The sequence below is a fragment of the Halobacterium jilantaiense genome (assembly GCF_900110535.1).
GTDB classification, from domain to species: Archaea; Halobacteriota; Halobacteria; order Halobacteriales; family Halobacteriaceae; genus Halobacterium; species Halobacterium jilantaiense.
The window spans coordinates 1-57,671 of record NZ_FOJA01000002.1 but is presented as its reverse complement, the minus strand read 5'-3'; the positions used below and the strand labels follow the sequence as shown (position 1 = coordinate 57,671).

General features: G+C 57.5%; 27 protein-coding genes and 1 pseudogene (1 of these 28 running past the window's edge). 12 read left to right on the top strand and 16 right to left on the bottom strand.

Features of this window, described 5'->3' with window-relative positions; all coding sequences use genetic code 11:
• Together BMW35_RS14860 and BMW35_RS14855 are read right to left on the bottom strand one after the other, a co-directional pair.
• Positions 1-894, bottom strand: partial view of a ParA family protein gene (locus BMW35_RS14860; RefSeq protein WP_089670467.1) — the 5' portion only. The gene continues 18 nt to the left of window position 1, outside the view; the window shows 894 of its 912 coding nt (coding positions 1-894); it begins with the start codon at positions 892-894; the stop codon falls past the left edge of the window.
• A 466-nt stretch (positions 895-1,360) separates the two neighbouring features.
• Positions 1,361-2,653, bottom strand: coding sequence for a tyrosine-type recombinase/integrase (locus tag BMW35_RS14855; RefSeq protein WP_089670517.1), 1,293 nt, complete (start codon positions 2,651-2,653; stop codon positions 1,361-1,363).
• Positions 2,654-2,889: 236 nt separating this feature from the next.
• Between BMW35_RS14855 and BMW35_RS14850 the strand changes: the two are divergent.
• Together BMW35_RS14850 and BMW35_RS14845 are read left to right on the top strand one after the other, a co-directional pair.
• Positions 2,890-3,252: pseudogene (locus BMW35_RS14850) on the top strand (ISNCY family transposase); the annotation flags it as partial.
• A 532-nt stretch (positions 3,253-3,784) separates the two neighbouring features.
• Positions 3,785-6,748 (top strand): DEAD/DEAH box helicase, encoded by a 2,964-nt coding sequence (locus BMW35_RS14845; protein ID WP_089670466.1) that lies wholly within the window; start codon positions 3,785-3,787, stop codon positions 6,746-6,748.
• 20 nt (positions 6,749-6,768) lie between these two features.
• Here BMW35_RS14845 and BMW35_RS15940 read toward each other — a convergent pair whose 3' ends face one another.
• The 4 genes from BMW35_RS15940 to BMW35_RS14830 all read right to left on the bottom strand — a co-directional run bounded on the left by BMW35_RS15940 (position 6,769) and on the right by BMW35_RS14830 (position 14,428).
• Positions 6,769-6,951, bottom strand: a complete 183-nt coding sequence (locus BMW35_RS15940) for a hypothetical protein (RefSeq protein WP_245708197.1) — start codon at positions 6,949-6,951, stop codon at positions 6,769-6,771.
• A 417-nt stretch (positions 6,952-7,368) separates the two neighbouring features.
• Positions 7,369-7,653: a hypothetical protein gene (locus tag BMW35_RS15935; protein WP_245708196.1), complete on the bottom strand. Its 285-nt coding sequence runs from the start codon at positions 7,651-7,653 to the stop codon at positions 7,369-7,371.
• A gap of 270 nt (positions 7,654-7,923) precedes the next feature.
• Positions 7,924-12,714 (bottom strand): homing endonuclease associated repeat-containing protein, encoded by a 4,791-nt coding sequence (locus tag BMW35_RS15930; protein WP_245708195.1) that lies wholly within the window; start codon positions 12,712-12,714, stop codon positions 7,924-7,926.
• Between the two features lie 148 nt (positions 12,715-12,862).
• Positions 12,863-14,428, bottom strand: coding sequence for an ATP-binding protein (locus BMW35_RS14830; RefSeq protein ID WP_089670465.1), 1,566 nt, complete (start codon positions 14,426-14,428; stop codon positions 12,863-12,865).
• Positions 14,429-14,765: 337 nt separating this feature from the next.
• On the opposite strand from BMW35_RS14830, the gene BMW35_RS14825 reads away from it, so the two are divergent.
• The 5 genes from BMW35_RS14825 to BMW35_RS14805 all read left to right on the top strand — a co-directional run bounded on the left by BMW35_RS14825 (position 14,766) and on the right by BMW35_RS14805 (position 22,090).
• Entirely contained in the window at positions 14,766-16,859 is a 2,094-nt protein-coding gene (locus BMW35_RS14825; RefSeq protein ID WP_089670464.1) for a vWA domain-containing protein, read from the top strand.
• Positions 16,859-18,634, top strand: coding sequence for a HEAT repeat domain-containing protein (locus BMW35_RS14820; RefSeq protein WP_089670463.1), 1,776 nt, complete (start codon positions 16,859-16,861; stop codon positions 18,632-18,634). The genes BMW35_RS14825 and BMW35_RS14820 overlap by 1 nt, the downstream gene beginning before the upstream one ends.
• Positions 18,635-18,719: 85 nt before the next feature.
• The gene (locus tag BMW35_RS14815) at positions 18,720-20,570 is read left to right on the top strand and encodes an ADP-ribosylglycohydrolase family protein (RefSeq protein WP_089670462.1); all 1,851 of its coding nucleotides are present in this window, start codon (positions 18,720-18,722) and stop codon (positions 20,568-20,570) included.
• Positions 20,571-20,573: 3 nt separating this feature from the next.
• Complete coding sequence (locus tag BMW35_RS14810) at positions 20,574-21,047, top strand: hypothetical protein (protein ID WP_218138632.1); 474 nt, start codon at positions 20,574-20,576, stop codon at positions 21,045-21,047.
• Positions 21,047-22,090 (top strand): hypothetical protein, encoded by a 1,044-nt coding sequence (locus BMW35_RS14805; protein ID WP_089670461.1) that lies wholly within the window; start codon positions 21,047-21,049, stop codon positions 22,088-22,090. The genes BMW35_RS14810 and BMW35_RS14805 overlap by 1 nt, the downstream gene beginning before the upstream one ends.
• 80 nt (positions 22,091-22,170) lie before the next feature.
• Here BMW35_RS14805 and BMW35_RS14800 read toward each other — a convergent pair whose 3' ends face one another.
• Entirely contained in the window at positions 22,171-25,299 is a 3,129-nt protein-coding gene (locus BMW35_RS14800; protein WP_143052217.1) for a homing endonuclease associated repeat-containing protein, read from the bottom strand.
• 215 nt (positions 25,300-25,514) lie between these two features.
• Between BMW35_RS14800 and BMW35_RS14795 the strand changes: the two genes are divergently transcribed.
• Positions 25,515-26,924, top strand: coding sequence for a metallophosphoesterase family protein (locus BMW35_RS14795; RefSeq protein WP_089670459.1), 1,410 nt, complete (start codon positions 25,515-25,517; stop codon positions 26,922-26,924).
• Here the strand turns inward: BMW35_RS14795 and BMW35_RS14790 are convergent.
• Entirely contained in the window at positions 26,921-30,754 is a 3,834-nt protein-coding gene (locus BMW35_RS14790; RefSeq protein WP_089670458.1) for a UvrD-helicase domain-containing protein, read from the bottom strand. The two genes, BMW35_RS14795 and BMW35_RS14790, sit on opposite strands and share 4 nt — an antisense overlap.
• A gap of 2 nt (positions 30,755-30,756) precedes the next feature.
• The gene (locus tag BMW35_RS14785; protein WP_089670457.1) at positions 30,757-34,107 is read right to left on the bottom strand and encodes a PD-(D/E)XK nuclease family protein; all 3,351 of its coding nucleotides are present in this window, start codon (positions 34,105-34,107) and stop codon (positions 30,757-30,759) included.
• Positions 34,108-34,471: 364 nt separating this feature from the next.
• Between BMW35_RS14785 and BMW35_RS14780 the strand changes: the two genes are divergently transcribed.
• The gene (locus BMW35_RS14780) at positions 34,472-35,680 is read left to right on the top strand and encodes a DNA-methyltransferase (RefSeq protein WP_089670456.1); all 1,209 of its coding nucleotides are present in this window, start codon (positions 34,472-34,474) and stop codon (positions 35,678-35,680) included.
• 6 nt (positions 35,681-35,686) lie between these two features.
• Here the strand turns inward: BMW35_RS14780 and BMW35_RS14775 are convergent, their stop codons facing one another.
• Both BMW35_RS14775 and BMW35_RS14770 read right to left on the bottom strand, forming a co-directional pair.
• Complete coding sequence (locus tag BMW35_RS14775) at positions 35,687-36,763, bottom strand: DNA-methyltransferase (protein ID WP_089670455.1); 1,077 nt, start codon at positions 36,761-36,763, stop codon at positions 35,687-35,689.
• A gap of 91 nt (positions 36,764-36,854) precedes the next feature.
• Positions 36,855-38,381: a restriction endonuclease gene (locus BMW35_RS14770; RefSeq protein WP_089670454.1), complete on the bottom strand. Its 1,527-nt coding sequence runs from the start codon at positions 38,379-38,381 to the stop codon at positions 36,855-36,857.
• Positions 38,382-38,569: 188 nt separating this feature from the next.
• On the opposite strand from BMW35_RS14770, the gene BMW35_RS14765 reads away from it, so the two are divergent.
• Positions 38,570-39,778, top strand: a complete 1,209-nt coding sequence (locus tag BMW35_RS14765; RefSeq protein WP_089670515.1) for a DNA-methyltransferase — start codon at positions 38,570-38,572, stop codon at positions 39,776-39,778.
• A 187-nt stretch (positions 39,779-39,965) separates the two neighbouring features.
• Here BMW35_RS14765 and pglZ read toward each other — a convergent pair whose 3' ends face one another.
• From pglZ to BMW35_RS14740, 5 genes are read right to left on the bottom strand one after another with little or no spacing between them, the layout of a single operon-like run.
• Positions 39,966-42,074: a BREX-5 system phosphatase PglZ gene (gene pglZ, locus BMW35_RS14760; protein WP_089670453.1), complete on the bottom strand. Its 2,109-nt coding sequence runs from the start codon at positions 42,072-42,074 to the stop codon at positions 39,966-39,968.
• The gene (locus BMW35_RS14755) at positions 42,071-45,754 is read right to left on the bottom strand and encodes a hypothetical protein (RefSeq protein ID WP_089670452.1); all 3,684 of its coding nucleotides are present in this window, start codon (positions 45,752-45,754) and stop codon (positions 42,071-42,073) included. The genes pglZ and BMW35_RS14755 overlap by 4 nt, the downstream gene beginning before the upstream one ends.
• Positions 45,747-46,388 (bottom strand): BREX protein BrxB domain-containing protein, encoded by a 642-nt coding sequence (locus BMW35_RS14750; protein ID WP_089670451.1) that lies wholly within the window; start codon positions 46,386-46,388, stop codon positions 45,747-45,749. Before BMW35_RS14750 ends, BMW35_RS14755 begins: the two co-directional genes overlap by 8 nt.
• Positions 46,385-50,128: a hypothetical protein gene (locus BMW35_RS14745; RefSeq protein WP_089670450.1), complete on the bottom strand. Its 3,744-nt coding sequence runs from the start codon at positions 50,126-50,128 to the stop codon at positions 46,385-46,387. Before BMW35_RS14745 ends, BMW35_RS14750 begins: the two co-directional genes overlap by 4 nt.
• Positions 50,125-50,958 (bottom strand): BrxA family protein, encoded by an 834-nt coding sequence (locus BMW35_RS14740; RefSeq protein WP_089670449.1) that lies wholly within the window; start codon positions 50,956-50,958, stop codon positions 50,125-50,127. The genes BMW35_RS14745 and BMW35_RS14740 overlap by 4 nt, the downstream gene beginning before the upstream one ends.
• 124 nt (positions 50,959-51,082) lie before the next feature.
• On the opposite strand from BMW35_RS14740, the gene pglX reads away from it, so the two are divergent.
• Positions 51,083-55,300 (top strand): BREX-5 system adenine-specific DNA-methyltransferase PglX, encoded by a 4,218-nt coding sequence (gene pglX / locus BMW35_RS14735; RefSeq protein ID WP_089670448.1) that lies wholly within the window; start codon positions 51,083-51,085, stop codon positions 55,298-55,300.
• Positions 55,301-55,303: 3 nt separating this feature from the next.
• Positions 55,304-57,671 (top strand): helicase-related protein (locus tag BMW35_RS14730; RefSeq protein WP_143052215.1); only part of this gene is annotated, 2,368 nt, incomplete at its 3' end.

The window sequence follows — 57,671 nt, the reverse complement described above, 5'->3', positions numbered from 1 at the left end:
TTTGTCGAACGCCCGTTCCATTGTCTCAGCAACCTCTAGGAAGAGGTCGCGCTCGACTTGCTGGTCGTTTGTGTCCTCCCATTCGAAAATATCGCAGCCGTTGTCCCACGCGCGCTGTATCGCCACCCGCATTGGAAGCTTGAAGATCGGCGCTAGTGACGCATATGACTCGTCAAATGCCTCTAGGAACTTCTGTGACTGCCCATCGTCTCTATACATATTTGCCAGTAGGCCTACGATCGAAATCTCGATTTGTTGGTTATCCTCGATGGATTCCAGCTGGTCCCAGAGATCGTCTAGGGCATCTCGGGATGTCGCTTGGGTTTGTGCGGCCAGGAACACGTTCTGCGCGGCGATGAACGCTGCATCCGTCAGAACTGAGAGATCTGGTGGGCAGTCGATCAAGATAAAATCGTAGTCATAGCCGTCGTCCACCAGCTTCTCGAGGGCACTTTTCAGCGAGAGACGAGCACTTGCATCGTCCATCCAGTCCCGGGCAAGCCCCATGTCTTTGTGGCTCGGCACGAGATCGAAGTTCAGGTGGTCGTAATCGTCGCTATGGATTACGATTTCTGAGAGTGTCGTGTCGTGCGTGCGTGGATTATCGACGAGGACATCGAGAAGATTCGCGTCATCAGTCGCGAGCGTATTTGGAAGGTCGTTCTTCGGGCTTGAGGGGTCGTTGTCGTCGCCCGGGCCCAGTCCCAGTCCTTTCGTCATATCGGCCTGTGGGTCCATATCGATCGCAAGGACATCGTGGTCGCGAGTGGCCAGCGCAGCGGCACTGTTGATCGTCGCCGTTGTCTTACCAGTCCCGCCCTTCTGATTGCCGAAGGCGATCGTGGGAATTCCGGTCGATGGTGTAACGCCCCAGCCACGAGGTGACTCGGTCATAGTACGATCATTGATTCAATGACTCATAAATCCACGTCAGACATCCAATTCCGCGCTGGAAATGCTAAAGTGCCGTATTCAATGGTACAAGCCGCTAACAGACGCTTATCGTGTTGTGCTTGATGGAAATCAAAGAATCACTGATTCATTGACTCAACGCATTCTGGAATTCCCGCGTTCCTGGTTCCTTGGGGAATGGAGCTTGCTACTGGCAGTTACTGAATCAGTGACTCTGTACTGCTTGCGGTAAGTGATTCATTGAATCTCTATCTCTTGGATTCACTGATTCATTGATTCAGTGCTTCAGATATTCGTTGACTTGACGATTCTCTATGATTTACTGAATCTTGGATTCAGTTACTCAACAACTCTTGGATTCACTGATTCACTGACTCTGTGATTCACTGAGTTATGTCCTCGAGCATTTACTGGATAACAGACACAGATGAGATCACTCTGGAGTCAGTCAAGATTCCTCGAAGGCGGCAGCTAACTGGTCCCGCATATACTCTCGACGAAGCTTCCGGGCCCGCGAATCTGAGAGATAATTTTGCATTACGACGTCGGCACTCGCGCTTCCTTGCTCGGCCGCAATCTCGTCAAGGCTTTCGAGGACGACATCGAGTGACGAGGAATAGGCGTCATACCAGAAGCGTCGCCCCATCTTTGGCGAGGGAGAGACGCCGCCAATCTCGTCAGGAAGGCCAGCTCGTTCAGCGAGCTGTGTGAAGCGGTTCCAGACTGTCCACCGGGAAATCGGGCCGCGTGAGGCGTGTGGCGACGGAAATAGATAGCCATCCCAGTCCTCGCAATCGGAGAACATTGCGAGGCGGTCTTCGAGTACCTCCTTACCGTAGAGGAGAGACACCTCGCCGGGCCCGTTCTTCCGCTCCTCGAACGTAATATACGGAATTTCGTCGGTAGAGACGTCAAGAACGAATTGACGCGCTCGTAGGCTAGCAACCTCATTCGGACGAAGACCCCAGGCACACAGGGCGAGTACCAGAAGGCGGTCCTCCTGGCCGTCTGCCGCCTTGTAGAGTGCGCGAACGTGCTCGGTGGCGAGACATGGCGTATCCGTATCGTCGTCATTGCCGTTTGACCAATCGAACTCGTCGTCGAGGCCGTCAGCGGGGTTCACTGCAGCCCATTTCCGACGCACCAAATGCGCATACCAATTCGAAACCGCGAGATGAATCCGGCGTTTGGTTTGCCCACCGTCGATATCCGCGTGCAGGCGGTCGAACGCTGTCCAACACGCATCGACTGCTTTGTAGGCCGGGATATCACCATCTCGAGCAACGGGTGTCACGAGGTCACCGGTATCATTCTCCTCGTAGTAGGCGGTGACGTAGCGGTTCAATCGGTAGCGGAGAGTATCGATCGACGAGTCTGCGAGCCCCTTCCGCTCTCGCCGTGACGTGAGAAAGGACTCGAGTGCCTCGATCGTCCGTTCGTGGTCGGTTGCCCAGTCGTAGCCCGATTCTACGGTGTCGATCTCGAGGTCCTCACGCCAAAATTCTGCGAAGGTCCTGTCGTGATACTCCCGTAGGGCGTAGAGAAGCGGCCGAAAGCCGTGGTCGCGGAGCCAGCTGTGTGTCGGTTTCTCTCGATTTGGATCGAGCCCGTCTGTCTCCATCACCGGAGCGACGACAGCCCAGTACGCGTCGACGAGTTCGTCCAGATCGAGGAGGGTCCACGAGACGTCGTCGACGCTCTCCCAGCCCCGGTCGGTTTCTGGGGCTGTTACGTCGCTCACAGTATTTTCCTCCACGATGTCCGCTGTTCGAGGCCAGGAATCGGGTAGGGAATCCTCACTGAGTCAGTTACCAATTCTAAGTCCGACATTTTTGGCTGGTAGCGCGTTTCTCACAGATAGAATATAGGTTTTGGGGACAAACAGACTGGTGGAGTCTGTGTGAACACCGAAAATAGGTGCTGTAGTTCCCCGATATTGTGTATACCTTATGTCGCTATACAAAGACGGCTGGCTGCGAATCGGAGTTCCTGTATGCGCCAAGTACACGCGATGATGCTGGTGGGAAGTACGCGGTGTTCGTGACCAACAAGGATTGTGTGGAGCCTGAGGAGGTTGCGAGCGTGGTGAATGGCTACAGTCGGCGCTGGGACATTGAGAACCAGTATAAGTCGATCAAGGACTTTCTGCCAAAGACGTCGTCGACGGACTACCGGCTTCGGCTGTGTAATTTTGCGCTGTCGACGCTGATCTATAACCTGTGGCGACTCACAGACTATCTGATTAAGGTCGCGCTCGATAAGCCGATTCGGTCGCCGCCTGTGATCACAGCGAAGACGTTCGTGCGGGCGTTAGGTGACTTCCTGCGGGAGTTCGGGTAACGCTTTTTTCACGCCGGGTTCACCGATTCAGTAGCGGCTGCGCTGTCGATTTTCGCGTCTTTTCGCGGTATCTATTGGATGCCAGGGTAGTATCCGGTCAGTAGATCGACCTCGTCCGGTTTTCGCGGCGGCTCTGGACTCACTAGCTCCCAGAATCCCCAGTTTCGTTTGTAGGCTTAAAAGGGCGCGAAGAATGAGGAATAACCCACAGTTTCGGAGTTTTGGGATTTGATACGTGCCTTATTTTCATGAAGCCTGCGGCTGGATATGCTTTCGCCTGTCGATTCGTAGACGGCTTCAGAGTGTGTCACTCAGAAAACGCCCCTGAGTGATAGGAATGTAGAACCGCAAGACAGTTCCTCTTTCATAATACCTTACAATGAACAGAAGGCCCGCATCAGATTCATCCTCCGAGATTGTGGAATACGAAGTAGAACAGCTGGGCACCGTAATCCATTGAGGATTGAGGATGTCTCGGTTAGCAGTTCCCAGCAGTAGATTCATTACATATTCCCTTTATTGACCGTAATGAATGGGCTACTTCGCCGATCACGCTGATCAGATCAATTTTCAGCAGTTCGGCTCGGAAGGCATGGAGGGAATAAGATCCTGTCAAGCAGGTGGTTTCTGGGGCGTCAAGAGCCACTTCACGGCATACGAAGATGAGCCAGCACTGGTGTCAATGCCGACTGGTTCCGGGAAGACAGCGCTGATGATGTTATTGGCGTTTGGACTGAGCGAGAAGCAAGTACTCGTCGTGACTGCATCTGACGTGCTTCGTACCCAAACCGCAGCGAAATTCAAACAGCTAGATGGCCTGAGACAAGCTGGCGTTGTTGATGACAAACTTGACACCCCTTCTGTTGCAACAGTTACCTCAAGGGTCACCGACGAGGAGACCTGGGACGAATTGGATGAGGATGTTGTAGTTACTCTCCCTCACAATATCAGCAAGGTCTATGACTCGGACCAGTACTCAGATTCTATTGTCAGTCCTCCTGAAGAGAAATTTGATCTCGTCTTTTTCGATGAGGCACATCACATCAGAGCTCCCAGCTGGATGGAACTACTCGAGACCGTAGACAGCGCTAAGCGGGTATTGTTGACTGCGACTCCATTCCGTCGTGACCGACAGACGCTACCGGGCCGGATGGTGTATCACTATCCTCTGAGCAATGCGATGGAAGAACGATTATATCAACCATTGTCTTTGACCGAAGTTTCGACGTATCGTGCTGACGATCCGGATAGCAAATTGGCAGTAGCAGCGGCTACCGAGCTGGCAGATATTAGAACGGACTACTCCAGTGCTAAGCTTCTAGTACGGTGTGATAAAATCTCTACTGCTCAAGGCTTGGAAGATGTCTACAGCAGCCATGGGCTTGATGTTGAGGCGATTCATTCGGACCGGACGTCCAAACAAAATGCAGAGACGATCAGCGCACTTCAAGATGGAGAACTTGACGGGGTCGTTGCTGTTGGGATGCTGGGTGAGGGGGTCGATATTGCGGATCTGAAGGTTGCAGTGCTTCATCAGCCCCCGAAGTCGTTTGCTTTCACACTCCAACTAATTGGCCGTGTCACTCGACCTGCGGAAGATTCGGATGTCGCTGCAACAGTTATCGCTGACCCAGACAAGTTGCGTGAGGCCGGGGTTGATGATGTCGTCAAGCGATTGTATCATGAGGATGCAGGCTGGCGTCAGCTCGTTCCAGAACTCGTCGACAAATATATTGAGACAAACGTAGCAGCGACTACTGCCGGACAAGATGCGCTTCGAGGCGTCAATGAGCGAGACCTCCAACCGTACCGCAGCACTCGACTTTACGAGAGTACGGAGTCTGACGTCGACTTGGTAGCTGACGTTTCACTTGACGACGACACTATCGTCTACAAACTGCCCCGATCCGACGAGGTGTTTCTTGGGCTGATCACCGAGAAAATCGATAAACCGACCTGGGGGACTAGAACTCCGCTTGACTACCGTCAATATGACCTCCATCTCTACTACTATCACGACGAAACCGAGACTCTGTTTGAAGCTTCCTCATCAGATGAGCTATCTGACCGTATTCGTAGCCAGATAGTATCCGATGAAATTGAAATCTACGGCGGTGAATCACTCGTCCGAATGCTGCAGGCAGAGGTCGATATTGAGTACCAAGTTGCAGGACTAGCCAACGCACTGGGGCCGTCTGGGAGTCTCCCTTCCTATAAAATGTATCTTGGTGACCGGGTGGAGGGAGCTGTGAGGCAAACAGATGCACAGGCCTTCGCTCAAGGCCATGCAGTTGCAGAGGTTGATGAAGAGATCATTGGCATTAGCAATGATCAGGGGCGTGTTTGGTCCACTGGTAGGGAGGGAATTGGTGATTTCATTTCGTGGTGTCAGGGTCTCGCGGGCAAACTTGAGAAATATGAATTCGAATCTGTCGCACCTAAACTCGGGTTAGGGGAGGTTCGCCGCATCGACGAGTTCCCTGCAGATCCAGTATACGGGACTCTCAATCCTGCGCTTCAACAACTCGATGTTGAGATTAATACAAGCGAAGTACACGAGGAGGGTGGATGGCAGCCCGTGAAGGAATCTGCTCTAAGAGACCTCACCTACCAGACCGATGAGCCCACTGCTGTCGAATTCTCCTATACTCCATATGAGACAGCGCAGTCGCTATCTGGCACGTACAATATCGCAGATAATGAACTGACCGGTCAACTCGCTAACTGTCAGTTCAGGATAGTCAGCAGGAACCAGACCAGCGAATGGACCGGTGAGATGTTTTTCAACCGTTATCCGTTGTACTTCTGCACAGGTGACGGGACCTTAGTGTATAATGGGCGCGGACACAAGGTCAAACAAGAACTTTCAGAGGTTCCGTCGACTTGTTTTGTTGAAGAATCGAAGATCGATTGGTCGGGATGTGCTACGTGGGGAGAATACTCGTTTGATGATAATGACACAGATGCCGAGGGACTCATTCATGTTCACGCCTGGGTAGAGAACTTTATCGAGGCAAACGGTGAGAATGAACAAATTCTGTTCTGTGATCATACGACCGGTGAGATAGCAGACTATGTTCAGTTCGAGCCGTCTCAAAAGCGCATTAGCCTCTACCACTGCAAGGCATGCAAAAAAAGCAAAAAAAGTGGAGCGCGTCTCGAAGACGTTCGTGATGTTGTTGATCAGGTATTCCGGAGTATAGCGTGGATTAGGAACAGTGGGCTTCCAAAGCGGATTCGGTATCGTCAAGAGAATACTGGTGTAGAGGGGTTCAAACTGAATGAAGAGGGATTCGATGAAATCGAGACAAGATTTCAGCCGAACGAGTGGGACTTCAGAGTGTATATCGTTCAACCTGGGCTGGACCACGACAAGGCCCGAACACGGGCTAACATCAATACACTACTGCTGACCTGTAAGGAGTGGTTAGAGGCGGTTGATACTGAACTACGCATTATTGGTGATCCTAACGATCAAGTCGTGGAAGTGTCCTAAGGGTACTAATTTAGCGGGGCTCAGCTCTTCTCGATCTCGAAGGCTCGGTCGAGAAGATCTGCGAGGTCGCGTAGATTTTCTGCAGCATACGATTCAACTCGCATCGCCACACGTTCCGTTTCCATCTGCTTCTTCCACAGAGTCACCACAACATCGGAGTCTCCATTTGGGTCGGGCAGCGCGGCTGTTATCCATGCCGTCACGGTTGGCGATCCCTCCAACCATCGCTTACTGAGTTCATGCCACTCTTGATCACACTCTTCCGGTGACGGGCGGTCCTCCCCGAACGCTTTTCGCTCCAAATCATCGGCAAAGGACCTGAGTTTCCTAACGTCATCCGGAACAACCTGTACGGAAAGTGACTCGCTCTTGCTCCATCCCTTTGCCTTCCCAAGTGAGAATGTTAGATGTCCGTCTGGCGTTCTGGCAATTCGAGCGCTGCCTCGCCGCTTGATGCCTTTCTCCGCGATAGTAACCCACTCTCCCGACTGATCGAACGACTTCCAGTAGTCTGCGGGAATGGGGACCTCCAGCTCTACGATTGCGTTCTTCTCCTACCAGAGCCACCGCGTCACGTCGGGATATCCCTCCGTCCCGTATCGGTCCGGGAGGGCGTACGGTCACACCGAGAGAAGGCCGGAAAGATCAACATCGTGAGTCGTAAAGTCGTCTTCCTCGAGCCAGGCAACGCTGTACTCCCGATCAAGATAGTGCTCTACGACTGTTTCTTTGTCTTTTCCCTTATTTCGGTACTGGGCTTCAACAGCGATTCCCTTGCCGTATGGATCACAGGGCTCGGGGAATTCTAATAGCACGTCAGGAATGCGTCCATCGAGGTTGGACTCGAGTTCAATAGTCGCCTCCGGGTAGTCGTTCTCCGGGCGTGCGTATGCGATGGCCTTCATCTTGTGATGGATTTCGGACTCCCCTGGGCAGTCACCATCACCACTATCGGCTCCGCTGCCATCTCCTTTCCCGCGGCCCTTGTGACTGAAGTGCCGAGAGACGAACGTGCTCCCGCGGTTGTATGACCGGACTACTGACATCTCCTCACCGCAAACTGGACACGCAACTGTCGATCCGTCCGGGACCTGTGGAGGGAGTACCTTGTCGCCGTCAGACAGTCCAAGATATGGCATGTTTGTTGAGGTATTTATGTTTCCAACTCACTCCAGTCACGATTCCGCTTCTACCGGTGGCTCTGATCCACATTCGATCGCCGCCAGGTCTCTCGTGCTATCGAGTAGTCGGTGTACCTCTCCATCGCTCTCCCAGACTGTCCCTCTGGCCTCACGCAGGATATACCAGGTATCGACTTTCCACTCGATCTCGAGGCCGTGTTTTTGCCAGACTTTGAGCTCGAACTCCTTGCCGTTGAGATCGGCGACCAGATACCGGCCATCTACACGATCTGACCGCGTCCGTTTCTTCTCTTTCACCTGAACTGCAATCGAAGACGGAAGCCGACTGTTCCCGGGGATGTCCTCCCAGGTGAGAATGGAATCCCTGTCACCATTCAATACGGGCGATGAATTCGATTCTTTTCTGGTATCGGGAGATGGATCGGACTCAGTCGTCTCGTTCGTCGACTCTTCGCTCGCATCAATCAGGGAGGTTGCTTCCGTCCACGACCCAAAGAAGGTGCCATACATCGACGCGGAAACCCGCCCGTGATTGTTCATATCCGCCGTTTTCGGCATCCGTTCGAGCTCGTCACGAAGACGGCGGAGTTCCCCAAGGAGCCGAGCCCGCTTATCGATGCCCGCCGCGTCCAGCGCTTCATCCCACGACCCCAATTCCTGAATACAGTCATGCGATTTGTACGCGCCGTCAGAATCCATCTCCGACGCGTACGGCACGAGGTTTTCACCGTCATCAAGACGCTGAATCTCGTCGATGAGTTCCTCTCGGGATGGCGCAGAATCGTGAGTGGACTCCGTATCGCTGTCGCCGTGCTGGTCGGTTGGTTTTTCGGTCGACTCCTCTACTTGGGATTCCGGTTTGGTATTGCTGATACCAGAGAAGTCGGCGGCATCGCGTGCTTCGGTAACCCACCCAAACTCATCGCGATACATCCCGGAGCTGTATCGGCCGTGTTCATCAATCTGAGTGGTTGACGGAACCTCGCCGACCTCAGCAGCAACACGCTCCAGTTCAGCGAGAAGCGCCGCTCGCCGGTCAATCCCGGCAGCATCAAGTGCATCATCCCACGATCCAAACTCTTGATAGAACTCGTGGGTCGAATACGCTCCCTGCTCGTCCATTTCCGGTGCCTTTGGGGCGCCACCAAGTTCCTCTGCTAAGGCCTGGAGTTCCGTAATAAGATTGTCCCGAGTTGGTTGATGACTCTCGCTTTGTGAAGACTGCTCCGTAGTCGCTGTACTGGCCTCCGTACTCGATGTCGTTTCTTCACCACTGTTAGCAGTCTCCGACGAGAGCGCATCCTCAAGTTTTGCATGGAGCTGTTGAGCTTCCGCCACAGCGGGACTCGGCGCCTCATACGAGGCCGATAGCATCGCCTCGAGCTGTGACTTCGCCGCACGGTACTGTTGCGTTGCCTGCTCTTCGTTGCCGTTTATCGAAGCGGTCCGAGCATCACTGACAAGCCGCTGGGCCTCTGCGAGTTCGTCCTCTAATCGGAGTTGGCGGTCAGCTGTTTTGAGACAGGTAGTGGTGAACTCCACACCTGCTTCCGCCCGGGCCGTATCAAGATCGTGTCTCTGCCCCCACTCCAAAGCCGATTCAAACTGCGATTTGGCTGCATCGAATACAGCCTCGACTGCCGTGAACCCGGCATGGGACGCAACAACGTCACAGCTTTCGATAAGCCGCTCACCTGCACCACACCGTTCCTCGTACGCAGCGGTACGAACGTATCTTGCAGCAGCCGCCAGATCCGTCCCGGTGCCATCCGGGATTGTGAGCGTCTCGTCGTCCGTTTCGATGCGGAGTGCACGGTGCTTCCAGAAGAGAGTCCCCGCCTGCTGAACGGCAACACTCGTGATATTCTCGTGGCGAATCTGGACCGAGTGGTTCTCTGGGTCATTCCCGACGACGCAAAGCAGCCGCGTCGGAGTGATTGCTGTAATCGCCCGGTACCCGTTTAGGTCCGGTAGCTGCTGGCCGCTGTATTCTGGCGCCTGGCGTTTCGAGGCTAGCAGGAAGACTGCCTCTTCGTCATCCAGCAGGTACGTTTGGAGCGATCGCTGGTGCAGATAGCCTGTCGAGAAGAGACCGCCCTCGCCTGTGCTCGTCAGGAAAGTTTCGTCGGGGGATGCTTCATGGGGCTCGACTTGCAGCCGTCTCGACAGAGCGGTAGGCGGCTCTCCAACCCCCAGCGCGTCAAACACACTGGACGTCTCCACGGTGACGTCAGTGTCCGCATCTTCCTTGGACGTAGACACCTGCGGATGCGATTCGGTGCCTGCCGATTCGGAACTCGACGACGCTACTGAATCGCGGTCTTGCGACGGAGGATTCTCTCCATCCAACTCCGTATCTTCTGTCGTCGACGCTGGTGAGTTCTCCCCCGGGGTATCGCTCTCTTCCGACTCAGTCACATCGGTCGGCTTCTCATCGCTCGATGGTCCGCCCTGGCCGGCGGTCGTCCGACCCGGTGACTGCCGTGTCGAAGATGCTTCCTCAGAGAGAGCACTCAACGACGCCGTCAAGAGTTCATCCAGCTCCGTTGGCCGCTCTCGATAGAGCGGGAAGAGCCACCAGACACGCTGGAGGCCTTCAACAGAGAGCGCGTTCGAGTCACGGAGGGCCTCCATCGCGGCCTCCCAATCATCCTGGGCCACCTGCTCCCCTTCGAGCCATAACTCATCCAGCAGAATCTCCGTCGCTTCAACAGTCAGCTCATCAAGCAGCTGTTCAAGATTGACGTTCCCCTGGACCGTTTCCACCTCGAGGTCCTCAAGCAAGTCTCGAGCCCAGAGCTCGTGGCCACGCTGTTCGGCGCGCTCCAGCAACTCCGGATCGACGCCGGCTTCCTCGATAACTGGCTGCACCCCAATCGTCTCCCCCAGTTCTCGCACCCAGTTGAGCTCCTGCACGTACTCTTTCGAGTCCAGCCCAGCGATGTAGTTCTCGTCGGGCATGGCAATGAAATGGTGGAAGTGGGGTCGCTGATTCCCGTGCTTGCGGAGAACACGCCCCATTCGTTGCACGAGCTGCAGTTTCGTTTTGGTCCCCGCGACATTGATCCCGACTTCAGCATCCGGAACGTCAATTCCTTCGTCGAGCATCTTAGGAGAGACGAGCACACCGTTCTCGCACTTCCCGAATTTGTCGATGTTTCGCTGGACCGTCTCATTGTTCTTCCGTGAGGAACTCTCGAGCTGGCTGTGTGCCCGGTAGACGTGATCTGAAACCTCGCCGAGTTGGTCTGCGATTTCGTCAGCTGTCTCGATGTCCATCGCGAAGATGACGAGTTTGATAGGTCGGTCCGGGTCCTCCAGATAGTCCTTCGCCAGTTCGATTGCCTCCGTGATCTTCGGCTGTGACCGGTGGCGGATCCACGTCCGCGAATGGATCGTCGCCTGGAGGTTCGACCACTCGTCGGGGATAGCATCATCGTCGAAGACCATCGATGCGGCCTCATGGGCACGAATGAAGTCCCCGAGGTCTTCGAGTTCAGTGAACGGAACAGGAATCTGGTTGAGAATCTGCGTGGTTGTGGACGACCGCCGAATATGCTTGAACTGGTCGGAGATCGACTCCGTCGCCTCATCCCACTCTTCCCGCTCGTACGGGTCGAGCGGCGTCGGGTGTACTGTCCAGTCAAATTCGGGGATGATCCCGTCACGACGAGCGTCCTCAACCCCGTACGTGTAGACGACGTCCCCGAGCAGTTCGGTTAGCTGCTCTCGTTTTAGGCCCCCGTCGTCGCCAATCGTCGCGGAAAGCCCCATCGCAGCCCGATAATTCGGCCGGTCGATGGCAGCCCCGTACCCGTCTAAATTGGAGTAGTGATGAACCTCGTCGTAGATGACGAGATCATACTGATCGGCGAGATCACGATCGTATTGGGGCAGCAGCGACTGCGCAGTATGGAACTCGACGTCTCCACCACTGAAGGACACGCAGTCTGCCTGTTCCCCCGTTTGGCCGGCTGGCATCGGGAGCCCGAGCTTCTCCTGTATTTCCTGCTCCCACTGTTTGAGGATCGCGTTCGAATGGGCGACGATCATGATGTTCGCGTCATCAGTTCGGGGCTCATGATCGGGATCCTCCGGGAGGACGCCGCAGCACTCGGCAATGGCAGCGATCCCAGCGACAGTTTTCCCTGTGGCCGTCGCCATCTCGAGAATTCCGTGTCGGCCGTTGTCCAACCAGTTGTTGAGCCCCTCCGCCTGGTTATTCCAGAGGGACACCATCAGGACAGGGCGATGTAGACGGGACATCGCTGCCTCTCGACTCATGCTCCCCAGCGCATCGGCTTCGTTAAGGAGGGCTGTCAAAAGGGCGGTATCTGACAGGGCCTCTTGCTGGGCGGCAGTCACGAACAACTCCAATAGGTAGAGCCCGCCCCCACTGCCGATGTGAGAGACGTCGAGAGCACTCGGGTCGAACCCTAGCTGTCGCAGTCGTTTGAGAAGGACCGTTTCTGCGGGCTTCGAAATGACTCCTGAGCGCGCTGCTCGTTGCGCTGGAAGCTTCTTGTTGACGGACGCAATATCCTCTCGGAAGCCATGGAATCTGTCTCGGTTCGTCTCGATAGGCTCTGTATCAACGAGCCCCTGGATGCGGTCGGTGATGAAGTCCGCAAAGAGGGCGCTGTAATACGTCTCTAAATCCGTCCATTCAACTGGGTCAACAGGCCCCTCATACCGGGGCATTGTGACCTTATTCGCGACCTCATCATCCAATCGGATGAGTTGCTCGATGGACGGGAGGTCAGCGAGGACATCAGACTGGTATTCGCTGAAGAAGTCGTACTCGTAGTCAACCAGTCTACCCATCTGGCTCCCTTATTCCCTATGGGACATATGAATGTTTGCTTGGATAACACGACCTGCGGTCTTTCGCCGCATCGAACCATGATGGCGATCACCAAAAGCGATAGCCGACCGGCTCCCCAGCGCACCCACAAGCAAGCCACGCGGTGACCTAACAGAGGAGCAAGTACAACCAGTACGGAAGTTGAACGATCCCCTTGCGAGGAGTCTCAATCGGTTGTCTGCCCGCAACTGTATCACCAGCGAGCAAGAAGCCGAGCGGCACGTCGTACGCCTCCATGAACTCTTGAACGGCATCAAGTGACTCCTCACGCTCGCGTGACTGATACGCCAGTCCGACCGGAACGGGTGTGCCACCGACCTCGAAGACGAAGTCGACTTCTCCACCACGTCCACGCCAGTATTGAACGGACGGCGAGACGTCGTTGCCCTGTATGGCGTTGACACCATAGGCAAATCGCATTGTATGGTCGAACGCTGCGACGCGAGCGAGGTCGGCTTCGCGGTCGAAGTCATTGCGGACAGCCGAGGCATCGTCGTCAGCCAGCGCGGTCACCAGCCCCGTGTCACGCAGATAAAGCCGCACCGACCGAGGTCGACTGTTGTCATACTCGGTAACGCCGGTTAACAGGTACAGCTCTGCTAGCGCGGGTAGATAGCTATCGGCGATCGTCCGCCGGTCAACGTCGAACAAATCAACGAGGTCCTGATACCGGAAGAGATCGGTCCCCCGATTCCGGGCCGCGAGCGCACACAGTCGCTCGAGATCAGCAATCGTCTGAATCGATTCGAAGCCCGGAACCTCTTGGTACAGCGCATCACGAACATCCTCACGAAGACGGCCGTAGTCATCTGGCGTCAGCTCCTCAGCCGACTCGGCGGCGCCGTCGAGATCGTAGCTGATGGTCCCGCCCATTGCGAGATAGTCGACGACCTGTGACTGGATGCGTCGTTCAACGTCTGCAACCTTCTCGTACTTCTGGCGGAGCTCCTCGACGAGTGGCGTAATCTCGCCACTCTGCAGAGCCGCTGGCAGACTGTTCTCCCCGGTCCGCAGTGAGGTGGGGCTCACGCGCTTCTCTTCGTCCTCGAGGTCCGGATACAGCGTGAAGAGGTAGTCCCGGAATTTCTCGGGGAGAATCGGCTGGATATCGTAGTCAGTGGGTGGTATGGCGACGCTTTCGAGTTCCCGTTCGACCTGAATGCCGGCGCTTGCAGTGACGATAACGTGGCGTTCTGGGACATCCTCCAGTACCTCCACAACTGGCGTTCCCCATCCGTTGATGGTTGGCTTGTTCGGATGCTCGATCTGGTGGACGTCGTCGATCAGAATGAAGTGGGGGGTGTTTGCCTCGATGCGGCCGAGGATCCGACTCTCATAGTAGCGAACTGCACGCCGTAGCTGTTCGTCCGATTGGAGTTGGTGGAGTGGGTCGGCATCGAAGGGGAGATAGAGAAATCGTTCTGGATCGTCACCATCGGTGATCCGCTGGTGGACGAACTGGTGGAGGAGCGTGGTTTTTCCAACGCCTCGTCGTCCAACGAGTCCGAGCAGTGGTTGGTCTTCGAACTGGCTGCCGGAGTCGTTGGGGCGGGTGAGGTGGTAGAAGTCGCTTTTCTGTCGTGCAGGAAGCGAGAAGGCCCCCGTCCCGTGTTCCCACCACGGATTGTGATCGTGGAGCGCTCGGACGAGAGCGTCACCAGCGTCGATAGACATGATCTCGTTGCCTGACCCATGATGTCCGTTCCAATGATTGTTTCGACTCAACACCCCACAGTGTAGCGGCGATTACTCAGGATCTATCCGTTCTACGGCGTGCGATACCCGCCACAATATCGCGTAATGCACATCGCAGAGTGCTTTTTCCCCATCTTACACCACTATACCGCTCCTCGCCGAAGCATTTATCTCATTATAGCGCACACTGATGGGTGTAGGAGTGTGGAAAGCCGCATCGTGATGGTTATTTTGCCAGCCCGTCTCCAGCGGAGGCGAATACACCATCGCCAATCACCCGTTGACTGCCCGGGGAAGGGCAGTCAAAACTGACACCATGAATACGACCTACGCAGATATAGACGAGGGGAAGCGTCTCGACATCGCGGTCGAGTTCATCACCCAGCGAGGGATCGACTGCGACGGGAAGCGCGTCCATCGCTTGCTGGTCGCCGATCAATCAGGCAAGCAGTTTCCAGTACTCGCGACGCTCGACAGTGCAGCCCTCTTGTCCCTGAAAACGGGGGCCATGCACCGTATCTCCGGGATGCTTGGGGCGCTCCCTGCCACCTCATCAAAGGAGGGTGGAGCTGAGTGTCCCCACTGTGGCGGGGAGCTTCGGGCTGGACGAACAGTCGACGCGGCTGGCCCAGTCTTCGCCGAGGCCGCCGCCGAGCTCTCCCTCGACGAACCGTTCGGAATCATCGATGCCAGAGCGACCGCCCGTCGCGTTCGGGAGGACCGCTCGCTCGTCGACGACTGGACGCCGATGGACGACGACAGGTCGGTCACCCCACCCGACTACGTCTGTGAGTCCTGTGGGCGCCACGTCGACGCATACGAACTTCGGGAGACCGCCGAGACCGACCAGATGCTCGAAAATCAGGTGATGGAGAGCGCATCACCGGCCCCAGCAAGTGTGGACATGGCGAGCCCGGAGACGGTCGGTCTCGCCGCTGGCGGGGCGAAAGACGTGGCCAACTTTCGGGAAAACGTCGCGAACGGGTATACGCCACAGCCGGAGGCGATCAGCGACGAGGGGCTGTTCTACGACTATCACTTCGAGACGGGCACGCGGACCGAATCGGAGGCCCTGTTCGCGCCGCGCTACGCGGCTGCCGTGAGCGACCACCCGATCAGTGGGGAGACCGAGCGCTACCTGTCGGTGGGGCTGGATTCGACGCTCTCGGTCGACGAGTTCGAGCGGCCGCGGCTGGATCTCGTCGCCGTCCTCGACGTCTCCGGGTCGATGGACAGCGCCTTCGACGCGTACTACTACGACGAACACGGGCGCAAGCGCGAGGCCGAGGACGATGCGGCGACGAAACTCGAAGCGGCGACGCAGTCGCTATGCGCGCTCACCGAGCAGCTCCACGACGAGGACCGCTTGGGCGTCGTCCTCTACAACCACCGCGCCCACGTCGCGAAACCGCTTCGTGATATCGGAACGACGGATATGCCGGCGATCCGTCGCCACATCCGTGAGATCGCTGCTGGCGGCAGTACGAACCTCGCAGACGGTTTCGAGGCGGCCGTCGATATGCTCGTCGACGAGACGCCCAGTCCCGACGTTGAGCGCCGTGTCGTCTTCATGACCGATATGATGCCAAACACGGGGGCGACGGGGGACAGCGAACTCACGCAGCTGTTCGCGGACGCGGCCGCCGAGGGAGTCCACACGACGTTCATCGGGATGGGGCTGGACGCGAACGCGGAGCTGGCGGACACCCTGTCGGGCATCCGCGGGGCGAATCACTACTTCGTCCATTCCGCCTCGGAGTTCGAGCGCCGGCTGGGCGACGAGTTCGACTATATGGTCACCCCGCTGGTGTACGACCTAAACCTCGACCTCGACGCAGACGGCTACGAGATCGAGGCAGTCCACGGGTCACCGTCCGCGGACGCCGCGACCGACCGCCTGATGCACGTCGGGACGCTGTTCCCCTCCGCAAAGCAGGATGGCGAGGCTCGGGGCGGCGTCGTCCTCGTTCGTCTCGAGCAGACGAGCTCGGACGCCGATCTCGATCTGGTCGCCTCGTGGACGGAACGGGATGGTGGCGAGTACACCGAGCGCGTCACCGTCGACGTCCCCGACGAGACCGGTACCTATAGCCATAAGGGCGTCCGGAAGGCGGTCGCATTGGCTAGGTACGCTCGCGAACTTCGGACGTGGGCGGCAGACCTCCACGACCGTGCTGACGCCGCGACTGGCGTCGACGACTGGCTGCTCCCCGACCAGCGCGGCCAGCACGAGCGCGAGTCCGTCCCGCTGGTCGTGCCTGACCGGTATACCAAGCGGTTCGACCGGCTTCGCAGCTACCTTGCAGACGAGATGGCGGCTGTGGGGGACGAGACGATACAACAGGAGGTGGAACTCCTGGAGACACTGTGTCAGAAGGCGCCCACAACGCCGCACGAGGTGAGCGACTGATGTTCGTGTTCGCGTTCGACCGCGACTGGACCGTTGACGTGAATCCACATCCCCGCCACGACGCCGTCCCGCTGGAGTGGGTGCGTCATCTCGCGCATAAGACGCCGCACGCGGTCTACGCTATCGGCAATCAGACGCTGGCCGACGAAGCGGCGATTCCGGGTGTCGTCGACATCGTCGGCCGCCACCCCGACGATTGGGACGCGTGGCTCGGTGAGAAACAGCCCGACGGTCGGTACGAGCAGTTCCCGCTCCGGCGCGAGCGTCTCTCACTCATCGCCGACCTGCACCCGGACGCCGACGGCTACGTCGTTGTCGACGACCTCGATCTGAGTGATGTCGACGGGTGGGAGCACTACCACGCGTGGGAGTTCGTTCCCGCGGTCGAACGGGGAGACATCCATCCCGACTTCCCGTGGATTCGTGACTTAGAGACCGACGGTGGGATCCCGTCGTCCGCCGGGATTATGCCTGCGAACGCGTCGATGCTGTCGTCGTTTCTCGACGACCACGCTGATGCGCCCGGCTTCGAACTCACGTATATCGACGATGGGGCCGAACGAACGCAGCTGTGCCACGACGTCTCCCTTCACGCGGTGACACTCGAACGCCCCTCGGCAGCGCCGGCGCTCCAATGCACGCCGCTGGCACCCGATAGTGACCAGTTTACCGTTCCCGTCGATGCAATCGAGTTGCTCTCCGTGGTCGATCCACCACCGGATCGCTACACGGCGGGCGCAGGGACGCCTGCCGAGGAGGCAGCCGGGCTCCGCCGACTCGCTGATACACATCCAGATGCGGTCCGTATCTCGTCGCTTCTCGCACTTCTGGACCGTGAAGACAAAGATCGGGTTCGAGATAAGGACGCAATCCAGGCACTCCGTCGGGTGGCGGCGGTGCGTCCAGAGGAGTGTACGCCGGCGATTCCAATCCTCCGGTCACTGCTGGCACGTGACGAGTTACTGGATCGGGCCGACGTGCTGGCCACTCTCCGAGCGATTGGTGATGCCGACCCGGGAGCGATCGCTCCGCTCACCGACGAACTCGTACCGTATCTGCAGTCAAACGTTGTCTCCGTCAGGCGTGAAGCGACCAGATGTATCGCCACGATTGCTGACGAAGACCCCGAGGATGCTGTGGACGCCGTTCCGGCGCTTGCAACTATCATTGAGGATGACGCCGACGGACTCCAGTACGCGGTGTACGCACTCTCGCGGATCACGCGCGAGTATCCGGAAGAAGTGAAACCGGTCGCGGAGACACTTGGGGAAGTCACCCTCCGTGACTCGTTGTCCGACAGCGTTCGGTTGAACGCGACCGCTGGGCTCGGCCGGATCGTCGGAGAGTACCCGAGCGTCGGCGTCGAGATCGTCGACGACGTCGCGACTCTGTTCGACGTCGACAACCCCAAACTCCGGAACAACGCGATCGGACTAATCGGCGACGTGGCGATTGTTCACACCGACGTGGTCGAGCCATACACCGAGGAGGTCACTGAATTGCTGACCGTCGACGACACGTACACACGAATCAATGCGAGCGGTGCCCTCAGCCGCGTCGCCGAGGATTTCCCGGATTCGGTCGAACACGTCACGTCGACGTTCGTGGAATTACTGTCGGACGAGAATCCGCTCGTCCGTGAAAACGCTTGCTGGGCGCTCGGACACCTCTGTGCTCGAGACGCGACCTCGGCCCTGGAAGACCGAGCACGTGATGATGACAACGCCGATGTCCGCACGAGGGCATCGTGGGCGCTCGCCCAGATCAACGCATGAGACCGGTCTGGACCTCTCGCTTACTGACTCGGTCCGGAGAGTTCGCTGGTGTAGAACTATCCGAGAGGGATAATATCGTGAATCTATGACAATTGAACGTAACGCAGAGGGGTGTCTCCTCGGGTTGGCCTGTGGTGACGCACTAGGTCGACCAGTCGAATTCAACAGCGCCGAGGAGATCCAATCCCAACACGGCGAAGTGACGGAGATGCTTGGTCACGGCACGCACGGCCAGCCACCGGGGACGATCACTGACGACACCGAGATGGCGCTCTGTATCGCGGAGAGTCTCGCTGACAGTCGCGGGTTCGATCCGGCCGATGTGGCGGATCGGTTCGTCGACTGGCTCGATTCTGGGCCGTTCGACATCGGACTGATGACGCGTGATTCCCTATCCCGGATCAGACAAGGAGCTTCGTGGGACGACGCTGGTCCGGACGTCTGGGAGTCGCGACCGGAAGGCTCCAATGCCGGCAACGGAAGCGTGATGCGGTGTGCACCACACGCGATCGCATTTCGTCACTTTGACGCGGAACTCACTCAGGTCAGTCAGCTTTCGTCGGCGATCACACATGCCGACCCGCGCTGCCGGTGGGGCTGTGTGATTCTCAACCGAACACTCGCAAACCTGATTCGCGATGAACGCGACCCACTCGGAACTGCGCTCAAGAATACCTATTCAGCTCCAGACGAACTTCGAACGGCGCTCACGCAGGTGCAGGAAGTCGTCACTGGCGACCGCGACGCGGCAGCGTTTGAAGCCCAGCTTGCGACCTCTGGATACGTCGTCGACTCGCTTCAGGCTGGGCTCTACTACGGTTTGACTGCTGAGTCTGCTGAAACAGCGATCGTTCAGGCTGTGAACAATGGTGGCGACACGGATACTGTCGGTGCGATCGCCGGCGCTGTCGCTGGCGCTCGATTCGGATCGACCAATATACCGAATCGATGGACCGAAGAGATCGAAGAATCTGGCCGTCTCAAGCGATTAGCACAGCGATTGTTGACGATCCGGATGCAGATCCCCGGTAAGGGATATACGACTATGGATGATGGGACCCTCGTGTTCAAGGAACGCACCATCGAGGGGCCTGCGTATATTTCGGCTCGCGAATTTCAGGAGGCGACCATCGGACACCGTACCCATCCCGCGCCACATCGTACTATCAGCACTGCGTACCACGATCTGACGCCGGCGACGGCTGCGATGCTCGACTGGGAACGGCGAGCGTACGCGGTCGACAGTGGCCGATCTTCCACCTACGCTGCCCCACAGACCGACCTCGATGAGGAACCGGGCTTCTCACAGCCGACGCTCGTTCCTGTGCCACAGTATCCGTTCGTCGACGCCTTCGATGAGCTCCCCGACCAAGATCAGCAACGAATCAAGCGTGACGGGCAGGCGGCAGCGGACGCGTTCGTTCGGGCGTACGCGGCGTTCGCAGGGATTCGGCACCCAATAACTAAAACCGAGACCGACACGGTCGGCATCGAACGCATGGATCCGATCGCGGGGGCGACGCGAGTGCTAGTCGGCACGTTCGCCGACGCCGGCAAAGTGTTGTTGCGAAGCAACGAGAGTGGTGGCTATGACTCGCCAGCGGAGATCGAAGGAGCCTTCGATACCTCGATCGCTGAAGAGATCATTGCTGACCACCCACGCGCCGTCCACGAAGTTGCCGAAATCTTCCCGCAATTAGCAAGCGGTACAGGAGCTATTCTGGATTACGTCACCCGGCTTCGTCTCCCGCAGCAGCAACGGACGTTGACGGACACCAGTCCAGAGGATCAACTTGCGGACCTCCGTGATAAGGCTCACACGATGGTCGGAGAACTCCATGTCATGTACGAATCGCTTCGACGCGTAGCAGTCCGGCATCCGGAGATCGAGCACGAGCAATGGCAAGCCACCACCGCTCAGTCAGGGGGTCGCTGAACAATGGTTGATGCGTGGCTCACAACGATGACCACGAACCTGGAAGCGGTCATCAACCCTCTCATCGCGGCCTGTGAGGAGGGATTCCTCCCCGACGAACTGTACGTACTGGAGAACCCTGGGGTCGGTGACCAATTCGATGATATCACGTCTATGATGGAGCGTGTGGTCGTCGAATACGGCGGTGAGGATCCTGGCCTCTCCGTGACGCAGCTCGAGACGGAGACAGATTTCCAGGGCATCGTCGAACACTTTCGTGAACCGATTGCCCAGATACAGGCCGACGGGGGTACGGCAGCGGTCGATGTCACTCCTGGTCGAAAGTTTATGTCGGCGATCGCGTTCCAGGCGGGGATTCAGTTCGAGGCCGACCACGTCTTCTATCTCTACGTCTCGAACAACCGCTTTTACGGCCGATTGTATCCCGATGTCCCCAGACCAGTAATCGAACTTGTTGATTTCCAGGAGGTTTTCTAATGCAGCTTGCTCGCCACCACATCACCCATCTCCTCAACGCGCTCTACACAGAGGGTATTACGTCAGTTAGTGTCCGGCACCCGTGTGAGGAGATCGGAGAACTCCTCGAAATCGACCTCTCCGATCCCGTCGCAACCACGGTCCGATTCACACAGGGGGCGCTCACGTATCAGGATTCCCGTGAGGAACTCCATACGATGTATGGTGAACAGGCCTACGACGATCTGCCTGACAAGGATACCTACATCCGAGCGCTCGTTGCTGGTGGTCTCGTCGACATCGAAAATCGCGAAGACGTGGAGACGTTCTTTCGCCGACAGGGCCACCCCGACCTTGACGCCGGCCATCAGCCCGTGGCACTGGGCATCGATACGAACCTCCTCGCCTGGCGGATGCCGGACGTACTCCGACTGGATCCGGAGCGATACAGTGACGACAAAGGGCGGAGTCCAGTCAATGGCTTTGCCCTCGCGACGGGTATCTACGAGGAACTCAACTGGCACTACAACCACTACGAGACGCGAGCCCTCGAGGATGCGTTCGGGTCCGAGTTCGCACGGCTGGACAATCAGCCGGCTGGGGCGAATCGTGAAGGATTCCTCGGCCTCTACGAATATCGTCGCCTTCGCGACCATCGATATGCCGATACGATTGAGAGTGAGACGGGTGACGAGGCGATTGTCGACGCCTACGCTGAGTACGACCAAGATAGCCGAAAGCGAGTTATTCTCCTTAGTAATGACCACGGGTTCGTCGAATTAACTCGTGAGGCCGGGGTACTTGCACAACATGTGAGTTTCCCGGTTGACATTCCACGGAAGGTGACTGTTACATGGGACGAACTACAGGATGCGCTCTACACGCTCTCGGTGCGGTTCGGCGTTCTGCGACTCCCAAAGGTAACGCTGTACGGGGTGTGGAACGGCAAATCTGGGGAGGACTGGCAACGACGGCGTCTAGATGTCGATTGCCGTAGCGAAAACGTCCGTGAGAAATTACGGCGTGATCATGCAGTCACAGCTGAATACGAGGCGACAAAATGAGCGTCAGCCCAAAATTGTCGGACGCTCTCAGCCAGCCCCTGAAATTTGGGGGTTGACCTAACTCTAAGTGAACCGGATGATCAGGTGATTCCGGCAGCATCGAATGCGTCTCGAATCCCGCCGAACTCCTTCTTGTAGTAGTAATAGGAGAACTCGCTGTGTTCGTCGATGTCGCCCGTCTTCGGCCGACCGTCGATGACATCGTCGATCTCTCGAAGTTCTTCAATTAGTGTCGAACGGAGGGGGCTTCCGGATGCCCGGTGCTCGGTGCTGACATCGAGTACGGCCAGTAGTTCATCCCAGCCGTCAAAGACAGACCAGTGGGGAACTTCTGGTATCTCGACATCCAGGTCAACGGACACCGGACCGTTGAAACCGATGTCTGCCTCACTCACACTGGGATTCCCATCGACATCCTGGACCATCTCGCTGGATTTCGGGAATCGTCCGAGTGCTTCAGCGAGCGTTGTCCCGTATTCGATCCAATCCTCACGGACAGTGTCTCGTACCGGATACGCACCCTGCACATCTCGGCCTTCGAGTGCGTCGACAATCCGTTCGAGTTCGTGGGCCTGCGGATCAGCCTGATTCGTCTCGAAGGCACGCAGCCGGTTGGTGGAGCACCCTGCTTGCTCGGCGAGTCTCGATCGGGGGACGTCCAGCTCTTCACGACGCGCCAGAATCCGCGGCCCGGTCGGAAACGCAGCGGTAGCGTTCTCCTCAGGTATCGTCGCGAAGACTACATCGGCCAGTACGGACAGTCGTGGACTCACCGCTCCGTTCTCTAGTGCGGCGATGTAACTGCGGTGGATGCGTGGGGCGTCTTCACCACGGCGCTCGATGTCACTTCGCTCCTTGTTGGCGTCTTCCCGATATCGTTTGATGTCCTCCGGACTGGGAACCGACAGCGCCACTGTCGGATCAACCGGGAACTGAGCGACTCGCGTCAGCGGCTCTAGGACGGTGTCACTGTCACCCCCAGAGCTGTCGGGGGCGTCGCAGTCGGAATCGAAGCCAGACCCGATTTGGTCAAGGGCGTCGGTGGCGTCGTTCCAAAGGTGATGTGACGGCGTCTCGGCGATCTTTTGTATTTCTTGTTCGGTACGCTCTGTTCCGGCGAGCGCGGCCAACTGGACACCAAGCGTACCCACCCGGACCTTGTCGTGATTGAGAAGGTCGATGATCACGTCGGCATTTCGCTCTGCCCTCACTCCGAGTCTGTCAGGGTCCTGCTCGACGAGCGTTTCGACGATGTCGACTGCATTTTTGCGAACGACCTTCATCGACTCCCCCTCCGTATTTACATCCAACAGCAGGCGACCGAGGTGGGGAACGAGGGTATCGGGCCGCTTGGAAGCGACTGTCGAGAGAAGAGTTGCGACGCTCTGGTTGAGATGGTATAACTCGCGCCCACCGAGGGCGACGTTTCGATCGACTGGTTCTTCGGACCCTTTCTCCGAGTCGTCAAGAGACGCAGAGATGGTGGCCATCAACCCTGATCCAATGATTTCTCCACGTCGGTTGTGCCCGTGCTGGAGAAGAGCCACCAGCACGTCGTTCTTGTCGGCCGCGACGATGCTTTCCACGATCGCTGCACTCCCCTCTTGATGCTCGTGGACGCTGAGAACTTCCGTGACCGGCAGCATCATCTTCGGCGGCATATCTTGAGCTAGTAATTCAAGCAACTGATCGAGGGTGGCCTGGTACTCAACGAGGTCGACTGGGGGGAGTCCTTGCAACGCTTGTAGCGCCCGGATTTGAGAGTCCGTATCGTCGCCCGCGACCACGCGGTGCAGCCGCTTTACGATTCGTTCTTGTGCCACGTCATTCTTGAGCAGTTGCTGGAGAACGGCGACAGCACTCTCTGACTGGTGGCCGTCGGGATATTCCAACAGGTGAAAAACCTGATCGAGTGTCGGCTTGAACGCCGATGGCGCCTCCTCGGCGAGTGTCTTGAACAGTCGAGGAATGTCCGTTGTCGGCCCTCGAGAAAACTCATTGTCGGCGAGTCGGTCCACAAATAAAGGGACGTGGGGCGCAAACGGCGTAGGCTCCTCCTGAACCGCTGCTTTGATTTCGCCCACAATGTCGTCGTCTCCAGATGACTGCTCCTTGAGCCGGGTCAGCAACTCCTCGACATCGCCACGAGAGGTTTCGCGATCGTACTCCTCGATCACGGATCCGTCCGGTGCAAGCAGCGCGGAAAAGACGCCGCTCGGCTGCTCCGCGACCAGAAACCCCTCGCCTTTGGGATCGTACTTGACTGAGCCGTAGTCGGTGAGCGTCGTCTGTGCGACCGTTCCATCGTCAAGACATTCGCACAACACGACGACCTCCTGGTACTGTTCCCCCACGTGGCCAGCATAGCCAAACTGCCGACCGTCGGGGCTGATTGTTACCTCCTCAATCGACGCCATGCCTGTCTTGAAGACCCGACGGCCCGTTTCATCGTAGACAATCACGCTCGCGTCAGTCACACCAGTCCCTATGATAACCGCTCCGGAGTTGGATACCGAACAGTAATAGCTCCCAGGCGTTTCGAACTGGTACCGGAGTCGGTCGCGGGTGAAGACGAACCCAATCTGTTCATCGGTGTCCATACCGAAGAACGTGGCTCCATCCGGGGCAGTCGTCAGCTCAAGGGACCCACGATCGTCAGCGTATTCGTATCGAATCTGCTCGCCATCGGCTAGTTTGTCAAACCGAAGTGTCAACTCGGAGTCCGGTACGACCAGCCGGTCTCGAGGATCGAACAGTGGTCGGCCGACCAACGACTGCATGACATTGGGAATTGAAACCGTGAGTTCGATTTCATCCCCCTCATCAGTCGTAGCGACGCCGTCCGCCGATAACTGCTCATGTGAGATTGCTTTGACTTCTGTGTGGTCCTCCCCTTCGAGGACACCCCCTGCCACGAGCGTCGGGAGGAGTTCGTTGATGCTATCTTCGGCCTCCTCAGCCGTCGCGTTCGTGAGATTGATGAGGAATGCCCCCTGATTGACAAAGACGAACGTCTCGTCCCCGAACAATGGCTGATAGAGGAGTCCCGGGAACTCAGTCGGCGAGTATCGTACTGCCTCCGTGTCGAGGTCCTCCGCGAGCGTTTCGTTGTGAACGGGTTGGAGTAGCTGTACCCAGTAGTATGGCTCCTCAGGCGTGATGCCGAACTCCTGTCCGGCTACCTCGACCGCCGACTTCCGCGCTCCCATACACATCATACCAACTGGACATCTAATTAAAACACCTGCTAGCCCGAGCATCACCAGCTGATGCGTTTCGGCCGGACGGTACGGGAATCGGATCTACGCTCTTGCGCGGACGGGCGATTTTGGTCCGACTCCACTCCAGAGAGTTGTATCGATACTCTCCTACGGAAGAGTCATTCGCGGAAAACGTTTTGACGCATACGAGAGTCTGATCGATAATGGGTAACTCAGGCGAACGGACATTTTGGGCTACAATTGATCGGCTCAGTAATCAAGGAAATGGCGTGGTCGAGAAAGATGATGGCAGCAATTTCATTGTCGGCCCAGTCCGTGAAGAGGCGGTCGGGAAGACGGTTGAAGTTCGGATGATCGGACCGAATGAGGCTGAACCTGTGGACTCTGATTTGCGGAAGGACGTCTACGCTGAACGAACAAAATCCACGGCCCAAGACCTCTCAGTGGGAGATATCGTTTCTGGGCGGATCCTCAAGCGATCTGCCGAGGGGTTTCCTCTACTTGAGAAGGAGGGTATCCGCATCGAAGTTCCCGGAGCAGAGCTTAACGAGGAGGTCAAAATCAGAGTTGAGGAGATTTCTGGATCTAATTCACAATGGGTCACAGCCACCGGAATCCCTGTTAATCAGGACATCGCTACGGGCGATGGGCACGAGGGCTCAGTCATAGGAGACGTCGAACTGTATGATGAACTGCCCACATCCTCCTCAGGAACGGTCGCTTGTCCCGTTTCCGGCTGTGAATACACAGGTGACCCAGCATCGGTGGCCGGACATGTGAGTGGCAAGCGGGACTCACAACATGATTGGAGTCAGCTTGGATACGCTGGTGCAAATGCGTACAAGCGAAAGATCTCGACTACTGGTCACGAGCTGCAGTCGCAGACATCTCTGCTGCATCTCTCAGACTCTCATTTAGGAGCGTCACTAACAAAGACAGGAGAGTATTCGTCCGACAGCCGGTGTCTAACGGGCTTCCGTCGTGCGATAGACATCTCGATAGAGCGTGAAGTTGACGCCGTACTCAATACGGGAGATCTCTTCCATAATGACCGGCATGGCATCCCTCGCTCGGTGAAAGACGCGGCACAGGATCAACTCACACGGCTAGCTGAGCGGGATATTCCCTTCTATTCGATAGACGGGGACCACGAGCGCGATGGCGGTCGAGAAGTCCTCAGAGAGTTCGAACGACACGGGCTTGTTACGCAGCTTAACGAAACGCCACAGCTAGTCGGTCAGGGACTGGCTCTCTATGGTCGTGATTTCACACCGGCTACGGGATGGGAGTCTACAAGCTGGTTAACCAACCCCCCATCCACCGATCGGTTCGGTATCGCTGCAATCCATCAATCGATCAAGCCGATTAGCAATAGTGATTGGCCAGAGTGTACGGTCGATGATGTCGCCGCAACTGTTGGTTCTCACGTCCATGCGATTGCTGCTGGGCATCTCCACCGCACGGGTATCGATTGGAACGAGGAACTCCCATTCGTACTCGGTGGGACCACGGAGCCCCAGCGAGCCCGCCAAGCTTCGATCAAGCCCGTAGTCGGACTTTTCACTCAAGATGGGAATTCGCTTCGCCATCAGCGGGTCCAACTCACGCTTTAACGCTCAAGCGATTCAAATTGCTCCCAGATCTCCTCGCTGATCTGCTTCCTCATCGATTCTATCTCATCAGGTGACCACTCAACGTCCCATGCGTCATCGAGTGTCGTGAACACGAGTGAAACCCGGACACGACGGGCAGTCTCCTGTTGATTCAGCGCAATCGCATACGCCTTCATCTGATTCTCGTAATACTCCGCGTCAGCTTCCAGTTCCTCGGGAGTGACATCACCTGTCTTGTAGTCGATAATATGGTACGCGTCGGGCGTGATGATCAGGTGGTCGATGAACCCCGATATCTCCCCGCGCTCGAATTCCGCAGTAACATACAGCTCGTCGTACTGGTGCTCGACGTTGACGTCGGTGGTTTGCTCGTTAACGTAGTCTATACCGCGCTGGGCATGGGTACTCACGCGGTTTTGGAGTTCGGGTGAGAGTGAGACCGTGGCCCCCTCGTCAACAAGGGTCTGTTCCATAAGATGTGGCCAGTGCGTTTCAGGCGGCCGCAGTTCGCAGAGCCGATGCACCATCTCGCCGAATACGCTCGCGTCGACGCCGTCCGTTTCGGCACTCGCTTCCTCTACTGAACGGCCGTCTGCTTCACTCTCTCCGGTTGTTGGTTGCTCTTCACCGTGTCGACTCTCTGGACTCGTCTCGCTATCGTCGGTCTCTTCGACGTAGATGGTCCCTGTGTCTTCGTCGAACTGGAGTTCGCCATACTCCCCGAAGAGTGACGCGAGGTCAGTCGCCGAAAACCGAAAGCTGACATCTGGCTTGGGCGGACGCGGTGACAGTTCAACCTCAGGGTCGATATCGGGATCAGGTTGCACCTGTTCGGCTGGCGGTGTCGGGAGCGACACGGTGTACGCGCCGTCACCGTACGTACGCCGGGTATGGGTATCGGAATCGAGGGCAGTGCACACGTCCTCGGTGAGGAGTTCTGGCTGAACCCAGTCGCGCCAACTTGATGCTGACTCAGGGTCCGGCTCCTCGAGACCCGTCATCGTTGGTTCCTCGGTCTCTCCAGCTGCCTCGTGGAGGCCGCTCAGGAGCAGATGGTCTCGTGCTCGTGTGCAGGCCACATAGAGCACGCGTTTTTCTTCGGCGCGTTCTTCGGCGCGACGCCGCTCACGAATCGTGTCACGGGCGATCGTATCCACCATCTCGAACGGGTCGTCCGGGCTTGGTGCCTTCATTCCGACTGCGTGCTGGCCACCAATCTGCTCGAACTCGACTTTCCCGCCGCCCAGGGCCGCGTCGTCCTTGAACTCGCGACCGGTCCCCGGGACGACGACGAACGGGAACTCCATCCCCTTGGCGTCGTGGATCGTGAGAATCTGGACGCCCTCGCCGGTTGTGTCAGCTTCGCTTTCCCGGCCGCCGAGCTCAATGCGGCGTTCGATCCGACTCACAAGTGTCGTAAGACTCCGAACGCCATCGTCGCTCCAGCCGCGAAGCTGTTCGCGGAACTTCTCCACGTTCGCCATCGCCTGTTGTGGGCGCTCGTCGGCGCTGACACTCACCAAGTAGCCTGTATCCTCGAGGATCTGTGTTAGATACGCAGCCCACGACCCGTCGAATCCGGCAGGTTCCTCGTCGCCAAGCCCTGCCAAATGACGCCACTCTTGGAGATGCTCATAGGCATCTTGGAGTTCCTGATGCTCACTCGTCGCGAGTGCGTCCCACATAGAGTCGTCATGGAGTTTCAACTGTGCGAGCGTGTCGTCGGTGAGCCCGAACAGCGGCGAGCGAAGCGCTGCGTAGAGTGCCCGTTCGTCACTTGGATCGGCGAGCGCCCGGAAGAGGTTCAACAGCGCGGTGATTTCTGTCGATTCGTAGAAGCCAATCCCGGACGCGACTGAATAGGGGACGTCCACCTCTTCTAGTGCTCGTTCGTACTTTTTGAGGTGGGTGCGGCTGCGGATGAGGAGAGCAATGTCGCTCGGTTTGATGTCCCGTGGCTCCGGGGGTTTATCACCCTCCGCTGTCTCCTCATGGTCACTCAGTCCGCTTTCGGGAGCGGGTTCACTCTCGCTACTATCGTCGTCCGTTTCATCCTCTTCGGGGTAGACTTGGAGCGGTTCTGCCAGTATCTGGGAGAGGCGAGCGGCGAGCGCCATCGCCTCCAACTCTGTGTCGTGTTCCGGCTCGGCTGTCGCAAAGTCCGCGTAGTGACCGCAATGGTGTTCTCGGAGGTCGGCATCGGTTGGCACCGTGAGGTACTCCACAGTACCGAGATCTGCTGGATCGTCGCGATCGGCTGTTAGGGATTGGGGAGCCGCCTCGTAGGGCTCACCGTCTTCGTCGAAGATGGCTTCGAAGAGTTCGTTGATCGACTCCAGCACCGTCGGCAGCGTTCGGAAGTTCGTCGAAAGTTGGTCGTCATCCTCGCTTTCTATATCCGTGGTCTGAGCGTCTTGGGATACCTGCTCGAGAGTCGTGGCCGTTTCACGGAACTGCGTGACGTCGGCGTTCCGGAAGCGATAGATGCTCTGTTTGACGTCGCCCACGACGAACACGTTCTGAGCATCGAACGTTTCCCCGTCGCTGGCCGTCAGGAGCTTGATGAGGTCCCACTGGCGTGGGTCAGTATCCTGGAACTCGTCGACCATCACGTACTCGAACTGTTCCCGTAACTCTTCGCGAATGTCGGCGTTCTCAGGTGCTTGGAGGAAGTCGACGGTATAGGAAATCTGATCAGTGAAGTCGACAGCGTTCTGCCGGTCTTTCCGGTCCTCGTACTCGGCAGCCGCGATCTGGGTCAGCTCTGCGAGCGCTCGGACGAGGGGGAAGCTGTTCGATTCGATTTCCAGATCCACGTTGACGGCGTACTCCTCGGGCTGGAGCGTCTCAACGAGTGTTTCGAACGCGCTGTCGAACTCCGCCTTTCGGGGATGGTCTCCCCACCGGGTGTTGGCTCCCGTATAGCCCGCGTAGCGTTCCCCACTACCCTTGGTGAGGTGCATACTGAGTTCCGCAATCGTCGACTGCTTGGCTCGGGATGGGACCCCATCGTCGAATCCTGCGTCAAGTCGAGTTACGACTCCTTCCGCGCGCTGCCAGGTCTGCCCCCCGGTCTCGATATCTGGGGGGGTCTCAACAAACTCTCGCAGGGTAGCCGCAGCCGCGACGAAGTCGGGGTGGGCAAGCCGCTCGGCGGCTTCATCCGGATCGATTGGATGCAAGGCTGACTCGACGAACGAGATGTATTCCTCCTCCGTGGCCTCCGCCCACCGATCAGCCCACTCAAGACTCTCCGGTCGCTCGCCCAGCAGATCGGTCAGGACGTCTTGGAGTTGGCTCCGTGAGAACCGCCGGGCCAGCGTTTGCGTTGCCTCATGATTCTCGTATTCTTCGAGGACGCTACTAACCGTATCGTGAATCAGTGCGGTCGTCTCGTTTTCGTCTAGCGTATCGAAGCCAGGATCCACGGCGTCGATCGTCAGCGCGTGTTCGCGCAGGAGCCGAGCACAGAACCCGTGGAGCGTGTGGATGTACCCTTGCTCGAGTTCATCCGCAACCGTACGCCAGGCCTCGAACTCCCCGACATCGAGTGACTCAATGCGGTCCGTGATTTCCGTTCGGACGCTCTCCTCGAGATCGTTTGCTGCCCGTTCGGTGAACGTCGTCGTAAGGATGTGCTCAGGTAGCAGCTGGACCTCACCAGTCCCGCCGTCGGTTTGTTCCGCGAGCGACTGTTCGATCATCTTCAGATATCGAGCAGTCAGCGTCGTGGTCTTGCCCGTTCCTGCCCCGGCTGTGAGGGTCACGTTCCGGTTGAGGGCATTGACAGCCCGTTGCTGCTCGTCGGTCAAGTCTTCGTAGGAGACCATTGTTACTCCACCTCCACGATATCTTCGAGGTCGTGGTCCCTGGCTTTCAGCGGGACGTACGCTGACTCACCCGTGTCGTCGATTGCTTCGATAACCTCCTTCCGCTGGTGCGAGCGGACGTCACAGACGTGTGCGTAGTCACAGTAGCGACATCCGGCGTCCGATGGATCGAGGACTGTCGGGTGGAATTGACCCTCTGCGATGCCCGAGGCGAGATCCCCGAGGCGTTGTGGGGTTGTCTCATCGATGAATCGTCGGAACGCCTCGTGTGTCTCGAAGTACGGGTAGGAGTGACGGAGCAGCGGTGTGTCGACGTCGTCGCTTCCATGGTAGACCGCCATCTCCTGTGAGGTGAGGAGCCCGCTACGAGAATTGACTGAACTCGGGGGCGAGACCTGGTAGTATGCGCCACCAACCACTTCGGCATCGTTGAGTGCTTCTTCGGCCATCAACGCGTACAGTTGCAGTTGGAACTTCAGCCCGGTCAGCGCATCATTTTCGCTGGGAATTGAGCTTCCAGTTTTGTAATCTTGGACGACCACCTGTGTTGGGTCTGTTCCTGGGACCGTCTCGACGCGATCGATGAGTCCATGAATGGGGACCAAACCGTGTGGCGTCTCGATTTCTGCAGGATCGTCGCTGAGTGGGGTGCCTGCATCGTAGGGATTACCGATCCGGCCTTCGAACCATGTCGGTCGGGCGGTCGTTTTTGCGGGCTCCTCCGCCTCGTGGTTGAGGAATCGATAGAACAGCCCCCGTGAAATAGGACGACCGTCCTGCGTCTCATGTGGTCCATAGTATGGATTGGTGTCTGGAGTTCCGAGTCCAGCGAGCACGGACGTCAGCCATTCTTCCTGGAACGCTGTTTGGGCGCCATCATCGAATGCATTGTCAAGCCGCTCAAGGGCGGTGTCGAGGATCTGTTGTTGCCGTGTTTCGAAGTCGCCACCTGGGTGAACTGGATCGCTGCCCCCTGACTGTAAGGACAGGTAATAGTGTTCGAGTACGTCGTGGATGTACGAGCCGCGGTCGCTCGCGTCGGGTTCCCGCGTTAAACGATCCGGTGCTTCGATGCCGAGAACACGGCGCATGAAGTACTTGAACCCACACGCAGCATATGTCTCTAATCGACTCGGACTGTACGGCTCGCGGTCGAGCGTATCGTGAATCTGGGAGACGGTCTCTTCTGTGAGCTGGCCATCGTAGGGTGTCAATTCGGGACCGGCTCGTGCCGCGGCGCAGGCAATACCCGCCTGAATGCGAGTCTGTTGGGTACTGCTAACCGATCCGGCTTCAACTGCTTCCGTGAGTAGGCCGTGGACACGTGCGTCGGATGTCTCGGGAAGGACGTCGCCGACTGCCCGCTGCACGTCTTCTTGGCATCCTGGCTCGTTGTCAGCTGGCTCAATCGTCACCTCCGAGAGATCGACAAGCCGTCGAAGTTCAGTCAGGATGTCTGCTTCGACGTGCGGTTCACCACTAGCACTCTGCTGGGGGATGGAGAGATGAATTGATGCTGTACTCCCGAGGAGGACGCTCAAGTGATACCGTGCCTCTGCAGAGACATCGGTCTGCTCGAAGTCGCCGTGTGCCTCGTAGATGGGTCGTGTGAAAGCGGTTTGCTCTGTATCTGAAGGGAAATGGGTTGACGTTAAGCCGAGAACGTACACGTGTTCGAAGTCTCGGAGGGGAGCCTCGGCGAGATTACAGACAACGACGCTTTCCTCGGGTGGTCGGATCGACTGCTGGACCGAGACGCCGTGAAGAGCGCGTTCAAGACGGTCAACGCTGTCACCGATTTCGGGATCTGCCAACGGTGTTGTGAGGGAGAGTGTCTCGAGGATCCGGTCGAGACGGTCGCGAGCGCGCAGTTCACGTTTTCGAAGCCCAGACGAGAGTTCTTGTTCACTTTCCAGTGCGGTCGAAACGCCGAGACGCTCAAGAAGGGCGTCAAGTTGGTTAGGGAGTTTATCGAGCGACTCCTCTGACAGAGCGGCTACATCCTGAGTCAGAGAAGTGACCGTTGCTGCGATACCGTCGTCAACGTATTCAAGGATGGACTCAAGCCGATTTGTCTCTGCTCTAGCCGTAACCCGAGCGAGTTCGTGGTAATCGAGCTTCTCTTCCGTATGAGTAATGGTGACCAACGGATTCGTGAGAAGGTCAAGAAGTGTATCGATAGTACGGGGTTCCTGTGCGAGTTGGCAGATCGTTTGGACCACATCGCCCAGTGCTGTCTCGGAGAGGGGGATCTCAGTTTGTAAACTGGACGGCAATTCGTACGTTTCGAAGACCTCCCGCACTTGATCGGCATACTGAACTGGGCTCGTGAGGACGATGCCGATATCGTCGACCTGCGTTCCTGTCGAGATCCGACTCCGGATCTCTCGAGCGGTGGTTCGGATCTCATCGGGGACCGTTTCTGGCTCGGATAGTGTCAGACCCAACCCAGCCGCAGTGACGTTACTCGTAGACGGTGACTGCTGGGGATGGCGATAGAGGCTTCGAGTGATACGTTGTCGCGTTTCGATAGGGGTTGAGTCAGAGTCGCTGAGATGCTCTCGAACGAAGTCCAGATCGAAATACGCCTCTAACGCTTGCTTGGCGCCTGCATCAACACCCAGTGCCGAGTTCTCATCTATCTGCTTGGGGTGGAGAGCAATTGTCGGCCAAGTGTCAACGATTCGTTCGAGAAAATTCCTTTCTAGTCGATCATATCGGGTGAAGCCGCTGAGAATGACCGCATCCACAGAAGGAAAAGTATCTGAGAGAGCTGTCTCTGCCGTCGTTGCGTAATACATCCGCTCAGTGCGATAGACCTCTGGTAATTCATCGGCCAAGATTTCTTGTCTGGCTGATTCGATCGATTCGGCCAGTTCAGCGACATACTTCGCGCGGTCGCCAACCCCCTCTTGCTCGAGGCGGCTTTGCATTGCCTCCGGTGAAAGCAATCCTGCTTGTTCGAGTTCGGTGTAAAGTGTCTCAGCTTCCCGCCTAAGCCCTGCTCGCGGGAATCGTTCGTTAGTGTGAAGCGGATTTGTTGGCGAGGTGACTCCTTCGAGCCCGAGTTCAACCAGTCGGTCCAGGAGTGGTTGATCAATATGGGTTACTTGGCCTTTGTACTGGTCTTCTTTGTACCACTGGGAAGCGAGGTTCTCGAAGGTGTCAATACGGAGTCCCGCTGATGGCCCGTGGTTTTTCCAACGGTCTCTGGTAACGTCTTTGGGATGATTCGGCTGCACAATATAGAGAATGCTCTCCGGCTGGGTTCCTACTTGTTCCTCGAGAATATTGAACGCGTGAGATTCCAATTGGGAAAACTCAGGGCCGGTAAGTAGTAGACGACGAGACATACTCCGTTGTTGCCTGATTGGAATATTAATGTTCGGGGGCGCAACAGGTGATTAGGGGATTTATGTGTACCAGCACTAGCAGGCCACATTGAACCACTATTGACATCCGGCTCTGTTGAAATCCTCATAGAGCTTCAGATACGCCCGATAGTTTGACCAGATGCAAGCGCTCCCAAAGTCACGGTTATCCGGTTTGTTGAGCAAGCGTTTCACTTGCTCACTTACCTGGCGACTATTCCAGCGAGAAGGTATCAATACAATAAGGATTCAACAGGGCCAGTAGTATTGCTACATTTCAGCGAGGGTCCTAGCCCAGGGCCAAGTATTGTACATTCAAGTTCTTTCGTTGACTTCTGGATAAGCAATGACGGATGACCCGGCGGTTCTTGACTTGATGGACTCAGAACCAGCTTATTCCTTCGAGTCCGGTGGGCTGTTTCAGGGTGATAGTCGAGAGTCCCTGAAACAGCTCCCCGATGGCTGTATCGACCTGGTCGTTACTTCGCCTCCCTTTGCCCTCCAGCACAAGAAGGAGTATGGAAACGAGGATCAGGAAGGGTACAACGACTGGTTCATGGAGTTTGCTGAGGAGGTGCATCGCGTTCTTACTCCCCATGGCAGCTTCGTCATCGAGATCGGCGGTGCGTTCGAAAAGGGTTGGCCCAAGCGCTCGATCTATCAGTTCCAACTCCTCACCCGTCTCGTTGAGGAGGGGGACTTCGACCTTGCACAGGATTTCTACTGGTACAACCCTGCTAAACTTCCCAACCCGATTGAGTGGGTGAATGTTCGAAAGATTCGCGTCACCGACGCTGTTACCCACATTTGGTGGCTCTCGAAGGACGTCAACAAGGACTCGGCGGTCAAGGATGGTGAACACCCTCAGCCGGAGGCGAGCAACCAGCGGGTGTTACAGGAGTACAGTGAAAGCCACAAGAACCTGTTAGAGACTGGGGAGTACAATGACGGCAAGCGAGGCTCGGGATGGGATATCGACCCGGAATCCTTTGCCAACAAGAATGAAGGCTCGATTCCTGACAACTTGATCGAGGGGCATTCAGCCCGGGGCGTTCTTGAGCGCTGGGACGAGATCTCCGCCCTTGAATTCATCGAGCTGATCTCGGATGAAGACCCAGAAGATCTGTCGGCAGGGGACCTGCTTCGGACTTTGGGGATGGGTGGTCAAGAACCCGATAATTTGGTGGAGGCCTCAAACACTGCGAGCAACACACATTACCTTCGGATGTGTCGTGAGTTCGGCTTTGACCATCATCCAGCTCGGTTTCCTCGTGATATCCCTGAATTCTTCATCAGCTTCCTCACACCCGATCCGCCGTATGACGATTGGGACCGCGGTGCGTTGGACCGGCCGGTCGTCCTGGACATCTTCGCCGGGAGTAACTTGACGGGGAGGGTCGCACAATCGAAGGGGCGCTATTGGCTCGGCTTTGAGCAAGAGGAACAGTACGTGCAGACCTCGCAGTTCAGGTTTATGGACGAGGACGAGATTCGAGACTCGTTGAACGACGAAACGAGTGACTTTGGCGAGTTCGCTGAAGTTGGGGACGATTAGGGAAGGCTACGGCTCAGGTTCGGATTCCCCGCTTTCGGTGAAATCATCCAGCCCGTGCTGAGTGTTGTTGAATTTCCGCTCGACTTGCATCGGTGAGAGGAATCGTACCTCGGAGGCCTCGAGATACTCCTCGTCTTTCTCGAATGCCATCCAATACCGACCCAGCTCTTCGGCAATCTTGCCCGTGATGTTCGAGCCGCCGAAGATATCCAATACCACTGGTCGGTCGAGATATCCACGGTTCCAGTCATCGTAGGGTGGGTTCGGCGTGAGGAACTTCACGAAGAACTCCGGAATCTCATCAGGGAAGCGTGCTGGATGCTTATCGAGCCCTGCTCTACTGCACATCTTGTCGTAGTGGGTCTGGCTACCCGTGTTCGTCGCGGAAATAAGGTTATCAGGGATCGCGCCCCCCGAATCGGTAAAGAAGCCCTCTTCGCTAATGTTGTGGCCGGACGGACGCTCTCCAGCATTGTACTCTCCCTTCTCCATGAGGTCCTGCTGGCTTTGACTGTATTCCGTTAGTACCCGGCGATTGTCCGCTTCTGGGACCGGTTGCTCGTCCGGCTCCGTCGCACTATCGGCGGCGATGTTCGGAGCGAGCCACCAGATGTGCGTCACCGCATCACTCACCCGGATTCGCCGTCGATTGACCCATTCTGCGGGGGAGGGGAGTTTTGCCGGGTTGTGCCAGTAGAAATCCTGTGCGAGTTTGAAGCCGACGTCGTCGCTCGTGAGTTTGGTGAGGAGCTCGAATTGGTAAGTCGACCGCGATGGCTCCCCCGAGTTGAAGGCGCCGCCGATTTCGATGACGAAACTCCCGTGCTCGCAAAGGACGCGCTTGACTTCCTCGGCAAATTCGAGGAACCACGCTTGGTATTCCTTGTCCTCATCGTCCCAATCGTCGCCGTACTCTTTCTGGTGTGCGAGCTCGAAAGGCGGGGACGTAACGACAAGGTCAATCGAGTTTGACGGCAAATCATCGAGAAAGTCGCGGCTGTCCCCGAGATATGCCGCTCCGTTGTCCGTCGAATATGCCGCGGAGTGGGAGAGGAGATCCGTTATCGGCGACGACGATGTCATATTGAGGAGTTTCTCTCGACTGTAGTAAGTGGAGCGACTCTCGGCATTTCTTGTTTGTGAGCGAACTGTTTCTGTCCACTACCGTAGTTTGTTATCCGGTAAAATCGGTCAAATCCCGCTCTTCGGATTCTGATTCCTGAAACCGTTCGAAGTCATCCTCAAACCCTTGAATCATGGCTTGAGATCCTTCACTGTCCTCCCCGATTCCGAACGAACGACCACGGAACGGTCCGTCGTCGGGGATCTCTTTCGTTCGGCGAATTGAATGAAGTTGGCTTTCCAACGCCTCGCTAAGCGCTGCTGGGTTCTCATCGTATACCGGATCTGGCTGTTCGCTGAGCGTCAATATCGTGTAGGGCTCGTTTTGCATGATCCGGGCGGCCATCTGCGTTGCGTCCTCGCGGAACCCGGAGCGGGCAACATAGAGGATCGTGGTGGCGTTCGTGAGTCGTGCGGTTGTCGTGACGCTTGCAATCTGTGTGGGCGTGACCTTCGACCGTGTGGCTGAGCAGTGAATCAACCACCGCGTCAACGTCAGGTTTGCATCGTCCATGATGACGTCCGTGGTGGCTTCGCTCGTACCGCTATCGTCGGTTCGGCGCCCGACATACTCTAGTCCCAACTGCCGCCCGAGCCGGACAGCAAGCGCGATGAGTCCGGTTTGCCGTTCAGATGAGCTTCCCCCATCGAGTGCGTTTTCGAGCTCGGTGAAGTTGAGCCGAAGCGCCTCTCGAGGAATTCCTGTTCGTTCGGCGTACTGCTCTAGTATCGGTTCAAGAACCTCAGCATCGAACGCTTCCGTCGGCTCGATGAGGTTCGGTGAGCCACGTTGGGACGTAATCTCGAGATATCCGGCCGCTGCGAGCGGGTTAAGGATGTTCTCCGTGATCTTCCCTTGCGGGATATTTCGATCGTGGTGATTCGTTGCTAGCGTTCTTACATCCGTATTCTCGATCGCTTCGTCGGGATCGATTATCGCGAAGGCACGGAGAAACGCCCGCTGTTCGTCGGTGAGCCCTTCGAGTGCGTCGAGCTCCTCCGTGGTGAGTCCCAGTATTTCGTTGAGCCTGCTCGTGTTGATCTCGTAGTACGGGCTTCCAGTGTTGAGAATCTCCGCTTCAGCGAGCCAGCCACGCATCTGGCTCCAGTGGTTCGAAGTTTCTCCAACCTTGATATCGTAATAGCGACCGAGAGCGTCCTTGATCTCGTCTGCCGTCGTATCCTGCCCGGCCGATTGAAGATCTCGAATTATGTCGATCACTTGCCGCCCGTGAAGATTGAGGAGAATATGCCGGGCGAACTCACGATACAGCTGACCTTCGTCGTCCCTCAGCTCGTACAGTTGCTCACCGAGGTCGGTGAAACGGAAATCGTCCGTAACGAGCTGATATCCTTGATTCTTGAGCCCCAGTACGACCAAGCGTGCACGTTCCTCAGGATTTCGAGACCCCTCGAAGAATCGCTCAGCAACGGCTGACTTGAACTCCGTTTCCTCTCCTTCATGTTCCCCAACCAGCTCGAGGGCTGCTGCAAGCTTCGTGTATTTTCCGGTTTCAGTATCGAGCTGCGCCGGGCTGAACGCATCTCCGAAGGGGAGGTCGGATTCATTCCCAGCCATCGGTGATTGCGTACTGTTCAGGAACCAACGTATTAGATGTATCGTTGATATACTTCACGCTGAGAAAAAGTAGCAGCCAACGCCCCTCGCTCAGCTCAAGCTGCGGACATTTTTTATACTGTGAGCTGATTAGGTAGGACAGCTCAATGAAGTTAGATAATGATGCTGTGTCCCACCCTGAAGACTTGATGACGGCAACGGAGCCAAGACGTGTAACGGATCTTGTAGAGCGGCAGCCACAGTACGTAACGACGGCCGGAAACGAGACCGTAGAGGTCCGACCATCCATCGAAGCCATCGGTCAGGAGCCCATCCAGGGAGCTGCGTATGCTGGGGATAGTCGACAGCTCCTTGATGAAATCATACCTGCGTCAATTGATCTTGTCGTCACGTCGCCGCCCTTTGCACTTCAGCGAAAGAAGGCCTACGGGAACAAATCCCCCGAAGAGTACGTCGAGTGGTTCCTTGAGTTCGCTGAGAAGGTGTATGAGGCCCTTGCTGAAGACGGCTCGCTCGTCATCGACATCGGCGGCGGGTGGCAGAAGGGCAAGCCGCTTCGGTCACATTACCACTTCAAGCTCCTCTCGGCGCTCACCGACGACAGCGGGTTACTCGCCGATCGATTCGGTGAGACGTTCAATCTCGCCCAGGACTTCTACTGGTACAATCCGGCCAAACTCCCCACTCCAGCTCAATGGGTAACCATCGAACGAATTCGGGTTAAAGACGCGGTGAACCATGTCTGGTGGCTCTCGAAGAACGACGCTCGTGAGAAGCCGGACAACCGTCGGGTGCTAAAAGAGTACAGCGACGCACAGAAGCGGCTAATTGAGAAGGGACACGACGCCCAGTCACGACCGAGTGAACACGAGCTTAGTGATACTTTCGACGAACCGGCTGAGGATGGGGCGATTCGGCCAAACTTCCGAAACGCAATCGATGATTCATCGACGACACAGAGTTCCGCGGAGTTACTCGAAAACCTCGATGTCCCGGAGGCCCTGCTGGAGGTGGTCCTTGAGGAGGGCTTGACAGAGGAGTTGGTTCAGACACTTGGCGCCGCTCATACTGAGGACAACGTACTCGAGATCGCCAATACCCGCTCAACGACGCCATATCTCGAAGCCTGCAAAGAGACAGAGACGGAAATTCATCCAGCACGGTTCCCTCGCGAGCTTCCGAAGTTCTTCATTCAGTTTCTGACTGAACCGGGCGATACAGTATTGGATATCTTTGCGGGGAGTAACACGACCGGACAGATGGCCCAACAGACCGGGCGCAAATGGCTCGCTTTCGAGTTTGAGGAGGCATATCTTGAGGGATCTCGATATCGCTTCCAAGAGCCCGAAGAGATTCGCTCAGGGTCGACGTCGGTGCCGGAAGCTCAGAGCCCATAGCGTCGTAATTCGTGTGTCGGCCCCCTTGATGCTCTCGCTGTGCGACATACTATTCTGGGCAGCAAATAGGGCTGTGCTCCCTCAGCGTTCTTGACTGAACGCAGAGACTGCTACTTTGACGACGAATCGACGATGTGAAGCCACTACTGCGTTCCTTTGTCTGAAAATATGGCTCTCACCTCGACCGTCACTTCTGAATCACGAGGAACGACAGCATACACTCCTGCGGGAGCAATCCACCGTGGTAGTAGCGATCGCCGCTATAGCCCTGCTTGCTGAAGTGTTGGCGCGGATCAACGAGGAGCTGGAGATCCGCTTTGAGATAGTCGTTGAGCCCAGGCGTGCTTCCAGAGACTGACACACCGTTGGTCAGTCCACTCAGGTCATCCCCTGCGACTCGGCGATACTTCACTTCGCTATCTGGGGCGCTTGAGGGAACGGCTTCCGTGGTCGTCCCCTCGGGTAGGAGCACGAACCCGTGGTCAGTAACGACGTAGATTCGGTCCCAGTTCTTGTTGTCGAGCTTATCGCGAATCATCGCCGCAAGCTCGGTGACGTAGTTGTCGAAGTGATGGACCATCTCGCCAATTTCGCCTTCCCCGACCTCGTCGATTTCCTTATCGTAGTAGGTGATTCGATGCTCTCCCCAGCCGTCCACCCGGTCATCGGGAACGCTCCAGCCTTCATCACTAAGGAAATCTTTCCGGCGCTGCTTGTTCGAGAGTGAGCGGTCGCCCTGGAAGGGAGTGAGCGTCCCATTGTACATTTCGAGCGAGAACCGGAACGAGCGGCCGGGTGTGAGTGCGGCCATCCCGAATTTGGTCTCAGAGGGAAGCGTTGAGAGCCTGGTCTCACGGGAGACGTCAAAGGCGTCATTGAGTTCCGCTGCAAGCCGCTGTGTGAGGTCATAGCGAAGCGCGTCGATGAGGAGGACGGCGACGGTTCCAGCTTTCTTGAACTCGTTTTCGTGGTCGCTCCACCACTCATAGGCTGGATCCTTGTTGAGCAATGGTTGGCCAACCTGCATTGCCGCCTCGACCTCCTCGGCGAGTGTTTCGAGGTACTCACGGTAGCGACTCGTGAGCAGTTCGTCTCGAAGGTCGGGGAGCGTTCCTGTCGCTGGGTGATCGACCGGAACGTCACTCTCGGGGGTGCCAGTCAGTTGGACTTGGAGGACTTGGTCGTCGATCTGCCAGCTGCCCTCATCGACGTCGGCATAGGCCGAGAAGGGATCGGCCTGTCCGTCTCGGTCCTCCCAGGCACTGAACTGCTGTTGGAGCCGGGCAAGGTGCTCACACTGGGCCCAGAGATCGCGCCAGCCCGTGTAGTCTGGATAGACCTCCAGCGCCTCCTGTCTGATCTGTGCCTGCTCGATACAGGTGGTAAGGTCTCCTGCGTCGAAGGAGTCGTACCAGGACTCCCAGAGGGCGTCATCGAGGGCGCGATCGACCGGACAAGAAGCATACGTCCAGACATCATCGAGGCTCCGAACCACGTCCGTCCAGAACTCTTCGCCCAGGTACTCTTCGGCGCTGGCTCTGCTCCCACCCATGTTGAGCAGCTGGGTCAGCGGGCTGTGGTTGGATTCGCCGTACCCCGCGGGGAAGTGCGAGGCGTCGACGCCATTGACGTGCAGCGCTTGGGCGACGGCCCAGCGACGGACGGTGCTGGTGATCTCCTCGGGGCTGGCACCATCTTGAATGGGGATATCGTCGTCGAGTTTCTCCCGGATTTCGGCAACAGTCTGGGGATCTCTGCTGATCTCGGGCCAGCCCTCACGGAGGAGGTGATCGATGATTCGGCCATCGCCGCGGGTGTAGATTTCTTCTCTGAGGCTCTCGTATGTGGGGATCCCGGGTGTCTGGAACTCTGCTTTGATGATGCCGGCGATCTGTGTTCTGGTGGCGGCGTCGTTCATTTCGACGTCGAAAATGTCCCACGGATTCACCCCATAGAGGTCGGCGGTGAGCTCTTCGATGCTCTTGGTGACCTCTCCGCCGGTCTCACGGATATCGCGGAACCAATCCCGACCCTGTTTGCCCTCGCCGACGTACCACACAATGGGCCGGTCGGCTTCCCGTTCCTCTGTGAGTGCGTCTGTTCTGAGAGCGAGCGGGAAGCCCTCTGCGGCGCGGAACTCGACGCCCAGCTGTTGAGCTGCGGCGTTGACGATCTCTTTGAGGAACCCGCCGTCGTCCCACCAGACCACTCGCACCTCCGTCGTGTGACTGTCCGGGAAGGCCTGCTGCAGGTGCTGTTCTGCTTCGTCGGTCAGATCGTGTTGGGGCTGGTTCATTTGGTGTCCTCCGCGTCGATGACGACGATGGTCCCATCATCGTAGTTCGAGAGCCGTTGCCAGAGACCGTTCGTATCTGGGTCTCCAATGTCCTCCTTTCCACCCTCCATGATGGATCGGCCTTGGGTGAGCAGTTGCTCGGCCCGATCAGGATCAGGAATCGTTTTTCCACTCACTGCATTCCGGATTTGGGTTGGGATGAATCCCATATTGTCGTCCGATAGCTGTTCGGCGACGTCCTGGAGCTGTGCGTGCAGAGACTTGCCGTCTGTTTTCGTTTCGAGCAAGGCGCGTCCGTTCGAGAGCGTCTCGGCATCGGTTCGGAGCGCCTTTTCGCCGAAGGCCTCCTCAGTGAGGGCTCCGTCGGCGTCGTTCGCGTCGTCGATCGTCTGTTGGAGTGTCTCGAGATCGACGGTCGGGTAGGCTTCGGTGACGGCTTCGATATCCTCCGTGAGGTATGTGCTCTGTAGGGTTTCTGTGAGTGATTCTCTGAGGGCGTCGACGTCTTCGGCGGTCGTGGGTGTACCAGCGAGGTCTGTGGACAACTCTTGGAGAGTCTCGACTCTGAACGTCGCGGCGTCGTCTAAGAGTGTCTCCACCCTCTCGGCGCTGGGGATCTGTGACCCACTCGTGGCAGTGCTGACCGACCCAGTGACTGAGGCGGTTGGGTAGTGCTCGGTGAGCCATGTACTGACCGTGCTGAGTCGGTCCCACAGGGGCTCCTCATCATCGTCGGCGATGAACAGCGGGGCGGCCGAAGCGTAGCGTTCGGCTTGCTCGACCACATCATCGTTGGTCAGGAGGTTCGGGTCCAGCTCGTCGTCACCGAAGGCCGGTTTGAGTGCCTGGCTCAGTGTTGCCAGTGTAAGGTGGCTGTTGAACTCCAAGTCCGTCCGTGAGACGACGGTGTTGAACTCTTCTGCGTGATTGGTGGCCCAGGTCTCGATTCCCGTAAGCAAGTCCTGTGTGTCATCTGAGTCGGGTTCCTCGCCGACGAGGGCTGCATAGACATCACTCAGGTCTTCCGGCGGAGGCGACGGGTCAAAGACGATGATTGCGTCCTCAAAGCGGGTCGTGCTGGTGATGGTGCGGGCGACTTCTCGGGTATCGGTGACTCGCTCGCCATCGGCTCGAATCGCGATTTTGTCTTTGGCATAGAGGACAAAGAGGAGCGTCTGCAGGGCTTCGACGGGAGTTCCGAGGAACTCCCCACTCCGGCCATTGATGGTCTCAAGCACCCGATCGCCGCTGACGCGTTCATCGGTGTCGAAGCGATCCAGTTCGAGGAACTCCGTTGCCCACCCATCGCTTATTTCCCGGGGGACGGGGTTGACGCCGAGCTCCTCAGCGTCATCATCGCTCAGCGGCCATGGCCCACCGTTCGTGAAGAAGTCGATGAACGCCTCCAGGTCTTCCATCTGGAGGGTGTGATCGATGTGCTTTCGCTTCGGGAATTTATCCGTAACAGCGGCTTCAACGGCGTCATCGAGATCCTCTAGGTATGTCCCATAGGATGCTTCTCGCTGTGGTCGATAGACTGCGGCGTCGTTGAGCCGATCGCGGAGGTCGTCTTCGACCTCTTCTTGCATCGACTGTTGGTCGAGCCGGTGGTCCGGGCTCGGGTCGGCCATCCCACGCAGGACTTGCTTCATTCCGATCAGCTCCCGCACTTGCCGGCGGGTTGTATCGGTGATGGTGGCCGTGATCAGGATGTCTTCACGACCGGTGGGTCCACTATGGGCTTCTTGCCACTGTGTCCGTTCCTCGGCAATGGTGTCTGCATCATGGACAAGCACCCGAAAGACGAGTTTGTCGTACTCTTCGGTGACTGAGTCAGGAACCGACCGGTCGATCGCATACCTGACGGTGTAGGTGATTCCTTCGAGATCGCCGAAGGACCCAGTTTGTGACCCTTCGTGAGCTGGGAGGTGTGTTGGGTCAGCCTCTTGGATGAACTGCCGAATGTTGTTCTGGACTTGGTGTTCAGGGAGGTCGGTTGCTTCCTGCTGGACTTCTTGCCAGAACTGGATCTCCTCTTCTGACAGGATGGTGTAGGTCGAAGGTTCCGTCTCCGTGCTTTCTCGGATCAGGTTCTTTCTGACCAAGTCCTCGAGATGGCCCTCGACGGTCTCTGTGAGTGCGTCGACGTCGGTTTCGACGTCGTCAATCAAGAGTCGGGTGAGGTTGTCGGCGGTGCGGGGGACGGTGTCGACCTGACTCAACAGGAACAGCGCCTTGGCGGTTTCTGCGGTCTCTGCATCCAGGGTGCTCTCGACGCGACTGATGAGGTCGGTGGCCCAGGCAGAGATGAGCTCGGTGTCGTCGTCGATGATGTCGAAGAGCTCGTTCCAGGGGACGATGACGCCCGGCGGGTCGCTTGCCCAGCCATGATTAACGAACAGCGATCGAACGCGGGCAAGGAGAGCTCGCCCCTGGATGTATTCTCGGTCAGTATCCCGATCGCCTTCGATAAGCCCCTGCATGGCGTCTCTAAGGAGCCAGAGGTCCAGATCGCGAAACGGATAGGCTTCGACTGGGTCGTTATGGGAGGGCGGGTCGGCGTCGTCGGTGAGTGTCGGGTCGAGCTCGGGCGCCTCTGCAAGCAGCGTTGTGTCGATGTGGTCGGCGCCCGCCGCGGATTTTTGCAGCCAGCGTTTCCGGACGATGGTTTCGGTGTCGGCGCCTTCGAGTTTCACTTCCTGGGCGAACCACGCATTGTCGTCGACGTCGCCGAGGAAGTTCTGTTGCATGTCCCGCATTGGCCATTGGCCGGTGCCCAGAATCGGGGGATTGAGCCCATCGATGAGGGCGGTGACGGTGTCGACGACTTCCTCATACCGACGCTGCTGATCGCCGACGTAGATCGCGATTTCGTCCAGCCCGATCAGATATTCATACGTGTCGCCGTCTCGTTCCAGATGGCGCTTCGTGCGATGGAGCCGTTCGACGAGATCGTCAGGGCCGAATGCGTCCGGATCGATCGCCTCGGCTGCGGCCTCGATTCGGTCGTCGACAGCTGCAGGGGAGTCAAGCCCGGCGTCAGCGGCGCCCTCCAGCTTGGGAATTGCCTGTTGGAGCCACGGGCGGAGGGAAGCCGGGCGATCGACGACGTCTGCAAGGCTGAGTGATTCGTGTTCGAACGTCTGGAGTTGCTCCCAGAGGCCGTGTTCGATATCGAGTTGCCAGCAGAACTCCAGTAGCCATGGGAGGTCAGTGTGATAGCCACGGCGGCGCCCCAGCTCTTCATACAGGATGAGTGGGAGTTTCGTATCGTCTCGATCGCGGTCCAGCAGATTGAGGAACAGGGGCTGGAGGTGATCGATATGGGAGTCCGCGATCGCTTCGCGGAACTCTTTGAATCCCGATGTAGTGTTTGCGAGTTCGTGAGCGTAGGACTCTAAGCCCGCTAATTCGCCGGTGGCGACGCCGATGAGTTTCAGCAGGTGGGACTTCCCTGAGCCGAAGGTCGCATGGACATACCGGAAGCGGTGCTCAACGTCGTCGTTTGCGATGATCGCGGCGGTCTCTTTGAGAACGCGCTTTGCGCTGTCGGTCTCGTAGAACTCGTCGATGTCCGTCTCGATCTGGTCGGTTTTGTCGACCTTTTGAATCGGTTCGAGTTCGCGGGTTGGCTGGCGGTCCGGCGGAAACAGGTCAGCGAGCGTGTCGAATTCAGACATCGGTCAGGTACCCCGCATTCACTTTGTTGCCGATTCGGTGGGCCGGGTAGTAGTGGCGTGCTTGTTCATTGAAGAAGCTGAGTCGCCCGCCGACGACTGAGCCCGGGAAGGGAATGCCGACGGTTGTGTTGATGTTTTTCCGATCGAGTTCATCCAGCAGTTCCGACGCCCGGGTGAAGGGGTAGAGACTCCCCAGGTTCAGCAGGACCAACACTGACGAGCGCTCATTCTCGACGGCGCCGGTCTGGATGTATTCTGCGATGAGGCCATCGACCAGTTCAGCGGCGAGGTTCCGTTCGAGGGTATCCTCGACGGCGGCCGTCTCGACGCGATCGAGCGGGCCGAGGTCGATGCTGGTTTCGAAGGCGTCCGTCTCAGGCATGAGTCCGTCGAGCCGGATGGTTGTGACCGTTACATCGGTGCCCGCAGTGTCGGTGACGTCCTCCCACTCTTCGAGATCTCCGTCCGGGTTGGTTGCCCATGTTTCGAGGCGCTTGGTAAGACGGTGTTCGACGGGCGGATCGACAGGCACCATGACGAACGGATTCCGAATCCCGCGGCGCTCCCCACGAGCGAAGTCGACGAGCTCTCTGGTGAATGCCTTCAGTGGGTTCTTCTTTTTCTCCTGGCTCATCGGACGATCACCCCGCCATCGACATCGATCAGCTCCAACTCCTCAGTGTCGAAGGACTCAATGTGGGCTCTGAGTGCGTCATCATCAGCATGGAGGAGCCCAACGCCGGTCAGTTCCTTCGGTGCCTTGCCGTCGACGACGCGATCGAGCGTGGTGAGGGTCTCTCGGCGCTCTTCGACGGTTGCTGTGGTCAGGCTGTCCCACTGCAGAGAGCCATCAAGTCGGCCTAGGATGCTCGTTAGTGTACTCGTGTCTCGGGTGCCTGGCTCCGGATCAGTGAGGCCCTCCATGGTGGTCGTGATTCGCTCGACAGTTCTCCTGAAGGTTCGAAGTGGGTCCACGTATGTGACTCTGAAACCGTCTCTGACCGTCGGTGGAAGGTCCATTGGCTCTATCAGCCAGGCATAGTCCTCCAGATCCGTCTGGAGTGACGCAATGCCGGTTTGTGTCTGCTGGTCAGCCCAAGCGTCGGTGAGGTTGTTGATTGCGTCAGTGCGTGCATCGAGGTCGCTGACGAAGGAACTCCAGCCATCGTCGGTCCACCAGTCCGTGTCGGTTGTAGCGCCGACCTGGTCGGTGAGTGACTGGAGGTCAGCATGGACGTCCTCGCCAAGCCACTCCACGCCCCGGAGTTCCGGTCGGGTGAGGGCTTCGAGCTGGAGCAGGAACGGGAGGCGTTCTTCCCAGTGGGTTTCGGCCATGGTCAGGGTCTCCCGGTCTGTCTCCATTTCCTCGACCAAGTCTCTGAGGTCGCCCGTGTCGACGGACGTGGCTTCGTCCTGCCGTTCAGCGGCGGCGGCTTCGATGTCTCGGGCGGTTGAGGCAAGCCGATGGATCAGCGTGTTCACTGCTGCCGTTTCGAAGGTAGTCTCTGCTTTGACGCTGGCGTCGCTTTTGAGGCCGTTGGCCCGGGTTTCGATGCTTTCCAGCTGCTCGACGAAGTTGATGTAGCCCTGATTCTCGCTTTCAGTGGGCTCGATGATGTCATGGTCGACGAAGACGTCCTTCGCTCGCTCTCCCACCGGAACCGTCGATAGCGTCAGATTCGTGTGTTGACGCGGGCTGAGGAGCGCGTCGAGTTCGACTGGTTCGCCTTCGACGGTCGTGAGTCTGAACACGCCCGCTCGACACAGCCCCCACAGCACGGCCAAGAGGGCTGGCGATGGATCTTCGCCGGTGGGCGTCTCCACGCTGAAGAGTGGTTCGTCGGCGATTGCCCGATCCAGAATCGTGGCGACGTCGACGCCGTCCTCGCTGTCTTGGATTTGGGTTCCGATGAGCTTTCGCACCTCGAAGGCGATATCGCCGAAGGTTGCGATGTCGCCGGTCGACTGTTCCGGAACGCCGATGGTGTTGGCCCATCCCGGGAGCGGATCTTCATCATCGATCTGGCTGAGTTCGTTCAGGTGCGATTCGGTAATCCGAGCGAGTTCTGGGTGGAAGTAATCCGGATATGTCTCGGAGACGTACTCCGATAGCGCATTGTCGATGGTTGTGAACTCGTCAGCTTGGACGGTGAAGTCGCCCTTTGAGAGGGCTGCCTGGAGTTTCTCCCTGACGCGATTTGCTGCGTCACTTCGATCTCGAACGACCGATTCCGGTGGGTTCGTTTTGCTCGTTGCTTTTTCGAGTGCCCACCACTCCGTGAGTTGCGAGCGGAGCTCGTCGATTCCTTCCGCTTCGAGTTCCCAGTAGAGTTTGTCTTTGGCGACGCTGTCGTCCTCAGCGTCCGGTCGCAGTCCTCGAATAATGACGTCGACGTCAAAGACGGTGGACTCACTATCACTGTAGGCAGTGTCGAGAGCCGTCCCGTCGATATCGAATGCATAGCCGACCGGATAGGTGGTGTCGTCCTCATCGGCTTCCCAGTCATACCCTGTCGGGAGGCCCAGGTCAGCGACGATCTCTCCCCAGAGGTGATTGTCGAGCGACGAGATGATCTCGTCCCACTCCGGCTCGGTTTCGTACTCCCGTGCATCGGAGATGAGGCGCTGCTCTTCACGATCGGTGAGTCGGAGGTCGGCGCCGTCCGTGCTGGTGTCCGGGCGGATGTACTTCTCGAGGCTTCCCTCCAATGAGGTTCGGACTCTCTGCTGGACGTTCGAGCGGATCTCCCCTTCCAGGTCGTCCATGATCGCCGTCGCGATGTTGGAGTCTGTTTGGGGAATCATCTCGGGGACGTACGACAGCAAGAGGACTGCCTTGGCGACTTGCAGGTCGAATTCGTCGGTCTCCGGGTCGTTTCCGATATCCTCGATGACCTCGGTCTTTTCCTGAATGATGTCTTTCAGCTCGTACTGGACGAGGTTGTAGAAATCCACCAGGCTGATGACCGGCATGTCGCCGTCTTTCTTTGCCCATTCGGCCCGTAGCCCAGCGACCAAAGCGAGGACCGCGCGGGCGGTTCCTGAGAAGATCGATTTTGTGGCGTCGGGGAGCAGCTCTCGCAGGTTCGAGAGGATTTCCATGAACAGCGCCGGCTGGTAGGGAAGCAGCGGGTAGTACTGGCTGAACTGCTCGTCGTCGATGTCGTCCAACCCGGGGGTCGTGTTCTGGGTGACCTCCCGATAGGTCAGCATGATTTTCGGATCAACTGTCGCCGTCAGGGCGTTGTTCTGGATCCATTGGGCGCCCTCCTCGGATTTGGCGAGAAGGCGCTGTTGGACGATCTCTCCGGCATGGCGGCTTGGGAGTTCGTACTGCTGGGGGAACCGGTCTTTGAGAATCCCGAAGTTGAGCTGTTTGACGGCGAGCCCAGGTTGGACGTCCTCGATTTCCGATTGGGCTGTTACGACTGAGATGATGTTGCCATTGCCGACGTCCTTGATTCCCTCCGCAAGCGCGTTGAGTTCGGAGAGGCGCTGGTAGTTCCCACCGATGAACAGGGTGACCTCGTCCATCAGGAGGGCGATTTTCACCGGGCGGTCGTACTGGGCTTCGAGCTCTTGGCGGTAGTCTTCGATCTTTTTGACAGCGAGCTCTTGCCCGATCTTCTTGTTCTGGATGTCGGCAAGGTTGTCGACCATCCCGGTGGCTCGTTCTGTGAGGTCCGGGAGGACGATGTCTGAGAGGATCTGGTACTGCCGAACAGCGTCCCAGTCATAGTCGGGATTGTTCACCCCTTCTCCAGCGAGGATATCGTTCAGCAGTTGTTCGCGCTGGTCCCAGACATCACGGGTATCAAACAGCCCGCCCGTGCGCTGGAACTCCTCTTCGAAGAAGGCGACATCGAGGCGTTCGCCGAGCTCGCGTTGTTTGTATACCTCCTGTAGGACGATTTCGCTGAAGCTCTGTTCGCGAACACCCTGGTACTGGAGTAGGTTGATCGACAGGGGGACGATGACTGTGTCGTCATGGAGGCCGCGCCATTGCTCGCCGAGCTCGGGCTCGGCGTGCTTGTCGTCGAAGCGCTCCCAGGCAGATTGACCGTCGTGGGCTTCGACCTGTGGCGTATCAAGCAGGAGGTCCAGGGCAGTAAGCAGGTGGCTCTTCCCGCTGCCGTAGTAGCCATATAGCCAGTGGTTTCGCTCGTCGGCGTCGGGGGTGTCCTCCCTGAAGTGGGTGAACAGGTCCTCAAGGAAGTCAACGGTTGCGTCCGTGAGGTGATAGTCGTCGAGGTAGCGTTGGTAGAGGAGTTCCCGCTCCTCGGCGTCGTCCTCGACTTCCAGGTCCCGGTCGATTCGGATCGATTCCTCGAACTGCGGGTCAGGGTCGTCAAACAGGTGTTCGTCGTCGATCATGCTGTTGTCCCGAATTTCGCGTAGAAGTCCTCGACCGGCTCGTACCAGAGACGCCCATGGGACTCATGGGTGCTCCACCGAGTTGATTTGGTGAGCCGGTCGCTTTGGGGGCTCCAGAACGGTTGTGGTTGGAAGAGATACCGCCATCCCAGCGGGTTCTGTAACCACTCATCGTCCAACTGTTGCCACGACCAGTAAGCCGCTGTCTCAAGGGGGACGTCGCCGATGTTGGGGACGTCGCCGTCGGTTCCCTGTTTGGATTGGATCACACCGATTGAACGCAGGGCGCTCCGGAAGTTCGTCCCCCACCGGTCTTTCGTCGAGTCGGAGAAATCCAGCGGCGAGCCGTCTGTATGGCGGAACTGGTCCAGAAACGCGATAATCTGCTCGTTGGAGAAATCAAGGCTGCTAACGCTCTTTCGCTGGAGTTGCTGGATGTACTCATGCAGGACATAGCGGACCACGGCGTCCTCGGCGACGAGGTAACAGAACAAGACTTGGTGTTGGTCCCGTTCTTTCCGGCATGCATCCAGCACCGCCGGGAGCTGACTGAGCGGTGGGAGTCCCCCGCCGGCTTCCTGCAGTCGTGGTTTGATCGCGTTGTAGGCGCGTCGGGAGCCTTCGACGGTCAGCCGGCCCGCCTTTCGTTGTTCGAGCCACTCGTCGTTGGTCGTCTCCCAATCTCCACATTCGTTATACAGTTCGACGATGGCCCGTGTCTGTTCCAAATCCAGGCTCGCTGCGACGAGCCCGATATGTGTCTCGTCCGGACTGAAATGGCCGTTCAGGGAGCCGAACTCGAAATTCCCCGATGGCCGGCCGTCTGGCATACGCTGTAAGGGGAGAGGTGTTCACTTAGATGTTCTTGTCCTGAATCACTTTGACAATGGACAATCGGCTGCCGTCTTGCCATGCGAAGGTTCATGTAGGCTCGGGGGGAGTTTGCATACAATTGTGTCTGGGTCCGATTCATCTTCCCGGAAAGCTCAACTCGACAAGGCAGAACGTGAACATCTCGAGGACGTTGTCGAGGAATTACGCGCGTTGGTCGAGCGTGAGGTAGAATACGAACTCGAACAGCAGTACGATCTGTCTGAGCGAGAGGGTGGTGAGGGGCTTTCCGATGAGGAGCAAGCAGTGCGTGAGGATTTGGTTGATGCTGTGGAGCAGGAGAATCCCGGCGACAAATCCTGGGAGTGGGCCTACGAGCAGTATCTAAGTGGCGTTGGCTATACGTTCGTCAATCGGCTCGCGGCGCTACGCTGTCTGGAGGTTCGTGGCTTCATCGACCAGCCTGTGACCCAGATCGGGGAGTCAGGAATGACGCCCGCGGCCGAGCAGGTGGTTGCCAATCGATTTGATTTGGGACCCGATGAGGCGGTTATTACGGCGTATGAGCAAGCATGTGAGCGGTTTGATGACGAGATCGAGATTCTCTTCGATACGAACTCACCCTATTCGGTGTTGGATGTCGACGCCGGGTTGTTCGAGGATGCAGTCGAGCAGTTAGACGAGATTCCCGCGGAAGTGTGGCGCGCTGATGACGTGCTGGGCTGGGTGTATGAATACTACAACCGCCCGGTTGTCGAATCGCTCGACGCCAAGAACTCGCTTGATCCAGAGGACGTCGGGCCGGCGAACCAGTTCTACACGCCCCACTGGGTCGTTCGGATGCTGACCGACAATTCGCTGGGCAAGCTCTATCTCGAATCGACTGGGCAAGAGGACGCGATTCCCGAGCCGGAATCGTTGTCGCCCGAGCAGCGCAAAGAGCGGTTAGTGACCCCTGAGGACTCTCCGAGCGTTCCGGAGCTCTGTACGTACCTCATTCCCGATGAGGAGGCCGGAGAGGCTCCGGAGTTTGATCACCCACGGGAACTGCGTGTCATCGACCCTGCCTGTGGCAGCGGGCATTTCCTCCTCTATGCCTTCGACATTCTCGAGCGGATTTGGTGGGAAGAGACGGATCTGGATCGTGCGGAGATTCCGGCGAAGGTGCTAGAGCATAATCTGTATGGCGTGGACATCGATCTACGGTCCTGCCAGCTCTCAGCGTTCAACCTTTATCTAAAGGCCCGAACGCGAGCTGAGGAAGAGGACGGCAACTTCGAAATGCCTAACGTCGGGATTGTCTGTGCTGATGCTCGGGTTGCAGAGATCGACGAGGGGGCAGCGGTGCTCGACAAGATAACCGGCGAGGGAAGTGAGCTGCGTGAGGCACTGAACAACATTATCGCGACGTTCCGCCAAACGGAAGCACTGGGTAGTCTGCTCGACGTGAGTGGGACGCTTGAGGAAGTGTTCGATTCGACGAAGACGCAGAGTGAGCTGGGCGACTTCCAGCAGGGCGATCACCAGTCACTCAATTCGTTCCTCAAAGCGCTTCGACGGGCCGTAGAGGAGCGGACCAGTGATTCCTTCGGCGAGCAGAACCTACGGAGTTTCTTGAATCTGCTTGTTGTGTTGACCCAGGAGTACGATACGGCATTGATGAACCCGCCGTATGGGTCGGGAGGGCGTATGCCCGACGCCGTTCAGGAGTATGTTGAGGAGAACTACGAGTATACGACGGAATACTACATAAACTTCTTCGAGGTCTGCGATAGGCTTGCAAAAGCGGACGGCCGAACCGGGATGCTGGTCCCCTGGTCGTTCATGTTCAATAAGTCCTTCCAAGACTTCCGAGAGGATTTCGTTGGTGAGCGGGGAGCCTTCGACTTCTTTTCCGAATTCGGTTACGATATCCTGGATAATGCAACAGTCGGAACGGTCGGGACTGTAGTTCGGTCTGAAGCAGAAAGTGGTCAGTCTGGAACATTCATTCGTCTTCCGGACGTGGAAAAGGCTGAGAAAGAGGGGAAGTTCCTCACCACCTCTTTCAACACTCTGGCAAGTGATGTCCAGAGGCTGTATAACCGATCCCTGTCCGAGTTCGACAAGGTACCAGGTACTCCACTCTCTTACTGGGTTCCAAAAGACCTGAGAGAACTATATCAATCAGAGACTGTCTTGGATGCGGATAATGCTGGTATCGATGGACGCGAAACGCTTGGCGATATTAAGCAGGGAATTGCAACCGCAGATGACTCCCGTTTCGTGCACCAATTCTGGGAAGACAATTCATCTGACTGGGTCCCCTTTGCGAAAGGTGGTGCAGACGCGTGGCTTCTGCCTCGGACGAAGAATACCCTTCTCTGGGGAGAAGACGGAACTGAAGTCTCTAGATATCCCAAATCCTACCCACGTAACACACAGTATTACTTTAACGAATCTCTCACATACACGGTTGCTAAGCGTAGTGGTCGTCGTTTTGGCTATCTACCAGACTCCTCTGTATTTGGTCACAAGGGTTCAGTATTAGTCCCCGACCGAGCAATCTGGAACGCGCTCTCATATACGAATAGCCACCTCTTCACCTACCTCATGCTCACACAGACCTCCGAACGAATGTGGGAGGTAGGGTTCGTCTCAAAGGTCCCTTGGCGCGAGGAACTGGAAGAACTCGACGAACTCAGTACTCTTTCTCGCGAGGCAGTAGGTCATCTGATTTCCAAACGGCAGTACGACTTCGTCTCACCGCACTACAACGGCCCCCTCTTACTAGACGCACTCGGCGTTGACGATCCACTGGGGAGCTACGATCACCCGCACCGTGAACTACGTGAGGACCTTGAGCTGGATGAACCGGCTGAGAAAGCTTCTCCGTCTGAGTCACTTCGTCAAACCGGAACTGCTGCTGCAAAGCACCTCGAACGGGTCGAAAAGAACCTCCAGATCTGTGCAAACAGCATAGATGAGGCAGTCTTCGACTGCTTCGGCATTACTGACGAACAGCGTGAAACGGTTCTTCAGGAGATTGCCTTACGAACCATTGAGAATCCACGTACGCAGGAGGAGTACGACCCTGACTCGATCACCGAACCCTCTGATGACTTCCCTGAACAAGTCAAGGATCTGCTGCTGCACTTCACTCTTCGCGCAGTCCAGGAATCCGACGATGGCATAATTCCCACCTCCTCGATCGAAGGAAAAGAAGACCTTCTTGCCCACATTGAGGCAGAGTTTGCGCGAGTTTGGGGCGAACATGCTGAGGACCGACTTGCCGAAGTAGACGATATCCTCGGAAGTCAGAGCGCCGCTGAAGAAGCCTACCCCAATCTTCGGACGTGGCTCGAAGAGGATCTCTTCGACTATCATGTCAAGAAGTTCGATAGAACTCCGATCCTGTGGCGCTTCACCACCGAGCGGCTCGTCTCTGACGTCGAGAGTCAAGGGTTCGGCTGCCTGATTGACTATCACCAGCTGGATGCAGGAGTATTCGACCGGTTGCAGAACAACTACCTCGATCCACGGAAAGATACGCTCCGTGATCGCCGCCGGGCCGCAAACCGCCGGCGGAATAATGACTCGCTCTCCACCACAGAACAGTCGGAAGCAGCACAAGAGTACGCTCGCTACGACAACGAGCTCACCCAAATCCAGGAGTTCGAGGACGCCATGGCTGACCTCGCACAGCCTTCGCCCCGTGAGTTCTCTGAGGACAACCAGGAGACGGCCGCCGAGGCCGCCGAGCGTGTCACCGAGTTCCGAGAGCGAACCGAACAGCGGCTCGACGTCGTCGATGAGCTCGCGGAAATGGAGGATGTCGACTTAGGCGAGTTATTCACGGGGAACTTCTACGAGAAGGTCAACGAGCAACGCGAGGAGTGGATCGACGCGCTCGTGGACCTCGAAACGGCGTTCGAGGCCTACGCAGCGGACACAAGCGAGCCTGTCGAGGCTCATTTGTACGACCTGTTCAACTACTTCGCTGACGATCTGCTCGGCAGCTCGCACTTCGCGAGCAACGGGATCCTCTACATGACGTACTACTTCGACAAGCTCGAGAATGCCGACCAGACCAGCCTCGACGGTGCGGGCGTCTCCGAAAGAGAGCGGCTCATCTCCCAGCTGGCGAGCGATGTCGACGAATACATTGGTCTCGGGGAGAACATCGCTCACTCCTGTGGCGCAATCTCCAGCGAGATCTCCGATGAGTGGGCCGACCGTGCTCTCTCAGAGATCACGACCGCTGGCTACCGACCGAACCACAAACATGGCGTCGCGATCAACATCACGCCGCTTGCCGACCAGAATATCGTCCCGCGTACCGTCGAGGACGACGTCCTCTAACAGATGTACGAGCCAGGAGACCGCGTTCGGATCAACGACCAACCGGCCGAAGTAATCCGCACCGACAGCGTCGGCGATATCGAATATCTCCGGGCCTACATCGAGGGTGTCGGCGCCAAGACGGTCTCCGTCGCCGACGTCGAGATCACGCCGATCGGGAGCCAACTGGACGACCTCACAGAAAACTTTGAGCAGTTCCACCCAGCTCATGAAGCCGTCGACGCCGAGCGCTTCGACCTCCGGATGGAAGCACTCAATCTAACAATCGCCCACGAACAAGGCCAACTGCTCTCGATTTCGAACTCGCTGGTCCGACTGGAGCCGTACCAACTTGCCTGTGTCAACGAAGTCATGGAGTCGCTTCGACAGCGGGCGCTCATCGCTGATGACGTCGGGCTGGGCAAGACCATTGAGGCAGGACTCATCCTGAAAGAGCTCCATGCACGGAATCGTGCCGACAGCGTGCTGTTCGTCGTTCCGGCCCATCTCCAGAAGAAGTGGGTCCGGGACATGGACCGGTTTTTCGACATCGACCTGACCGTCGCCGACCGAGCGTGGGTCGAGGGCGAACGCCGACAGTTGGGCGACGCGGCCAACATCTGGGACCAGGACGACGTCCAGCTGATCACGAGCATGGCGTTCCTCCGGCAGGAGGAGTTTCAACCCCCCTTAGAGGAGGCCTTCTGGGACGTCGTCGTCATCGACGAGGCCCACAAGGCCGCCCAGCGTGGGGACAGTCCCTCCGTCACCTCACAGATGGCCGAACGCGTGGCACATAATTCCGAATCACTGTTGCTGCTAAGTGCGACGCCCCATGACGGGAAAGGGCAGGGGTTCCGGTCGCTGATTAGCTATCTCGACCCACTCCTCGTCGCCGAGGACCAGGAGTTGAGTCGGGAGACCGTCGAGCAGATGATGATTCGTCGAGGTAAGCAGACCATCTACGACGACAACGGCGAGCGGATCTTCCCCAACCGAGACGTCCGGACGATGACGGTGTCGATGACGCCCGCTGAGGAGCAACTGTACGAGGGCGTGACGACGTATGTTCAAGAGGTGTACAACCGCTCGGAGCAACTCAACGAGCCCGCTGTGGGCTTTGCGATGGCACTGATGCAGAAGCGCCTCGTCTCCAGCGTGGGTGCGATTCGGGAAACGCTGCGTCGACGCCTGCAGGGGTTGTTGGATGAAGGCGGCGCCAATCAGGAGCTATCCGAGGATGCAGAAGCGTATCTCGACGGCGAGGACTTAGAGGAGAACGATCGGGAGGCCGCCGAGCAGGAACTGGAGACCCTGACAGTGGTGAAGGGCGATGACGCCCTGCAGACAGAAATCAAGATGCTCCAGGACCTGGTGAGTCAGGCTGAATCGATTCCGGTCGACACGAAAGCTCAGCAGGTCAAGCGCTACATCCAGCAATTGCTGGAAGAAAACCCTAACGAGAAGCTGTTACTGTTTACAGAATACCGAGATACCCTCGATTACCTGTTGGAGGAGGTATCAGACCAGCCCTGGGCGGAGGAGATTCTGGTGATCCACGGCGACGTCGATAAGGACGACCGACAGCAGATCGAGGATCAGTTCAACCACGGCGAGCCTCGGCTTTTGTTTGCGACTGATGCAGCCAGCGAGGGGATCGACCTCCAGCACAGCTGCCATATCATGGTGAATTACGAGCTCCCCTGGAACCCCAACCGCCTGGAACAGCGGATCGGCCGAATCCACCGCTATGGACAGGAGAAGGAGGTCAAGGTCTGGAACTTCCAGTTCGAGGGGACACGAGAGGGTGAGATTTTCGAGTTGTTGCAGGACAAGGTCGAGAATATTCGCTCCCAGGTTGGGTCGACCGCAGACGTGCTGGGGATGCTTGACGACATCAACATCGACGACCTGATCATGCGGTCGCTCCAGAACGAGGAGCCCCCCGAAGCGACCGCGGCGGAGTTAGAGGAGCTCATGGAAGAGCGTGAGCAGACTCTGCTTGAGTGGTACGACCGTAGCCTGATCGATCCAAGCACGTTCGACGCTGAGAGTCGCGAGCGGATTCAGGATATAATGGATGAATCGGCCGACGTGTTTGGGACGGAAGCCGATATCCGGGCCTTTGTCGAGCGGGGGTTGGAAGCTTTCGGTGGGCGCCTTGAGAAGCGTGGTAACCAGCTGTATGATGTCTTCCTGCCAGCGTCGCTCTCAGAGACTGGTGCCGAAACCCAGCGTGGACCCGTAACCTTCTCCCGGGAATTCGCGATGGATCATCAGGGAATCGAGTATCTCTCCCCCGACGATTCGGTCGTGTTGGGACTGCGCGAACGATTGTCGGCCGGTGAGGACGGAGTTGTCGGGTTGAAGCTCTTGCCATTCATTGAGAACC

Excerpts from the sequence above, each read along its gene's own strand:
- BMW35_RS14845 (WP_089670466.1), top strand. The coding sequence starts at position 3,785 with ATGGGCTACTTCGCCGATCACGCTGATCAGATCAATTTTCAGCAGTTC.
- BMW35_RS15935 (WP_245708196.1), bottom strand. The coding sequence starts at position 7,653 with ATGAAGGCCATCGCATACGCACGCCCGGAGAACGACTACCCGGAGGCG.
- BMW35_RS15930 (WP_245708195.1), bottom strand. The coding sequence starts at position 12,714 with ATGGGTAGACTGGTTGACTACGAGTACGACTTCTTCAGCGAATACCAG.
- BMW35_RS14830 (WP_089670465.1), bottom strand. The coding sequence starts at position 14,428 with ATGTCTATCGACGCTGGTGACGCTCTCGTCCGAGCGCTCCACGATCAC.
- BMW35_RS14825 (WP_089670464.1), top strand. The coding sequence starts at position 14,766 with ATGAATACGACCTACGCAGATATAGACGAGGGGAAGCGTCTCGACATC.
- BMW35_RS14820 (WP_089670463.1), top strand. The coding sequence starts at position 16,859 with ATGTTCGTGTTCGCGTTCGACCGCGACTGGACCGTTGACGTGAATCCA.
- BMW35_RS14815 (WP_089670462.1), top strand. The coding sequence starts at position 18,720 with ATGACAATTGAACGTAACGCAGAGGGGTGTCTCCTCGGGTTGGCCTGT.
- BMW35_RS14810 (WP_218138632.1), top strand. The coding sequence starts at position 20,574 with ATGGTTGATGCGTGGCTCACAACGATGACCACGAACCTGGAAGCGGTC.
- BMW35_RS14805 (WP_089670461.1), top strand. The coding sequence starts at position 21,047 with ATGCAGCTTGCTCGCCACCACATCACCCATCTCCTCAACGCGCTCTAC.
- BMW35_RS14800 (WP_143052217.1), bottom strand. The coding sequence starts at position 25,299 with ATGGGAGCGCGGAAGTCGGCGGTCGAGGTAGCCGGACAGGAGTTCGGC.
- BMW35_RS14795 (WP_089670459.1), top strand. The coding sequence starts at position 25,515 with ATGGGTAACTCAGGCGAACGGACATTTTGGGCTACAATTGATCGGCTC.
- BMW35_RS14790 (WP_089670458.1), bottom strand. The coding sequence starts at position 30,754 with ATGGTCTCCTACGAAGACTTGACCGACGAGCAGCAACGGGCTGTCAAT.
- BMW35_RS14785 (WP_089670457.1), bottom strand. The coding sequence starts at position 34,107 with ATGTCTCGTCGTCTACTACTTACCGGCCCTGAGTTTTCCCAATTGGAA.
- BMW35_RS14780 (WP_089670456.1), top strand. The coding sequence starts at position 34,472 with ATGACGGATGACCCGGCGGTTCTTGACTTGATGGACTCAGAACCAGCT.
- BMW35_RS14775 (WP_089670455.1), bottom strand. The coding sequence starts at position 36,763 with ATGACATCGTCGTCGCCGATAACGGATCTCCTCTCCCACTCCGCGGCA.
- BMW35_RS14770 (WP_089670454.1), bottom strand. The coding sequence starts at position 38,381 with ATGGCTGGGAATGAATCCGACCTCCCCTTCGGAGATGCGTTCAGCCCG.
- BMW35_RS14765 (WP_089670515.1), top strand. The coding sequence starts at position 38,570 with ATGACGGCAACGGAGCCAAGACGTGTAACGGATCTTGTAGAGCGGCAG.
- pglZ (WP_089670453.1), bottom strand. The coding sequence starts at position 42,074 with ATGAACCAGCCCCAACACGATCTGACCGACGAAGCAGAACAGCACCTG.
- BMW35_RS14755 (WP_089670452.1), bottom strand. The coding sequence starts at position 45,754 with ATGTCTGAATTCGACACGCTCGCTGACCTGTTTCCGCCGGACCGCCAG.
- BMW35_RS14750 (WP_089670451.1), bottom strand. The coding sequence starts at position 46,388 with ATGAGCCAGGAGAAAAAGAAGAACCCACTGAAGGCATTCACCAGAGAG.
- BMW35_RS14745 (WP_089670450.1), bottom strand. The coding sequence starts at position 50,128 with ATGATCGACGACGAACACCTGTTTGACGACCCTGACCCGCAGTTCGAG.
- BMW35_RS14740 (WP_089670449.1), bottom strand. The coding sequence starts at position 50,958 with ATGCCAGACGGCCGGCCATCGGGGAATTTCGAGTTCGGCTCCCTGAAC.